The organism is Nonomuraea sp. NPDC048882 (assembly GCF_040649755.1).
Classification (GTDB): Bacteria; Actinomycetota; Actinomycetes; order Streptosporangiales; family Streptosporangiaceae; genus Nonomuraea; species Nonomuraea maheshkhaliensis.
The window spans coordinates 1-56,076 of record NZ_JBEZGB010000020.1; the positions used below are offsets into that span (position 1 = coordinate 1).

Annotated in this window: 58 protein-coding genes (1 of these 58 only partly in view); 26 read left to right on the forward strand and 32 right to left on the reverse strand. The window is 70.5% G+C overall.

Going from position 1 to position 56,076, the window contains the following annotated elements; translation table 11 throughout:
* Positions 1-155 precede the first annotated feature (155 nt).
* Positions 156-623 (reverse strand): hypothetical protein, encoded by a 468-nt coding sequence (locus AB0C27_RS46045; RefSeq protein WP_357859083.1) that lies wholly within the window; start codon positions 621-623, stop codon positions 156-158.
* A 164-nt stretch (positions 624-787) separates the two neighbouring features.
* On the opposite strand from AB0C27_RS46045, the gene AB0C27_RS46050 reads away from it, so the two are divergent.
* The 4 genes from AB0C27_RS46050 (at position 788) to AB0C27_RS46065 (ending at position 6,051) form a co-directional block, all read left to right on the forward strand.
* On the forward strand, positions 788-1,975 hold the full coding sequence (locus AB0C27_RS46050; RefSeq protein WP_357859086.1) for a histidine kinase: 1,188 nt from the start codon (positions 788-790) through the stop codon (positions 1,973-1,975).
* Positions 1,972-2,625 carry a response regulator transcription factor gene (locus AB0C27_RS46055; protein ID WP_346104811.1) on the forward strand — a complete coding sequence of 218 codons (654 nt, stop codon included), beginning with the start codon at positions 1,972-1,974 and terminating at the stop codon, positions 2,623-2,625. Before AB0C27_RS46050 ends, AB0C27_RS46055 begins: the two co-directional genes overlap by 4 nt.
* Before the next feature lie 108 nt (positions 2,626-2,733).
* Complete coding sequence (locus tag AB0C27_RS46060; protein ID WP_357859089.1) at positions 2,734-3,486, forward strand: ABC transporter ATP-binding protein; 753 nt, start codon at positions 2,734-2,736, stop codon at positions 3,484-3,486.
* Between the two features lie 63 nt (positions 3,487-3,549).
* A complete protein-coding gene (locus AB0C27_RS46065) occupies positions 3,550-6,051 on the forward strand; it encodes an FtsX-like permease family protein (protein WP_357859092.1) in 2,502 nt (833 codons plus the stop codon).
* Between the two features lie 215 nt (positions 6,052-6,266).
* On the opposite strand, the gene AB0C27_RS46070 is transcribed toward AB0C27_RS46065, so the two are convergent.
* The 5 genes from AB0C27_RS46070 to rph all read right to left on the reverse strand — a co-directional run bounded on the left by AB0C27_RS46070 (position 6,267) and on the right by rph (position 10,751).
* Positions 6,267-6,611 (reverse strand): hypothetical protein, encoded by a 345-nt coding sequence (locus AB0C27_RS46070; protein WP_357859095.1) that lies wholly within the window; start codon positions 6,609-6,611, stop codon positions 6,267-6,269.
* Positions 6,608-7,570 (reverse strand): toxin glutamine deamidase domain-containing protein, encoded by a 963-nt coding sequence (locus AB0C27_RS46075; protein WP_357859098.1) that lies wholly within the window; start codon positions 7,568-7,570, stop codon positions 6,608-6,610. The genes AB0C27_RS46070 and AB0C27_RS46075 overlap by 4 nt, the downstream gene beginning before the upstream one ends.
* 73 nt (positions 7,571-7,643) lie before the next feature.
* Complete coding sequence (locus AB0C27_RS46080; protein WP_357859487.1) at positions 7,644-9,344, reverse strand: molybdopterin-dependent oxidoreductase; 1,701 nt, start codon at positions 9,342-9,344, stop codon at positions 7,644-7,646.
* Positions 9,345-9,432: 88 nt separating this feature from the next.
* Entirely contained in the window at positions 9,433-10,023 is a 591-nt protein-coding gene (gene rdgB, locus AB0C27_RS46085) for an RdgB/HAM1 family non-canonical purine NTP pyrophosphatase (protein WP_357859101.1), read from the reverse strand.
* Positions 10,020-10,751, reverse strand: a complete 732-nt coding sequence (gene rph, locus AB0C27_RS46090) for a ribonuclease PH (protein WP_357859104.1) — start codon at positions 10,749-10,751, stop codon at positions 10,020-10,022. The genes rdgB and rph overlap by 4 nt, the downstream gene beginning before the upstream one ends.
* 68 nt (positions 10,752-10,819) lie before the next feature.
* On the opposite strand from rph, the gene AB0C27_RS46095 reads away from it, so the two are divergent.
* The gene (locus tag AB0C27_RS46095; protein ID WP_357859107.1) at positions 10,820-12,058 is read left to right on the forward strand and encodes an MFS transporter; all 1,239 of its coding nucleotides are present in this window, start codon (positions 10,820-10,822) and stop codon (positions 12,056-12,058) included.
* A 74-nt stretch (positions 12,059-12,132) separates the two neighbouring features.
* Here the strand turns inward: AB0C27_RS46095 and AB0C27_RS46100 are convergent, their stop codons facing one another.
* The 3 genes from AB0C27_RS46100 to AB0C27_RS46110 form a co-directional block, all read right to left on the reverse strand.
* The gene (locus tag AB0C27_RS46100) at positions 12,133-12,885 is read right to left on the reverse strand and encodes an MBL fold metallo-hydrolase (RefSeq protein ID WP_357859109.1); all 753 of its coding nucleotides are present in this window, start codon (positions 12,883-12,885) and stop codon (positions 12,133-12,135) included.
* Positions 12,882-13,706, reverse strand: coding sequence for a glutamate racemase (murI, locus tag AB0C27_RS46105; protein ID WP_346114222.1), 825 nt, complete (start codon positions 13,704-13,706; stop codon positions 12,882-12,884). The genes AB0C27_RS46100 and murI overlap by 4 nt, the downstream gene beginning before the upstream one ends.
* Before the next feature lie 102 nt (positions 13,707-13,808).
* On the reverse strand, positions 13,809-14,600 hold the full coding sequence (locus tag AB0C27_RS46110) for a thioesterase family protein (RefSeq protein WP_357859113.1): 792 nt from the start codon (positions 14,598-14,600) through the stop codon (positions 13,809-13,811).
* Positions 14,601-14,703: 103 nt separating this feature from the next.
* Here AB0C27_RS46110 and AB0C27_RS46115 point away from each other — a divergent pair, with 103 nt between their 5' ends.
* Complete coding sequence (locus tag AB0C27_RS46115) at positions 14,704-15,030, forward strand: hypothetical protein (RefSeq protein WP_346114220.1); 327 nt, start codon at positions 14,704-14,706, stop codon at positions 15,028-15,030.
* A gap of 85 nt (positions 15,031-15,115) precedes the next feature.
* Positions 15,116-17,062: a DUF3352 domain-containing protein gene (locus AB0C27_RS46120; RefSeq protein WP_357859116.1), complete on the forward strand. Its 1,947-nt coding sequence runs from the start codon at positions 15,116-15,118 to the stop codon at positions 17,060-17,062.
* A 138-nt stretch (positions 17,063-17,200) separates the two neighbouring features.
* Here AB0C27_RS46120 and AB0C27_RS46125 read toward each other — a convergent pair whose 3' ends face one another.
* The 5 genes from AB0C27_RS46125 to clpS all read right to left on the reverse strand — a co-directional run bounded on the left by AB0C27_RS46125 (position 17,201) and on the right by clpS (position 19,835).
* Positions 17,201-18,148, reverse strand: a complete 948-nt coding sequence (locus AB0C27_RS46125) for a cysteine synthase (protein WP_357859119.1) — start codon at positions 18,146-18,148, stop codon at positions 17,201-17,203.
* A gap of 1 nt (position 18,149) precedes the next feature.
* Positions 18,150-18,422, reverse strand: coding sequence for a MoaD/ThiS family protein (locus tag AB0C27_RS46130; protein WP_106248253.1), 273 nt, complete (start codon positions 18,420-18,422; stop codon positions 18,150-18,152).
* Between the two features lie 140 nt (positions 18,423-18,562).
* The gene (locus AB0C27_RS46135; protein WP_346114215.1) at positions 18,563-18,964 is read right to left on the reverse strand and encodes a M67 family metallopeptidase; all 402 of its coding nucleotides are present in this window, start codon (positions 18,962-18,964) and stop codon (positions 18,563-18,565) included.
* Between the two features lie 9 nt (positions 18,965-18,973).
* The gene (locus AB0C27_RS46140; RefSeq protein WP_357859123.1) at positions 18,974-19,498 is read right to left on the reverse strand and encodes a DUF2017 domain-containing protein; all 525 of its coding nucleotides are present in this window, start codon (positions 19,496-19,498) and stop codon (positions 18,974-18,976) included.
* A 43-nt stretch (positions 19,499-19,541) separates the two neighbouring features.
* Positions 19,542-19,835, reverse strand: a complete 294-nt coding sequence (gene clpS / locus AB0C27_RS46145) for an ATP-dependent Clp protease adapter ClpS (protein ID WP_357859126.1) — start codon at positions 19,833-19,835, stop codon at positions 19,542-19,544.
* A gap of 46 nt (positions 19,836-19,881) precedes the next feature.
* On the opposite strand from clpS, the gene AB0C27_RS46150 reads away from it, so the two are divergent.
* Both AB0C27_RS46150 and AB0C27_RS46155 read left to right on the forward strand, forming a co-directional pair.
* Positions 19,882-21,165 carry a nicotinate phosphoribosyltransferase gene (locus AB0C27_RS46150; RefSeq protein WP_357859129.1) on the forward strand — a complete coding sequence of 428 codons (1,284 nt, stop codon included), beginning with the start codon at positions 19,882-19,884 and terminating at the stop codon, positions 21,163-21,165.
* 15 nt (positions 21,166-21,180) lie between these two features.
* Entirely contained in the window at positions 21,181-21,750 is a 570-nt protein-coding gene (locus AB0C27_RS46155) for a nicotinamidase (RefSeq protein ID WP_357859132.1), read from the forward strand.
* 3 nt (positions 21,751-21,753) lie between these two features.
* Here the strand turns inward: AB0C27_RS46155 and AB0C27_RS46160 are convergent, their stop codons facing one another.
* Both AB0C27_RS46160 and AB0C27_RS46165 read right to left on the reverse strand, forming a co-directional pair.
* Positions 21,754-22,131: an STAS domain-containing protein gene (locus AB0C27_RS46160; protein WP_346114208.1), complete on the reverse strand. Its 378-nt coding sequence runs from the start codon at positions 22,129-22,131 to the stop codon at positions 21,754-21,756.
* Between the two features lie 196 nt (positions 22,132-22,327).
* Positions 22,328-22,552, reverse strand: coding sequence for a hypothetical protein (locus AB0C27_RS46165; protein ID WP_357859136.1), 225 nt, complete (start codon positions 22,550-22,552; stop codon positions 22,328-22,330).
* A gap of 410 nt (positions 22,553-22,962) precedes the next feature.
* Between AB0C27_RS46165 and AB0C27_RS46170 the strand changes: the two genes are divergently transcribed.
* From AB0C27_RS46170 to AB0C27_RS46180, 3 genes are all read left to right on the forward strand, one after another.
* On the forward strand, positions 22,963-24,069 hold the full coding sequence (locus tag AB0C27_RS46170; RefSeq protein WP_357859139.1) for a helix-turn-helix transcriptional regulator: 1,107 nt from the start codon (positions 22,963-22,965) through the stop codon (positions 24,067-24,069).
* Complete coding sequence (locus AB0C27_RS46175; protein WP_357859141.1) at positions 24,059-25,180, forward strand: hypothetical protein; 1,122 nt, start codon at positions 24,059-24,061, stop codon at positions 25,178-25,180. The genes AB0C27_RS46170 and AB0C27_RS46175 overlap by 11 nt, the downstream gene beginning before the upstream one ends.
* Positions 25,181-25,262: 82 nt before the next feature.
* The gene (locus AB0C27_RS46180) at positions 25,263-25,751 is read left to right on the forward strand and encodes a GNAT family N-acetyltransferase (protein WP_357859144.1); all 489 of its coding nucleotides are present in this window, start codon (positions 25,263-25,265) and stop codon (positions 25,749-25,751) included.
* 106 nt (positions 25,752-25,857) lie between these two features.
* Here AB0C27_RS46180 and AB0C27_RS46185 read toward each other — a convergent pair whose 3' ends face one another.
* From AB0C27_RS46185 to AB0C27_RS46210, 6 genes are all read right to left on the reverse strand, one after another.
* Complete coding sequence (locus AB0C27_RS46185) at positions 25,858-27,609, reverse strand: DEAD/DEAH box helicase (RefSeq protein ID WP_357859146.1); 1,752 nt, start codon at positions 27,607-27,609, stop codon at positions 25,858-25,860.
* A 124-nt stretch (positions 27,610-27,733) separates the two neighbouring features.
* Complete coding sequence (locus AB0C27_RS46190; protein WP_357859149.1) at positions 27,734-28,255, reverse strand: hypothetical protein; 522 nt, start codon at positions 28,253-28,255, stop codon at positions 27,734-27,736.
* Between the two features lie 799 nt (positions 28,256-29,054).
* On the reverse strand, positions 29,055-30,449 hold the full coding sequence (locus tag AB0C27_RS46195) for an MFS transporter (RefSeq protein ID WP_357859152.1): 1,395 nt from the start codon (positions 30,447-30,449) through the stop codon (positions 29,055-29,057).
* A 26-nt stretch (positions 30,450-30,475) separates the two neighbouring features.
* Positions 30,476-31,312, reverse strand: a complete 837-nt coding sequence (locus tag AB0C27_RS46200; RefSeq protein ID WP_357859155.1) for a zinc metalloprotease — start codon at positions 31,310-31,312, stop codon at positions 30,476-30,478.
* A gap of 168 nt (positions 31,313-31,480) precedes the next feature.
* Entirely contained in the window at positions 31,481-31,741 is a 261-nt protein-coding gene (locus AB0C27_RS46205) for a DUF3039 domain-containing protein (protein ID WP_148435018.1), read from the reverse strand.
* Positions 31,742-31,847: 106 nt separating this feature from the next.
* A complete protein-coding gene (locus tag AB0C27_RS46210) occupies positions 31,848-33,446 on the reverse strand; it encodes an MFS transporter (protein ID WP_357859159.1) in 1,599 nt (532 codons plus the stop codon).
* Positions 33,447-33,599: 153 nt separating this feature from the next.
* Between AB0C27_RS46210 and AB0C27_RS46215 the strand changes: the two genes are divergently transcribed.
* Positions 33,600-34,214 (forward strand): TetR family transcriptional regulator, encoded by a 615-nt coding sequence (locus AB0C27_RS46215; RefSeq protein WP_357859162.1) that lies wholly within the window; start codon positions 33,600-33,602, stop codon positions 34,212-34,214.
* A 64-nt stretch (positions 34,215-34,278) separates the two neighbouring features.
* Here AB0C27_RS46215 and AB0C27_RS46220 read toward each other — a convergent pair whose 3' ends face one another.
* A complete protein-coding gene (locus AB0C27_RS46220) occupies positions 34,279-34,857 on the reverse strand; it encodes a YqgE/AlgH family protein (protein ID WP_357859165.1) in 579 nt (192 codons plus the stop codon).
* A gap of 112 nt (positions 34,858-34,969) precedes the next feature.
* Between AB0C27_RS46220 and AB0C27_RS46225 the strand changes: the two genes are divergently transcribed.
* On the forward strand, positions 34,970-35,482 hold the full coding sequence (locus AB0C27_RS46225) for a hypothetical protein (RefSeq protein ID WP_357859168.1): 513 nt from the start codon (positions 34,970-34,972) through the stop codon (positions 35,480-35,482).
* Between the two features lie 14 nt (positions 35,483-35,496).
* On the opposite strand, the gene AB0C27_RS46230 is transcribed toward AB0C27_RS46225, so the two are convergent.
* Positions 35,497-36,108 (reverse strand): TetR/AcrR family transcriptional regulator, encoded by a 612-nt coding sequence (locus tag AB0C27_RS46230; RefSeq protein ID WP_357859171.1) that lies wholly within the window; start codon positions 36,106-36,108, stop codon positions 35,497-35,499.
* A gap of 241 nt (positions 36,109-36,349) precedes the next feature.
* On the opposite strand from AB0C27_RS46230, the gene AB0C27_RS46235 reads away from it, so the two are divergent.
* The 4 genes from AB0C27_RS46235 (at position 36,350) to AB0C27_RS46250 (ending at position 40,725) form a co-directional block, all read left to right on the forward strand.
* Entirely contained in the window at positions 36,350-37,099 is a 750-nt protein-coding gene (locus AB0C27_RS46235; RefSeq protein WP_357859173.1) for an IclR family transcriptional regulator, read from the forward strand.
* Positions 37,100-37,173: 74 nt separating this feature from the next.
* Positions 37,174-38,646 carry a glycerol kinase GlpK gene (gene glpK, locus AB0C27_RS46240; protein WP_357859176.1) on the forward strand — a complete coding sequence of 491 codons (1,473 nt, stop codon included), beginning with the start codon at positions 37,174-37,176 and terminating at the stop codon, positions 38,644-38,646.
* Between the two features lie 10 nt (positions 38,647-38,656).
* Complete coding sequence (locus AB0C27_RS46245; RefSeq protein ID WP_357859179.1) at positions 38,657-40,207, forward strand: glycerol-3-phosphate dehydrogenase/oxidase; 1,551 nt, start codon at positions 38,657-38,659, stop codon at positions 40,205-40,207.
* Positions 40,208-40,227: 20 nt separating this feature from the next.
* Complete coding sequence (locus tag AB0C27_RS46250; protein WP_357859182.1) at positions 40,228-40,725, forward strand: hypothetical protein; 498 nt, start codon at positions 40,228-40,230, stop codon at positions 40,723-40,725.
* Between the two features lie 221 nt (positions 40,726-40,946).
* Here AB0C27_RS46250 and AB0C27_RS46255 read toward each other — a convergent pair whose 3' ends face one another.
* The 4 genes from AB0C27_RS46255 to AB0C27_RS46270 are packed head-to-tail and all read right to left on the reverse strand — an operon-like array spanning position 40,947 to position 44,525.
* Positions 40,947-42,356, reverse strand: a complete 1,410-nt coding sequence (locus AB0C27_RS46255; RefSeq protein WP_357859185.1) for an NAD-dependent malic enzyme — start codon at positions 42,354-42,356, stop codon at positions 40,947-40,949.
* Between the two features lie 56 nt (positions 42,357-42,412).
* A complete protein-coding gene (locus AB0C27_RS46260) occupies positions 42,413-43,042 on the reverse strand; it encodes a cytidylate kinase-like family protein (protein WP_357859187.1) in 630 nt (209 codons plus the stop codon).
* A gap of 9 nt (positions 43,043-43,051) precedes the next feature.
* Complete coding sequence (locus AB0C27_RS46265; RefSeq protein ID WP_357859190.1) at positions 43,052-43,990, reverse strand: tetratricopeptide repeat protein; 939 nt, start codon at positions 43,988-43,990, stop codon at positions 43,052-43,054.
* Positions 43,974-44,525 (reverse strand): MarR family transcriptional regulator, encoded by a 552-nt coding sequence (locus tag AB0C27_RS46270; RefSeq protein ID WP_346106042.1) that lies wholly within the window; start codon positions 44,523-44,525, stop codon positions 43,974-43,976. The genes AB0C27_RS46265 and AB0C27_RS46270 overlap by 17 nt, the downstream gene beginning before the upstream one ends.
* Positions 44,526-44,756: 231 nt before the next feature.
* Here AB0C27_RS46270 and AB0C27_RS46275 point away from each other — a divergent pair, with 231 nt between their 5' ends.
* The 4 genes from AB0C27_RS46275 to AB0C27_RS46290 all read left to right on the forward strand — a co-directional run bounded on the left by AB0C27_RS46275 (position 44,757) and on the right by AB0C27_RS46290 (position 48,233).
* Positions 44,757-46,538, forward strand: coding sequence for a hypothetical protein (locus AB0C27_RS46275; protein WP_357859193.1), 1,782 nt, complete (start codon positions 44,757-44,759; stop codon positions 46,536-46,538).
* A gap of 61 nt (positions 46,539-46,599) precedes the next feature.
* Positions 46,600-47,271, forward strand: coding sequence for a DUF4230 domain-containing protein (locus AB0C27_RS46280; protein ID WP_357859196.1), 672 nt, complete (start codon positions 46,600-46,602; stop codon positions 47,269-47,271).
* Positions 47,272-47,420: 149 nt separating this feature from the next.
* Entirely contained in the window at positions 47,421-47,573 is a 153-nt protein-coding gene (locus tag AB0C27_RS46285; protein WP_357859199.1) for a hypothetical protein, read from the forward strand.
* A gap of 246 nt (positions 47,574-47,819) precedes the next feature.
* Positions 47,820-48,233, forward strand: coding sequence for a hypothetical protein (locus tag AB0C27_RS46290; RefSeq protein WP_357859202.1), 414 nt, complete (start codon positions 47,820-47,822; stop codon positions 48,231-48,233).
* Between the two features lie 150 nt (positions 48,234-48,383).
* Here the strand turns inward: AB0C27_RS46290 and AB0C27_RS46295 are convergent, their stop codons facing one another.
* Positions 48,384-49,571 (reverse strand): acetyl-CoA C-acetyltransferase, encoded by a 1,188-nt coding sequence (locus AB0C27_RS46295; protein WP_357859205.1) that lies wholly within the window; start codon positions 49,569-49,571, stop codon positions 48,384-48,386.
* Positions 49,572-49,656: 85 nt separating this feature from the next.
* On the opposite strand from AB0C27_RS46295, the gene mce reads away from it, so the two are divergent.
* From mce to AB0C27_RS46310, 3 genes are all read left to right on the forward strand, one after another.
* Positions 49,657-50,079, forward strand: coding sequence for a methylmalonyl-CoA epimerase (mce, locus tag AB0C27_RS46300; RefSeq protein WP_357859209.1), 423 nt, complete (start codon positions 49,657-49,659; stop codon positions 50,077-50,079).
* 204 nt (positions 50,080-50,283) lie between these two features.
* Positions 50,284-51,585, forward strand: coding sequence for a DivIVA domain-containing protein (locus tag AB0C27_RS46305; RefSeq protein ID WP_357859212.1), 1,302 nt, complete (start codon positions 50,284-50,286; stop codon positions 51,583-51,585).
* Positions 51,586-51,728: 143 nt separating this feature from the next.
* A complete protein-coding gene (locus tag AB0C27_RS46310) occupies positions 51,729-52,910 on the forward strand; it encodes an AI-2E family transporter (protein ID WP_357859215.1) in 1,182 nt (393 codons plus the stop codon).
* A 108-nt stretch (positions 52,911-53,018) separates the two neighbouring features.
* Here AB0C27_RS46310 and AB0C27_RS46315 read toward each other — a convergent pair whose 3' ends face one another.
* Positions 53,019-53,768, reverse strand: a complete 750-nt coding sequence (locus tag AB0C27_RS46315; protein ID WP_357859218.1) for an alpha/beta fold hydrolase — start codon at positions 53,766-53,768, stop codon at positions 53,019-53,021.
* Positions 53,769-54,022: 254 nt separating this feature from the next.
* Between AB0C27_RS46315 and AB0C27_RS46320 the strand changes: the two genes are divergently transcribed.
* A complete protein-coding gene (locus tag AB0C27_RS46320) occupies positions 54,023-54,472 on the forward strand; it encodes a CAP domain-containing protein (RefSeq protein ID WP_357859221.1) in 450 nt (149 codons plus the stop codon).
* 34 nt (positions 54,473-54,506) lie between these two features.
* Here the strand turns inward: AB0C27_RS46320 and AB0C27_RS46325 are convergent, their stop codons facing one another.
* Together AB0C27_RS46325 and AB0C27_RS46330 are read right to left on the reverse strand one after the other, a co-directional pair.
* Positions 54,507-55,265, reverse strand: a complete 759-nt coding sequence (locus AB0C27_RS46325) for an SDR family NAD(P)-dependent oxidoreductase (RefSeq protein WP_346106023.1) — start codon at positions 55,263-55,265, stop codon at positions 54,507-54,509.
* A 176-nt stretch (positions 55,266-55,441) separates the two neighbouring features.
* On the reverse strand, positions 55,442-56,076 hold the final stretch of the coding sequence (locus tag AB0C27_RS46330) for a LamG-like jellyroll fold domain-containing protein (protein ID WP_357859224.1). Its footprint extends 2,620 nt past the window's final position; 635 of the gene's 3,255 nt are visible here — the last part of the coding sequence; the start codon falls outside the window, past its right edge — the gene reads right to left on this strand; it ends in the stop codon at positions 55,442-55,444.

Genomic DNA, 56,076 nt, shown 5'->3' on the forward strand with positions numbered 1-56,076 from the left:
GATCGCGATGGTTGCCTATGTCCCGAGACACACTCTGTTGAAGTTTCCTATGTCTTGCGACATGGGTTTCCTATGTCCTGAACCAGCACACCACCGGCCCTACATTTCTTCTTTCATGACGTCCTGGCGGGGGCCGGGGCCGTGGTTTTGAGAGGCTAGTCGTCGTCCTCGTCGAAAGAGTCGGGGTCGTCGACGCGGGGTGGTGGGGCGACGCAGGAGAACGCGTCGTCCGTGCGGTAGCAGCCCCGGTTCATGCGTTCCGGCATGCGCAGGCCGTCCGGGGCGCGCCAGCGGTTCTCGTGTTCGAGCCACCCGTCGAACCGGTCGTGGTCGTGGTCGGTGGCCGAGGCGACGGTGAGGCCGCCGAGGAGGCCGCCGGCGATCAGGCCGGCGACGGCCGCAGCCGTGATCTGGGTTCGTCGGCGGCGGAAGAAGCCACCGGAAGAAGAGGGAGACGGTTCTTCCCAGCTGGAGGCGATCGGCTGGGTGGGTGGGAGGTCGGCGTACGGGCGGTCCGCCTGTTCCCCGTATCTGAGCTGGGCCGGCTCGCGCGGCTCCTGGGTCGGGTCGCGCGGCGCTTCCTCTTCGCCGCGCGACCCGGCGTCTCGATCATGATCCGCCATCACGATCTCCCTTTACTCGCCCACGAAGGGCGCTCCCGGTAATGAAGGATGCCAAACTCACCGTAAGCCCCGCGTAAGGGCAAAGCCATGTAAGACCTGGGTCGTACCCGGACTTCACCCTCCAGGCGGACCAAGGCCGCGCCGGGCCTACATATCGTGATGATGTGTTCGGGAGCGTACGGGCGTGGTCCAGGCGCCACGAGAAGCTGGCGGCCGCCGCCAGTGTGGCCCCTCTGGCGCTGTTGTGCGCCCTGCTGGCGGTGCCGTACGCGCTGAACGGGCCTTCACCAGGCGCCGCTCAGGACGGGAGCCCCTATCTCGGCGCGGCCGGTTACCTGGCTCTGTCGGCGGCGCTGCTGGCGCCGCTGGCGTGGCGGAGCCGGCCGCTGGGCTGCTTCGCCACCGTCTCGCTGATCAGCTTCGGCCAGTGGCTGGCGGGGGTGAACCCGCTGCCCGCCAACCTGGCGGTGCTGGTGGCGCTCTGGGCGGTGGCCTACCGGTGCTCGTTCCGCTGGGCGCTGGCGGCGGGGCTGGTGGCGGAGGTGGGGGTGTTCCTGGCGCTGGTCCACTGGTCGGATCCGACGTTCGGGATGTTCTTCAGCGGTTCGGTCTTCGTGGTGACGGTCTGGCTGACCGGCCTGTACGCCAACACCCGCAGGCGTTACCTGGAGAGCCTGGAGGAGCGGGCCGAACGGGCGGAGCGCGAGCGCGACCAGCAGGCCAGGATGGCCGCCGCGGCCGAGCGGGCCAGGATCGCCAGGGAGCTGCACGACGTCGTGGCCCACAACGTGAGCGTGATCGTGGTGCAGGCCGACGGCGCGGGTTTCGCCATGGACCGCGACATCGAGCAGGCCAGGCTGGCGGTCAAGACCATCTCCAAGACCGGCCGCGCGGCCCTGGCCGAGATGCGCAGGCTGGTGGGGGTGCTGCGGGAGAACGAGACCGCGAGCACCGACTACACCCCGCAGCCGGGTCTGGGCCAGTTGGAGGAGCTCGTCCGCGGCTCGGCCGTGCCCGCCCGGCTGAGCGTCGACGGGGTGCCGGCCGAGCTGCCCGAGGGCCAGCAGCTGGCCGTCTACCGCATCGTCCAGGAGGCCCTGACGAACGCGCTCAAGCACGGCGGCCCCGGCGTCCGGGCCAGCGTGGAAATCGACTACAGCGGCCCCGAGCTGGTCGTGCGGGTGGTGGACGACGGCCGGGGCGCGGCGGCTCCGGTGAGCTCCGACGGGCACGGCCTGATCGGGATGCGCGAGCGGGTCGGCATGTACGGCGGCGCCGTGTCGGCGGGCCCCCGGCAGGGTGGCGGGTTCGAGGTGCTGGCCAGGTTGCCGATGACGAAGGAGGCGGCGTGATCCGGGTGATGCTGGTCGACGACCAGGAGCTGTTGCGGGCCGGGTTCAGGATGGTGCTGGGCGCGCAGCCGGACATCGAGGTGGTGGCCGAGGCCGCCGACGGCGCCACGGCGCTGGAGATCCTGCGCGGCACCGAGGTGGACGTGGTGCTCATGGACGTACGCATGCCGTCCATGGACGGGCTGGAGGCCACCCGGCGCATCGACGGGCCCAAGGTGCTGATCCTGACCACGTTCGACCTGGACGAGTACGCCTTCGCCGCGGTCAAGGCGGGCGCGGCCGGGTTCCTGCTGAAGGACGTGCCGCCGGACGACCTGGTCAGCGCCATCAGGACGGTGCACGCGGGCGAGTCGGTGGTCTCGCCCAGCACGCTGCGGCGGCTGCTCGACCGCTTCGCCGCGCAACTGCCCGCCGAGGAGCCGGTGCGTTCGGCGGCCGAGCTGACGCCGCGCGAGCGCGAGGTGCTGCTGATGGTGGCGCGCGGCCTGTCCAACATGGAGATCGCGGGCCGCCTGGAGGTGGCGGAGGCGACGGTGAAGACGCATCTGGGGCGGGTGCTGGCCAAGCTGGGGCTGCGGGACCGGGCGCAGGTGGTGGTGTACGCGTACGAGGCCGGTCTGATCGTGCCCTCTCCTCGGCCGAAAGTCTGACCGGGGTCATCTGCCGGCGCAGCTGAAGTCCCTCCTCAGGGCCCATGAATCACGAAATTTCCACTCCTAGCGTGGGGCGCGTTGAAATTTCGCGTACAAGGAGTGAACGTGACGCTCACCGAGACCCGCCGCCAGGCCCCGCCCGCCGTCGTGGCCACCGATCTGTCCAAGGTGTACGGCTCCGGCGACGCCCGGGTGCACGCCCTGCGCGGCGTGACCGTGTCCTTCGCCACGGGGGCGTTCACCGCCATCATGGGGCCGTCCGGCTCGGGCAAGTCGACGCTGATGCACTGTCTGGCCGGCCTCGACGCCGCCACGTCCGGCACCGTGCGCATCGGCGACGCGGAGCTCACGGGGCTGACCGACCGGCAGCTCACGCTGCTGCGCCGGGAGCGGATCGGCTTCGTCTTCCAGGCGTTCAACCTGCTGCCCACGCTGACGACCGAGCAGAACATCCGCCTGCCGCTGGACATCTCCGCCCGCCTGGCCGACCAGGCGCTGTTCGACCGGGTCATCGAGACCGTCGGGCTGAAGGACCGGCTCGGGCACCGGCCGGGCGAGCTGTCCGGCGGCCAGCAACAGCGGGTGGCGGTGGCCAGGGCGCTGATCAGCAAGCCCGCGGTCATCTTCGCCGACGAGCCCACCGGGAACCTGGACTCGCGCAGCGGCGCCGAGGTGCTGTCGTTCCTGCGCGCGTCCGTGCGCGAGCTGGGCCAGACCATCGTCATGGTCACGCACGACCCGGTGGCGGCCGCGTACGCCGACCGGGTGGTGTTCCTGCGTGACGGCGAGCTCGTCACCGAGGTCAGCGCTCCGACGCCGCAGTCCGTTCTGGACACCCTCGTCCGGCTGGAGGCGTGACGTGCTGAGCCGTGAGATGCGGACGCGTGACGTGCGGACGATCGCGCTCGCCGGAGGTGTGCGGTGCTGAGGGCCGCGCTGGCCGGGTTGCGCGCGCACCGGCTCAGGCTGCTGCTCACATCACTGGCGATCATGCTCGGGGTGGGCTTCATCGCGGGCACGTTCGTGCTGAACGACACCGCCCAGGCCGGCTTCGCGCAGCGGGTGACGGCCGACGCGGACAAGGTGGACGTGGCCGTGCTGCCAGGACCGGCCGGAGGCAGGCTGCCGGAGCAGGCGCTGGACCGGATCAGGGCGCTGCCCGGGGTGACGCGGGCCGAGGGCCTGATCCGCGGCAGCGCGCCCGTGCTGGGCAAGGACGGCAAGACGGTGGGCGACGTCCCGACCACCGCCCTGTCGATCGTCACAGGCCCGCTCGACCGCACGAACGTCGTCGCCGGCACCGGCCCGGGCACCGACGATCAAGCCGCCGTGCTGGACGAGAACACCGCCAAGGCCCAGGGCTTCCGGCTCGGCGACACGATCACGGTGCTGGACGGCAAGGAGACCGGGCACCGGTTCCGGCTGGTCGGCCTGATCGACACCGGCGTGGACCAGACGCTGGCCTACACCGGCGCGGTCGGCTTCACCCCGGACGTGGCCCGGCGCATGACCGGCGCGAAGGGGTACGCCGAGATCGACGTCGCGGGCGGCGGGCCCGGGCTGAAGGAGGCGGTGAAGGAGGCGGTGGCGGCGGCCGCCGGCGGCTCGTACCAGGTCAAGACGGGCACGGAGCTGGCCGACGACCTGGCCAGGGCGGCCGGGACGGAGACCACCATGCTCACGACGGGGCTGCTGCTGTTCGGCGTCGTGGCGATGCTGGTGGCCGCGCTGGTCATCTACAACACCTTTGCCATCCTCGTCGCCCAGCGGACGCGGGAGATGGCGCTGCTGCGCTGCGTCGGGGCCACGCGCGGGCAGGTGTTCGGCTCGATCGTGCTGGAGTCGGCCGTCGTGGGCGCGCTGGCCTCCGCACTGGGCCTGCTCATCGGGTACGGCCTGGCCGCGGCCACCCTGGCCGTGCTGCGCGCGGTCGACTCCCCGCTGCCCTCGAACGCGGGCATCGCGCTCACGCCGGCCACGATCGCGACCGGCCTGGCCGTCGGCCTGCTGGTCACGGTCGGCGCGGCGCTGCTGCCGGCCAGGTCGGCCACGCGAGTGCCGCCGATCGCCGCGCTGCGCGGCCAGAGCGAGGAGCCGGAGTTCCGCGCAGGTCCTGCCCGCGCCGTGGTGGCCGCGATCCTGCTGCTGGCGGGGCTCGGCACGACCGGGGCGGGCGCGTTCGTCCTCGTGCCCGGGCAGCAGGTCACGCTGCTCGTGGTCATGGCCGGGGGCGCGCTGACGTTCCTGGCGGTGCTCGTGCTGGGCCCGGTCCTGGTCAGGCCGCTGAGCGCGCTGGTGGGCTGGATCCCGCGCAGGCTGTTCGGGGTGCCGGGCCGCCTGGCGGTGGACAATTCTGGTCGCAACCCGAAGCGGGCCGCGACCACCACGGTGGCGCTCACGATCGGGGTGACGCTGATGACGCTGATCTCGGTGGTGACCGCCTCCACCCGGCTGACGATGACGGCCAAGCTGGACGAGCAGTTCCCGATCGACTACCTGCTGGCCGGCCAGAAGCGCGACGCGGTCATCCCGCGCTCGGTGGCGGAGGGGCTGCGCGGCAGGCCGGAGCTGGCGTCCGTGACGCAGATCCGTCAGGCCGACGCGACGGTGGCGGGCCGGCGCACGATCGCGGGGACCTTCACGGGGCCCGTCGAGCCGCACGTCGTCTCCGGCTCCCTGAACGGTCTCGGCCCGGGCCGGGCCGCGCTGGAGGACACCTCGGCCGCCCGGCTCGGCGTGCGGGTGGGCGACACGGTGGAGCTACGGACCGAGCGGGCCGGGACGGTGTCGCTGGAGGTGGTCGCGCTGCTCGACGGCGACCAGTCGTCGCTGCCGCCGGTCACGCTCGCTGAGCCCTCCTTCGACGCGTACTTCGGCGCGGTGCCCGACTCGCTGGTGATGATCGGCATCAGGGACGGGGTGGCGGCCGAGCGGGCCCGCGCGGTGGTGGACGCCGCCGTCGCCGCCTATCCGGCCGTGCGGGTGAGTAGTTCGACGGAGGTACGCGGGCAGTTCGACGAGACCCTCGACATGTTGCTCATGATCATCACGGGGCTGCTCGGGCTGGCGGTCCTGATCTCGCTGCTGGGGATCGCGAACACGCTCTCGCTGTCGGTCCACGAGCGGACGAGGGAGTCGGCCATGCTGCGGGCCCTGGGCCTGACCCGGCCGCAGCTGCGCCGCATGTTGTCCATCGAGGCGCTGGTGCTCGGGGTCGTGGGGGCGTTGGTAGGCGTCGTGCTCGGGGTCGTCTTCGGCTGGGCCGCGATTCGGGCGATGCTGGATGGAGCCCTGCTGGATGTGCCGTTCGCGTCGATCGTGCTGCTCGTGGCGCTGTCGGGGGTGGCGGGCGTGCTGGCGGCGGTGCTTCCCGGCCGGCGCGCGGCGCGGGCGTCGATCGTCGCGTCGCTCGCGGCGGGGTGAGCCGGACGAAAGCCCCTTAGTCGAATAAAGCAGAAATATCCGGATAGAAGGCACAGAGGAGGCCGGGCGTCTCATGGGGGCGGCGCCCGGCCTCGACGTCACGCAGCGTGATGACGCGACCCCGCAAAACAGTCGCAAAACAGTCAGGGCCTCCGGTGAGACCGCGACGTCGGGAAGCGGTCAGGGCCCACGGTTAGCGGGCCCTCTGGTGAGGGTCAGCGGGGGGTGCGGCCCGGCCAGAGTTCGGCCACGGTCTCCGGGTCGAGCAGCGGCCTGGCCACCACCTCGCCCGTCACCCGGTCGATGACCACGCATCCGCCCCCTGCCGTCTCCGGCAGCCTGGCGGGGTCGTCGGGCTCCAGGTCCCGGATCCAGGCCACGTAACCGCCGTCGAACGCGTACACGCCCACCGGCAGCGGCTCATCCCCCACGCGGGCCCCGTTGAAGTACTCCTCGGCCAGCGCCCTGGCCTCCTCCATGTTCATCGTCTCCATGGCCATCGCCTCCGTGGTCATCGCCTCCGTGGTCATCGCCTCCGTGGTCATCGCCTCCGTGGTCATCGCGGCCGCCCCCCGCGGTCGAGTATCACGCAGAACACCCCGGTCACCGTCCGGTACGGCGGCTCGACCGACATGTGGCCCCGCTGCGCGTCGATCCAGATCACCTCGCCGTCGAAGTTGACCGCGTTCCAGGCATGCGAGCCGCCCCCTGGCCAGCGCACCACGATGACCGCCGCGGCTCCGTGGTCCGCGTCCAGCAGCCGCCGTTCGATCATCGGGTACGCGTGCCGCCCCTGGCCCGCGTACTGCAGCCGGTGCCCGACCCAGCGCTCGATCCTGGCCACGCTGCCCCGCTCCCCGGTCAGCGCGGGCCGGCCGATCCGGTCGTACTCGGGCAGCCGTGGCGCGGCCGTCGCGGGCTCGCCGTGCCAGGTGGACAGCACGGCCAGCGCGCAGTCGGCGGCGTTGGAGGCGCGGAACGGGTCGTCGGCGGGCCCTGAGCCGTTGACCAGCCGCACCCAGGTGCCGCGCGGGTCGGGAAAGCGGGCCCCCGGCCGCAGCGCGTCGGCCAGGTCCCGCTCCACCTGCGGGTCGGGCTCGGCGAGCCCTCCTGGCACCCCGTACGGGCGGCTGCGGGCCAGGCTGGGCGGGCGGTGCGGCAGGTCGAACCAGTCGTACTCCGGCAACTCCAGGACGTGCGGGCCCTCGCCCCCCTCGGGGCGGCACTCGTGAGACCCGGGCCGGCACTCGTGGGGCTCGGAGCGGCACCGACGGGCCCCGGAACGGCACTCGCGGGCCCCGGAGCGGCGATCCTCGGGCCCGGAATGGTGGTCGCCGGATGCGGGGTCATGGTCGTCGGGGACGGGCTCGGCGGCCCGCTCGTAGTCGAGCCACCGCACCCCGTCCGCCACGATCGGGTTGTAGGCCACCCCCGGAAGGGCGCGCGGGACACTCGGCTTGCGCTCGCGGAACACGGCCTGCCTCCTGTCATGCTCGACGAACGATCGTAGAGCCGACACGAGGGCCACGAGGCGAAGTCGGCGAAATCCTCCGCCCCGATCATCCCACTTACCTGGGCAAACGCGGCAAACCTCAGCCCACCCGGACGGTGACGGCGTGCCAGCCGGTCGCCCCGTCGGGCGCGGGCGGCGCCAGCCGGTCGGTCTGCGTACGCCCGTGGGCGTCGGTCGCCCGTACCTCCAGCGTGTGCTCCCCCGCCGTCGCGTCCCAGTCGATCGACCACTGCCGCCACGTGTCGGGCCCCGGCACGGCGGCCAGCTTCGCCTGCCGCCACTCCCCCCGGTCCACCCGCACCTCGACGGCGTCCACGCCGGTGTGCTGGGCCCAGGCCACGCCGGCGATCGTGGTACGACCGGGCTTCATGGAGTCGCCGTAGGCCGGCAGGTCGATGCGCGACTGCGTCTTGATGGGGCCCTTCTCGGACCAGCCCCTGGGCGTCCAGTACGCCTCGTCGGCGTCGAACCTGGTCACCTTGATGTCCACGACCCACTTGGTGGCCGAGACGTATCCGTACAGGCCGGGCACCACCTGGCGCACGGGGAATCCGTGGTCCACCGGCAGCACCTCGCCGTTCATCGCGACCGCGAACAGCGCGTCGCGGCCGTCCATCACCACGTCGACCGGGGTGCCGCAGGTGAAGCCGTCGGCCGAGGTGGACAGCAGCATGTCGGCGTCGGAACGCAGCCCCGCCTGACGCAGCACGTCGGCCATCCGAACGCCGAGCCAGCGGGCGTTGCCCACATAGGGGCCGCCGACCTCGTTGGAGACGCAGGTCAGGGTGACGTCGGCCTCGGTGAGCGGCATCTTCAGCAGGTCGGCGTAGGTGAGCTCGACCGGGCGGTCCACCAGCCCGTGGATGCGCAGGCTCCAGTCGTTCGGATCGACCTGGGGGACGACGAGCGCGGTGTCGACGCGGTAGAAGTCGCTGTTGGGGGTGACGAACGGCGACAGGCCGCGGATGCGCAGGTCCGTGCCCGCGGGGAGGGGCTTGGCGGGGGTGGCCGGCTTGGGCAGCGCCACGCCCACCCGGGCGGCGTCCAGGGCCTGGCGCCCGCCGAACTGCCGTCCGAGCAGGGCCGCCGCCCCGGCGACCACCACGCCGCCGGCGGCGCCGGTGATCAGCCGCCGCCGGTCGAAGGCGCGCAGCTCGTCACCTGCCCGCATCACGGCGGGCCGCTCGGCGTCCGGCCCGATGTCCGGCTTGATGCCCGGCTCGGCGTCCGGCTCATCCTCCGGCCGCCCGTCACCGGCCGCGGGCCTCGCCGCCGGCGCCGCCACCGTGGCGGCGGGGGCGAAGGCGGGGTCCGGGGCGAAAGCGGAGTCCGGGACGCGCGCGGGGATCCGGCCGCCGGACGCGCGGCGTATCAGCCAGGACAGCGCCCAACAGCCGACGGCCACGCCGATCACGGTCGGCACGGCGTCGAGGGGCCCGGCGTCCGGCCGGGTCAGCACCGCGAGGAGCCCGATCACCCCGAACGCGGCCAGCCCCGCGAAGCCGTAAGCGAGCCGGCGGCGGGCCAGCGCCCCGATGAGCGCGGCCACCGCGGCGAGCACGACCAGCACCCCGCCGATGAGCACGGCCTTGTCGTTCTCGCCGACCGTCCTGATCGCGAAGTCCTTGAGGGGGGCGGGCGTCAGGTCGACGGCCGCGTCGCCGACGGCCACCACGGGAAACGTCTGCGGCCCGACGAGCCCGGCCGCGAGCTGCGCGATCCCGAGGGCCACGCCTCCGGACACCAGTCCCGCCAGGGCTCCCGCCCAGGCCGGCACCATTACATTCCTCTGCACACTTCCGAAGGTACGTCTCCGGCGGCGACGGACTTCTTACGCGATGGTTACGAGCCGAGCACCTCGGCGATGGTCACGAGCCGAGCAGCTCGCGCACGATCGGCGCCAGCCCGCGGAAGGCCCGGCCCCGATGGCTGATCGCGTCCTTCTCCTCGGCCGTCATCTCGGCCGTCGTGCGCTCGTCGCCGTCGGGCACGAAGATCGGGTCGTAGCCGAACCCGTTGGACCCCCGCGGCGTCATGACGAGGCGGCCCGGCAGCGTGCCCTCCACCACCCGGTATTCGCCCGACGGCAGCGCGAGCGCGGCGGCGCAGGCGAAGTGGGCGCTCAGCCGCTCGGCGGGCACGTCGGAGATCTGGGCCAGCAGCAGGTCGAGGTTGGCGCGGTCGTCGCCGTGGTTTCCGGCCCAGCGGGCGGAGAAGACGCCCGGCATGCCGTTGAGCACGTCGACGCAGAGCCCCGAGTCGTCGGCCACCGCGGGCAGGCCGGAGCCCTTGGCGACGGCGTGCGCCTTGAGCAGGGCGTTCTCCTCGAACGTGACGCCGGTCTCGGCGACCTCGCCGATCGAGGGGAACTCCTCCAGCCCGACGACGTCGAACCCGGACAGGATGCGGCGCAGCTCCGCGATCTTGCCCGTGTTGCGGGTGGCCAGCACGATCCTCATGACCGCTCCCCTGCGCGCAGGGCCTCCTGCTGGATCGAGGTCAGCTCCGCGCAGCCGGCCACGGCCAGGTCGAGGAGGCGGTCGAGGGCCCCGCGGTCGAAGGGCGCGCCCTCGGCGGTGCCCTGCACCTCGACGAAGCTGCCCTCGCCGGTCATCACCACGTTCATGTCGGTCTCTGCCGCGACGTCCTCGGTGTAGCAGAGGTCGAGCATCGGGACCGTGCCGACCACGCCGACGGACACGGCCGCGACCGAGCCGATGAGCGGGTCTCCCGGGCACATGCGCCGCTCGCGCATCCACGCGACCGCGTCGGCGAGCGCGACGTAGGCGCCGGTGATCGCCGCCGTCCTGGTGCCGCCGTCGGCCTGAAGGACGTCGCAGTCGAGCAGAATGGAGTTTTCTCCCAACGCCTTGTAATCGACGCAGGCACGCAGCGAACGCCCGATCAACCGGGAAATCTCGTGGGTCCGGCCGCCGATTTTGCCGCGGACCGATTCGCGATCGTTACGAGTATTGGTCGCTCGCGGCAACATCGCGTATTCGGCCGTAACCCAGCCCTGGCCGCTGCCTCTGCGCCAGCGCGGCACGCTGTCCTGGACCGACGCCGCGCACAACACCCGGGTCCCGCCGAATTCGACCAGCACCGAGCCTTCGGCATGGGTCAGCCATTGCCTGGTGATGGTAATGGGGCGAAGCTGGTCAGGGTTGCGGCCATCCTGTCTGGACATGCAGATCACCCTATCTCCGCGACGCGACACCCTTGACCAAATGTGTCCGTCACATGGATCCTTACGCAATGACAACGGGGGTGTTGCGAAACCCTGACTTCCTCCGATTCCTCAGTTCGCACGTCGCGAACGAACTCGGAGCGAATATTTCCCGCGTGGCGCTTCCGCTGGTGGCCGTGCTTGCTCTGCATGCCGGTCCGGCGGAAGTGGGGGTGCTGTCGTCGTTACAGACGCTGGCGTTCCTTCTGCTCGGGCTGCCCGCGGGCGTGTGGGTCGGCCGGATGCGCAAACGCCGGGTGATGATGGTGTCCGACCTGACGAAGTTCGTGCTGCTCGGCAGCATTCCGGTGGCGTCCGCGCTGGGACTGCTGACGATCGAGATGATGTTCGTGGTCGCGCTGCTGGCCGGCGTGTCCCAGGTGTTCAACGACGTGGCCGACCAGACGTACCTGCCCGATCTGATCAGCGCCGGGCAGCTGACCGACGGCAACGCCAAGCTGGAGGTGGTCCGCGCGGGGGCGTTCCTGGCGGGGCCCGGCGTGGGCGGCACGCTCGTGCAGCTGCTGAGCGCACCACGCACGATGATGGCCACCGCGCTCGGCGCGCTCGCCTCGGTGCTGCTGCTGGCCACGATCAAGGCGCCGGACAAACCGCCCGCCGACGTCGAGCGCACGCCGCTGCTGCGGGGCATCGGCGAGGGGCTCTCCTATTTGTGGCACCACCGCCTGTTACGGGCATTCGTGGCCTCGTCGGCGATCGGCAACATGTGCGTGAGCGGCGTGCTGGCCCTGTCGGTGCTGTTCCTGGCCGAGACCGTCCGGCTGAGCCCCGGCGCGGTCGGGGCGCTGCTCATGTCTGGCGGCATCGGCGGCCTGCTGGGCGGCCTGACCGGAGGTTGGCTGGCGCGGCGGGTCGGCAGCGCCAGGATGACCTGGCTGGCCGTCACCATCGGCGCGCCGTTCGGCCTGCTCCTGCCGATGACGCAGCCCGACTGGCGGGTGGTGTGCTTCGCGATCACCTCGATCATGATCTCGTGGAGCGCGACGCTGATGAACGTGGGCCAGACCACCTACCGCCAGCTCGTCACCCCCGAACATCTGCTCGGCCGGGTCAACGCCTCGGTGCGCTTCATGACCTGGGGCATCATGCCGCTGGGTGCGCTGATGGGCGGGCTGGTCGCCCAGCAGGTAGGGGTGCGGCAGACCCTGTGGGTGCTCATGGCCGGCCGGCTGCTGGCGTTCGTGCCGCTGCTGTTCTCGCCGCTGCCGCGGATGCGCGAGTTCTCCGAGGTCGAAGCCAGGTCATAGCAGGCTGCTCCGCGCTCACCTCAGCGGCTCAGTTCAGGTGGTAGCAGGCCGCTCCGGCGGCTCGCCGCGGCGGCTCAGCTCAGGTCGTAGACGACCCCGCTGCGGGCCAGCTCGACCGGGCCGTCGTAGCCGCCGCCGCACGCCTCCTCCAGGACCGTGGCCTGGTCGTTCCAGGGGACCAGGTGGGTGAGCACGAGCTGGCCGACGTCGGCCTTGGCGGCGTGCGCGGCCGCCTGGCGGCCGGTCAGGTGCAGGCCGGTGGGCAGGTCGGGGCCCTCCACGAACGACGCCTCGCACAGCAGCAGGTCGGCGCCGGCCGCCAGCTTGACCAGCTCGTCGGTCTCGCCCGTGTCGCCGGAGTAGGCGATGCTCCTGGTGCCGTTGGCGACGCGGAAGCCGTACGCCTCGACGGGGTGGTTGACCAGGCCGGCGGTGAGCGTGAACGGCCCGATCTCGTACACGCCCGGCGTCAGCGTACGGAACTCGAAGGCGGTCTCCAGACCCGGCTCGTCCGGCATGCCGTACGCCGCCCCCAGCCGCCGGGGCGCGTCGGCGGGCGCGTAGACGGGGACGAGGGGATAGGGGGCCCCGGGCCCGTAGGTGCGGGCCACGTGATAGCCGCAGATGTCGAGACAGTGGTCGGCGTGCAGGTGTGACAGGCAGATGGCGTCCACGTCGTAGATGCCGACGTGACGTTGCAACGCGCCCAGCGACCCGCTGCCGAGGTCGAGCAGCATCCTGAACCCGTCCGTTTCGAGGAGGTAGCAGGATGCTGGGCTGTCGGGGCCGGGGTAGCTCCCGGAACAACCGACGATGGTCACCTTCATGTGGGCCTCCCGTTATAGGTAGTACCCCCCACTGGTGCGACTTCGACCACGTCGATCTCCGGGCCCAGGAAACGTCGCCCGAGCCGGGCGAAGAGCAGGGAGTCGCCGGTGGCGCGGAAACGGTGCCGGGGGGTGGCTCCGTTGCCGGCCGCCAGGTCGCGGTCGTGCAGGATGCGGTAGACGTCCTTCGCCGTCTCATCGGCGCTGGAGATCAGCGTGACCCCCTCACCGGCGACGTACGAGATCGCGCCGGTGAGCAGCGGATAATGGGTGCAGCCGAGGATGATCGTGTCGCATCCGGCGGCCCTGACGGGCTCGAGATATTCGCGGACGACCTCGATGAGCTCGTCGCTCATCGTCTCTCCCCGCTCGACGTAGTCCACCAGGCGTGGGGCGGCCACGCCGGTGAGCTGTACGTCGGGCGCCGCGGTGAAGGCGTCGTGATAGGCCATCGAGGCGATGGTGGCCCTGGTGGCGATCACGCCGACCTTGCCGTTGCGGGTGGCTCGCACCGCGCGCCTGGTGGCCGGCATGATCACCTCGACGACGGGCATGTCGTAGCGCTCGCGGGCGTCGCGCAGCACGGCGGCACTGGCGCTGTTGCACGCGATCACGAGCATCTTGACGTTCTGCTCGACCAGGTGGTCCATGACCTCCAGCGCGTACGCGCGAAGCTCGGCGATCGGCTTCGGCCCGTACGGCTGGCGGGCCGTGTCGGCCACGTAGGTGATGGACTCGTGAGGCAACTGGTCGATGATCGCCCGGGCGACCGTCAGGCCGCCGACCCCGCTGTCGAAGATCCCAATACTCGCGTCCGGCACGCTTAGAGGGTAGGCGACCTGCACGATCAACACTGCGTAAGAATGCTCACAGGTACGACATCTGAGCGTGACGCGGTGTTGTCTTGGTCACATCATGGCCGGTCAGCCTCGGCCCACCCGGGCGAGCTGGCGGGCCTGGGCGACGAGGCGGCCGGTGGAGTCGCGCACCTCGACCTCCTCGTCGAACCAGCCGTCGGAGACCAGCCGGCCGCTGCCGAGCAGGGTGAGCCAGCCGGGCGCGGGCAGGGCGCGCAGGTGCCAGGTGAGGTCCACGGTGGGCGCCCAGCCGCGCGCGCCGGCGGAGAAGACGACAGGTGGGAGGGCATCGACGGCCAGGGCCAGCACGTACGGGTCGGGGTCCTGGGGCTCGGCCAGCCTGAAGTAGGCCCGCGACTCCGGCCTGCCGGAGGGCTCGCCCTTGAGCCAGCCGATCGTGGGCGGGTCGAAGAGCAGCTCCATCTGGGCGTTGAGCGTCATCCCCGACTCGGGCTTCGGTTCGGGCAGTTTGGCGCACTCGTCAATGTGAGGCATCTCATAAGTGGCTTTATCGCTATAAATCGGCTCGGCGTCGTTCAGCGTGGCCGTGGTGATCAACGCCTCGATCCGCGCGACGCCGTCCTGCACGAGCGTCGCCCTGGCGAACGCGACCGTCCGGCCCGCCTTGAGCGGCTCGATCCTGACCTGCGCCGGGCCCGCGGCCGGCACCTTGAGGAACTGCGCCGTGGTGCTCACCGGATGCTCGAACGGCGAGGCGTCCACCGCCGCACGCAGGATCACGGCCATCAGGTAACCGCCGTTGAGCGGCCCGCCGATCGCGTATCCCGGGTCGAGGCACACGTCGTAGGTGTTCTCGTCGGCCCTGATCGCCTGGGTGGCCTCGTCGAACTTCGTCATTCCCGCCCGCCTCCAGTCTGGAACCATGTTCTAGAGACTCTAGAGCATTCGCCCATCAGCGCGCCTACCTGCGAAAACATGATTCGACTGACAACGTTTGATCATGGCAAGTGTCACCGAACTCCTGGGTCAGTCCGTTTGGGACTCCAACGGGGTGTGGGTCGGATTCGTGGTGGACATCCGGGTCGTCAAGCACAGGGGCGAGCTGCAGCAGAGCCACACCGTCTACGGCCTGGTCGTCTCGATGCGGCGGGCGCCGCTGCTGCTCGGCCTCACGCGCGATCGCCAGGGCCGATCGGCCTGGCTCTCCCGGACGCTGGCCCGCATCGTGTACGTGGGATGCACGTTCGTTCCGTGGGAGAACGTCCTGGATTACGGGGGCGGCGAGGTCCACATCGACGTGCTGAGGAAAGAACTCAACCGGGTCTAATTTCGACTTCAGCACATTGCAAGCGCCCGTATAGCAACATCAGCTACCTTCTCTGTGGTCAAAAGTCCACATTGTGAGTTGAGTGATGTCTGCGAACAATCCCCCCTATGGCCAGGATCCTGACCGGACCACGGCGTACAACTGGAACCAGGGGCAGCAGCCGGAGAGCGCGCCGACGGCGCAGTATCCGGGGCAGCCGTACCCGCCGCAGCAGCAGCATGGCCAGCAGCAGGGGCAGGGTGCCTACGGGCAGCAGGCGTCCTACGGCCAGCAGCCCTCTTCCGGCAACCAGTACGGCCAGCAGCAGCCCCCGTATGACGCGCAGTACGGCCAGCAGGGCCAGCAGTACGGTCAGCAGGACCAGTACGGCGGCCAGCAGGCCCAGGGCGGCTGGCAACAGCAACCGCAGCAAGGCTGGCAGCAGGAGCAAGGTGGCTGGCAGCAGCAACAGCAGGGACAGCCGGGACCGCAGGGTGGCTGGCAGCAGCAGCCCCAGCAGGGTGGCTGGCAGCAGGAGCAGGGCTGGCAGCAGCAGGACCAGTACGCCCAGGGCGGCTGGCAGCAGCAGGGCCCCGAGGGCTTCGGCCCGCCCGAGCCCGCCAAGAAGGGCCGCAAGAACTGGGTGATCGCCATCGCCGCGGCACTCGCGGTGGTGCTCCTGGGCGGCGGCGCGGTGTGGGCCGTGGGCGCCTTCGGCGGCGGCGGCACGCAGCCGAACGACGTCCTGCCCGGCAACTCCATCGCCTACGCCCGCCTCGACCTCGACCCGGCGGCGAACCAGAAGCTGGCGCTGTTCCAGCTGGCCAGGAAGTTCACCGTCACCAAGGACAAGTTCACCGGCGAGGACCCGCGCAAGGCGCTGTTCGAGACGCTCAACGACGGCGAGGACAGCAAGGTCGACTTCGCCAAGGACGTCGACCCATGGCTGGGCAGCCGGGTTGGCTTCGCGGCCGTGCCCTCCGGCAAGGAGGAGCCCGACTTCGCGGTGGCCATCCAGATCAAGGACCAGGAGCTGGCCAAGAACGGCATCGCCAAGCTCATGAAGGGCGAGGAGTACGGCATCGCCTTCCGTGAGGACTACGCGCTGCTGAGCACCACGCAGGCGCTGGCCGACAAGTACGCGCAGGGCGAGGACAGCCTGTCCGACAACGCCGAGTTCAGCGACGACATGGGCGCCGTCGGCGAGCAGGGCGTGCTGTCGTTCTGGGCCGACATGGGCGGCCTGCTCGACCTGGCCAAGAAGGAGGTCGGCACCGACCAGCAGGCGGCGCTCGACATGATCAAGGACGCCAGGTTCGCCGGCGCCCTGCGCTTCGACAGCGCCTACGTCGAGCTGGCCGGGCTCGTCAGGGGCGCGAAGGGCATGACCCCCGAGGGCGACCTGCCCAAGGCCGCTCTGGGCACCCTGCCCGCCACCACGGCCGGCGCGCTGTCGATCTCCGGCCTGGACCAGGTCGTCAAGAAGCAGTGGGCCGAGATCGAGAAGCAGGCCGCGGCGGCCGGCGGGGCGCAGATCAAGCAGCTGCTCCAGCAGGCCGAGACCTCGCTGGGGTTGAAGCTGCCCGACGACCTGGCCACGTTCGTGGGCCAGAACTTCACCGTCGCCGTGGACAGCGAGGGCCTCGACAGCGACCAGATCAAGGGCGGCGTGCGCATCGTCACCGACCCGGCCAAGGCGCAGGCGGTCCTCGACAAGGTCACGCAGGCGCTGAGCCAGAACGGCCAGGCCGCTCCCCAGATCGCCAAGGTCGCCGGTGACGGCGTCCTCGCGGTGGCGACGACGGACGAGTACGCCAAGAAGCTGGCCGGTGAGGGCACGCTGGGCGACTCGGAGACGTTCCAGACGGCGATCCCGAACGCGGACGACGTGAACTACGCGCTCTTCGTGGACCTGGACAAGGTGGAGAAGTTGTACCTGGCGTCCATGCAGGGCGACGACAAGGCCAACGCGCAGGTGCTGCGGGCGGTCGGCCTGAGCGGCACGCAGAGCGACACCGAGGCGACGTTCTCGCTGCGACTGCTGTTCAACTGACCCGCTCGTCCGCTGGACGACGAGAGGCGGCCGGTCCGATCGGACCGGCCGCCTCTTCACGTGCCCTGAGGATCAGGCCCGGAACCGGCCCCCAACCTCGTGACGCAGCCTCGTGACGCAGCCTCAGAACGCCGCCCCTCAGGCCCAGAGCTGGCCTTCGAGACGCTCCTCAGCCTCTTCCAGCGTGCCCTCGTACGCCCCCGTGGACAGGTATTTCCAGCCTCCGTCGGCCACCACGAACGCGATGTCGGCCCGTTCGCCCTCCTTGACCGCCTTCGCGGCCACGCCCAGCGCCGCGTGCAGCGCGGCCCCGGTGGAGACTCCGGCGAAGATGCCCTCGGTGGCCAGCAGCTCGCGGGTGCGGCGCAGCGCGTCGGCCGAGCCCACCGAGAACCGGGTGGTCAGCACGGACTCGTCGTAGAGCTCGGGGATGAAGCCCTCGTCCACGTTGCGCAGCCCGTAGACAAGCTCGCCGTAACGCGGCTCGGCCGCGACGATGCGCACGCCGGGCACCCGCTCGCGCAGGAACCGCCCGACCCCCATCAGGGTCCCCGTCGTGCCAAGCCCGGCCACGAAGTGGGTGATGGTGGGCAGGTCCTCCAGCAGCTCGGGGCCGGTGCCCTCGTAGTGGGAGCGCCAGTTGGCCGGGTTGCCGTACTGGTAGAGCATCACCCAGGACGGGTTCTCGGCCGCCAGGCCCTTGGCCACGCGTACGGCCTCGTTGGAGCCGCCCGCCGCGGGCGAGGAGATGATCTCCGCTCCCCACATCCGCAGCAGCTGGCGGCGTTCCTCCGAGGTGTTCTCCGGCATCACGCAGATGAGCTTGTAGCCCTTGAGCTTGGCCGACATGGCCAGCGAGATGCCGGTGTTGCCGCTGGTGGGCTCCAGGATCGTGCAGCCCGGCGTGAGCCGGCCTTCCTTCTCGGCCTCCTGGATCATCCACAGGGCCGGTCTGTCCTTGATCGACCCGGTCGGGTTGCGGTCTTCGAGCTTGGCCCAGATCCGTACGTCGGCGGAGGGCGACAACCTCGGCAGCCCGACCAGGGGCGTGCGGCCGACCGAGTCGATCAGCGAGTCGAACCGCATGTCATCCGCCGGCGACGGCGGGAAGGACGGTCACCGTGTCGCCGTCGGACACCGGCGTGCCGAGGCCGCCGAGGAAGCGCACGTCCTCGTCGTTCAGGTAGACGTTGACGAAGCGGCGCAGGGCGCCCTGGTCGACCAGGCGGTCCTTGATGCCGGGGTGGGCCGACTCGAGGTTGCTGATCAGCTCCTCAAGGGTGGCGCCCTCGGCGTTCACGGCCTTGGCCCCGTCGGTGTAGTTACGCAGGATGGTCGGAATGCGAACCTCGATGGCCATCGCGGTCAGTCTCCTCAGAAAGGTCGTCGTCCCATCGGCATGCAACGCCGACGGCTGGATGCGGATTCCAGCTCAGGAACAGTCGTAGAGGACGACAACCGGAGTGTGTGCGAACAGGAAGCTCTGCACAGGTCTGGCCATCATGGGAGAAACCTTACCTCTTCCTCCGTGATCACACCTTCGAGGATGCGGTACGAGCGGAACTCCACCTCGTCCTCGTCCCGCGTGGAGACCAGGACGTAGTGGGCGCCGGGCTCGGAGGCGTAGGAGACGTCGGTGCGCGACGGGTACGCCTCGGTGGCGGTGTGGGAATGGTAGATGACGACGGGCTCCTCGTCCCGGTCGTCCATCTCGCGCCAGACCCTGAACTGCTCCATCGAGTCGAAGCGGTAGAACGTGGGCGAGCGCTCGGCGTTCTCCATGGGGATGAACCGCTCGGGCACCCCGTTCTTGCCCGCGATGACGCCGCACGCCTCGTCGGGATGGTCGGCCCGCGCATGCGCGACGATCTTGTCCACCAATTCCTGCGAGATCGACAGCATGCCCGGAAGCTACCAGAGGGCTCGGACCAGGCTGTCCTGGAGGTAGGTCAGCCAGTCGTAGGTGACGTAAGCCGGGTAACGGGGGTCGTCCTCGGACATCACGGCGACCTCGTCATGGACCTCCTCCGTCACGTCGAGCTTGGTGCCGAGCGTCAGGCGCAGGTCGTTGAGCGCGCGCAGCCACGCTTGGGCCTCCTCAGACGTCAGCTCGGCCCGCCCCGCCCTGGCCGTCTCGTGGACGGTCCGCGCGTCGGCCCGCTTGCCGTCGCGCAGCGTGGCCTCGGTGTAGCGGCGGAACTCGGCCGCCTCCTTGTCGTCCTGGTACGCCGACGGGAAGAGCCTGGCCAGCACCGGATCGGACGGCGCCGCGCTGTCGCCGATGCCCAGCGCCCGCTCCAGCGGGTCTTCACTGGTCTGCCCCGGCGAGACGATGCCGAGCATCATGGAGACGAGCGAGCGCAGCAGCGAGACCTCCGCCGGCTCGAACACGGTGACGACCGCGCCGTCCTTGCCGCGCGAGAATCCGGAAGTCACCAGTGCCACCTCGCTGACCCCGATGCCGGCCCCAACTCGTGCCTCATTTGTTCGAATCCTGCTGGACCGTCGCCCACAGGCCGTAGGAGTGGAGAATCTGCACATCCCTTTCCATCTCCTCGCGCGTGCCGCTGGACACGACCGCCTTGCCCTTGTGGTGCACGTCCAGCATCAGCTTCTCGGCCTTCTCCTTCGGATAACCGAAGACCGTTTGGAAGACATAGGTCACGTAGGACATGAGGTTGACCGGGTCGTTCCAGACGATGGTCACCCACGGCAGATCGGGCCGGACGTCCGATGACGGACGCTCGACGGTGATTGGAGCGGTGCTACCCACATCCCCGAGTCTGCCCTATCTGGGCCGTAGTCTTCGAGTCGTGAGAATGACCATGAGCACTGCGTTGCTCACAGATCACTATGAGCTGACGATGCTGCAGGCCGCCCTGCGCAGCGGCGCGGCCCAAAGACGCGCGGTTTTCGAGGTGTTCGCCCGCCATCTGCCAGGTGGGCGCCGCTACGGCGTCGTCGCAGGAACGGGACGGGTCCTCGACCAGCTCGAACGCTTCCGTTTCGGTGACGAGGAACTCACCTATCTGCGTGAGCATCATGTCGTCGACGACAGCACTCTGGCGTTTCTCGCCGATTACCGGTTTTCCGGGAACGTCTACGGCTACCGCGAGGGCGACGTCTACTTCCCCGCCTCCCCGATCATGGTGGTGGAGGGCACGTTCGCCGAGGCCGTGCTGCTGGAGACGGTCACGCTGTCGATACTCAACCACGACTGCGCCATCGCCTCGGCCGCGTCCCGCATGACGAACGCGGCCGGCAAACGGCCGATCATCGAGATGGGCTCGCGGCGCACCCACGAGGTCGCCGCCGTGGCCGCCGCCAGGGCCGCGTACATCGCCGGGTTCGCCTCCACCTCCAACCTGATGGCCGGGCACCTGTACGGCGTGCCCACGGCCGGCACGGCGGCGCACGCGTTCACCCTGCTGCACGACTCGGAGCGGGCCGCGTTCGAGGCCCAGATCGCCACGCTCGGGCCCGAGACGACCCTGCTGGTCGACACCTACGACGTGGCGGAGGCGGTACGCACGGCCGTGGCGCTGGCCGGTCCGAAGCTGGGCGCGGTCCGCATCGACTCGGGCGACCTCGCGGCGGCGGCGCAGGAGGTGCGAGAGCAGCTCGACGCGCTCGGCGCCTTCGACACCCGCATCCTGGTCACCTCCGACCTCGACGAGTACGCCATCGCCGCCCTGGCCGCCGCCCCCGTGGACGGCTACGGCGTGGGCACCTCCCTGGTGACCGGCTCGGGCGTGCCGACGGCGGCGCTGGTCTACAAGCTGGTGGCCAGGGAGACGGCCGGCGGCAAGCTGCAGCCCGTGGCCAAGCGCTCGGTGGGCAAGCCGTCGCGCGGGGGTCGCAAGGAGGCATACCGGCTGCTCGACGAGTCGGGCCGTCTTGAGACCGAGCTGATCACCACCGGCGGCCGCGTCCCCGAAGGCGGCATCCCCCTCCTGCACGAGCTCGTCCGCGACGGCGAGGTCGTCGGCCGCGAACCCCTGGACGCCGCCCGCGAACGCCACGCCGCCACCGTCGCCGCCCTCCCCCAGGAGGCCCTCCACCTCGGCCGGGGGTACGCGGCCATCTCCACGGAATTCGTCTGACGTATCGTTCTGCCCATGGGCAGTGCGCTGATCATCGTGGACGTGCAGAACGACTTCTGCGAAGGCGGGAGCCTGGCCGTGGCCGGGGGCTCCGAGGTGGCGGCGGCGATCACCCGCCACGTGACCGACCACGGCTACGACCACGTCGTGGCGACCCGTGACCACCACGTCTCCCCCGGCGACCACTTCGCCTCCGAGCCCGACTACGCCTCCACCTGGCCCGCCCATTGCGTGGCCGGCACGCCCGGCGCGGACTTCCATCCCTCGCTCGACGTGTCCGAGGTCGAGGAGGTCTTCAGCAAGGGGGCCTACAGCGCGGCCTACAGCGGGTTCGAGGCCACGTCGAGCGACGGGGAGCCGCTGGCCGACTGGCTGCGCGAGCGCGGGGTGGACGAGGTGGACGTGGTGGGCATCGCCACCGACCACTGCGTACGCGCCACCGCGCTCGACGCCGTGCGGCACGGGCTCAAGGTCAGGGTCCTGCTCGACCTGACGGCCGGGGTGGCGCCGGAGACCACGGAGGCGGCGGTGGAGGAGCTGCGGGCGGCGGGCGCGGTCCTGCGCGGCACGCCGCACGTGGGCTGAGAGCTAGGACGAGGCGGCGGTCACCCGCAACGCGTCGTCCAGCCTGGCGAACACCTCGAAGGCATGCCGCAACCCGGTGATCGCCAGCACCCGCGCCATGACCCCCTGCACCCCGCCGAGCAGCAGCCTGGTGCCCCTGGACTCGCAGCGCTGCATGATGTCGACGAGCTCATTCAGCCCCATGGAGTCGCAGAACGAGACCTCGCTCAGATCCAGGACCAGAAAGGCCTTGGGAGGAAGATCCCAGATGCGCTGCAGGTGCTCCTTGAAGATCGGCAGCGCGCCGACGTCCAGCTCGCCTTCGAGCCTGACGATGATGGCGTTTCTGGAGAGGCCGGACACGACGGTGAGGGTCGACCTTCCGGTGGCCTCAGACGACATGGGAGAAAGTCCTTCTGTTTGTCGTGAAAACGGCTCTCAGAACGCCCAAGGTGGTTGTTGCCGCTTCCACCGAGCTTCTAACAGCAGGCCACTGCTCTGTGTCCAAAAGCACAGAGTCACGCATCGTGACCATCGGCCCGGCGCCGGCCGTACACCCCCTGAGCTGGGGCTTTCGGGTCGCCGGGCCCGCGGCGGGTCAGGCCGTTCCAAGGGTGACCAGATAGGCGACGGCCAGGACGGCGATGATCGTCAGCATGACGCTCGCGCCGCCCACCACGACGATCACCTGCGTACGCCGGAGGAGGGCCCGCAGGGCCCCCACCGCCAGCGTGATCAGTACGGTGAGCATGAGAAGGGACAGGTGCCGGGTCTCAAGGGAGGCGGACGTCGCCGCCGAGACATGGAGGATTGTTGTGAACATGGTGTTCCCTGCTGCGGAGACGCGCTCTGACGCGCTTCTGACAGAAACCTTGCCGTGCCGGGCACCCGCGCCGATGGCGCGTCTCGGGGGTGCCCGCGGTCTTTCCGCTGGGGATGCCGCTCCTCGGGTGAACGTGGTTCATCGCATGTCCGTCGCGAACCACCTCCACCATATTCAGTAGACTTCAGAAGTATTAACTGAAGTTTCCCTCGTTTTCTATTTACCCCCTACACCGGCCGCCCATTCGCGCACGCAGCGAGCGAACTGCTGGTTAGACTGATGCTTTCGCTCCAAAGATTCGTCTGCGTCATTTGCGACATGGCGGCCTAGCTGCGATTTCACCCGAAGATTCGACAGCTGGACCGATGTTCACTAGAAATCACTGAAGTTCACACGAATGAGATCACGGCATGAGCGGCGATGATTCCGCGCAGGCCGCGCTGGCGCTCCGCCTGCGCGAGCTCCGCGAGAAGCACTGGCCCGGCCTGCGGATCACCCAGGCCCAGCTTCGCCAGGCTCTCGAGGTCAGCGTGCCGCTGATCTCATCGTGGGAGTCCACCCACGCGATCAAGGTCCCGCCGCTGCATCGGCTGGAGAAGTACGCCACCTTCTTCGCGACGAGACGCTCGATCGCCAACGGCCGCGCCCGCGTGCTGCCGCTCACCGATCTGACGCCGCGTGAGCTGGACGAGCAGCGCGAGCTCCTCGCGGAGCTGACCCGGCTGCGCCAGCTGGCGCTCAAGGCCCTGGCCTCGGGCGAAAGCACCGAGCCCTCCGGCCATGACGTCTACCGGGACAACCCGTGGCGCTTCCCCGACGGGGAGCCCATCACGATCATCTGCTCGCAGCTCCCCCAGGAGGAGCGCGCCAAGATCCCGTACACCTCGCCGGACAGCCCCGACTACATCGAGCACTACAAGTACTCCGACCTCGACTCGCTGTTCGAGCTGCACGGCCACCTCAGGGCCGCGAACCCGCGCAACCTGGTCACGCTGCGCGCCCCCGAGGACTTACGCTCCGACGACTTCACCACGCACCTGGCGCTCCTCGGCGGCGTCGACTACAACCAGGTCACCGCGTCCATGCTGACCCGGATCGAGCTCCCGGTACGGCAGGTGCCCGACTGGAACGGCGAGCTCGGCCCGTACTTCGAGGTCAACGAGGGCGGCGACACGCCGTCCAGGCATCATCCGCGCCACATCGGGTCTGGCGCTAATGTGCGACTACTGGAGGACGTCGCGTTCTTCTACCGCGGGGTCAATCCCGACAACGTCAAACGCACCCTGACCATCTGCAACGGGATGTACGGCAGAGGCGTGTACGGAGTGGTGCGGGCGCTGACCGACGAGCGCTTCCGCGACAGGAACGCGGCCTACCTGCGCGAGCGCTTCGGCGACGCCACCTCCTACAGCATGCTCACCCGGGTCCGGATCGAGGGCCGGGCCGTCGTCACCCCCGACTGGACCCTGGACTCCGTACGGCTCCACGAATGGTCGGAGCCCTCTAGTGGAGACTGAGGAGCATCATCACGGTTCCCACCGGGACCTCGCCGACACCCCGGTCACCGATGCGGAAGGCGCCATACCGGACGCCATCATCGTCCCAACCATCCGGCATCCGCAGTGGCTGTCGCACGCGATCCGGCTGGCGAGCACGCTCGGCTGCCCGCTGGTGACCCTGCACAGCCGCGACTGGAGCAAGGCGGGCATCGCCGCCGCCCAGATGCCGCCCGGCGTGCGCTACGTCGCGATCGACCTCGGCCCGGTGGAGCGGCTGAACCTGCCGGACTTCGAGACGACGACGATCGTGAAGGACACCAGGTTCAGGCGGCTGACCGACCTCAGCGCCAAACGCAACATCGGGCTGCTGCTGGCCCATCTCGCGGGCTGGGAACGTGTCGTCTTCCTCGACGACGACATCGAGGTCGGCGGGCACGAGCAGGTCATGCGGGCCGCCGCGCTACTCGACCGTTACGACGCCGTGGGCATGCACATCGGCGGCTATCCGGACAACTCCGTGGTGTGCCACGCGCACCGGCTCACGGGCGGGCGCCAGGAGTCGTTCGTGGGCGGCGGCGCGCTGGCCGTCGAGACGTTCCGCAACCCCTCGTTCTTCCCGAACGTCTACAACGAGGACTGGTTCTATCTGCTGGACGAGGGCTCGCTGCGCCCGCTGGCGGTGACCGGGGAAGTGCGGCAGCGGGTGTACGACCCCTTCGACCAGCCGATCAGGGCACGTGACCAGGAGTTCGGCGACGTGCTGGCCGAAGGCGTCTACTGGCTGCTCGATCGCAGAGAGGGGCTGGGAGGCGCGGTCGACGTACGGCACTGGGAGGACTTCCTGGCCCGGCGGCGGGCGTTCATCACGGACGTGCTGGGGCGGGTCAGACGGCTGGGCGCCCGGCAGGACGCGACCGCCATGGAGAACTCGTTGCTGGCAGCGCTGGGCAGGCTCAACAGCATCGAGCCGGAGTTCTGCGTACGTTATCTCAAAGGCTGGAACGAAGATCGTTACCAGTGGGTCCAGCACCTGAGAAAACATTCACGGCTCACAGCGAATGTCAGCGACGCGCTGAAATGGCTGGTCAAGGATGGCGCGCCGGCGCTGAATCACAAACTACGCATTTGATTCATACCGGCACCAACCGGGAATCTTGACGTCCGTGGAGGCACCTGACATACGCCAAGCCGTCCATGCCGATCTTCCTGCCGTGATCAGCTCGCTCGGCCAGGAGACCTACTTCGCCGACCGCCTGAGCCTCCAAGGGGCCGGGCACGGGTTCCTCCTGATCGCCTGGGAGCGGCGGATCGCCCTGGGAGACGTCTACGTCTGGCTCGCGCCCGCCGAGGAGCCCGAACTGCGCACCCACCTGCCGGGGGTCGCGCTGCTCACGCACCTGGAGGTCACGCCGATCAGGCGCAACCAGGGAATCGGCACGGAGCTGCTGCGGGCCGCGGAGGAACGGCTGTCCGCGATGGGGCACGACCAGGTGGCACTCGGTGTGGGCCTGGACAACCCCGCGGCGCTGCGGCTGTACCGGCGCCGCGGGTACGAGGAATGGCCGCACGGCAACGTGAACACCACCCGGATCGAGTACGGCGCGAACGGCGAACGCGAGATGCTGCCGGAGAAGTGCCGCATCATGGTCAGGCAACTCGACCGCCACCACGACCAGCCCTGCGCCCGCCATCCGGCCTGACCGCGTCAGACCCCGACCCGGCCGCGCCGGACTCTGACCCGACCCGCCTGAGCTCCGACCCGCCCCGACGACGCCAGGCCGGGCCTGGTCGTCACCGGGGCACCGCCTAGCGGCGTTGGGTGGCCCAGCGGCGGATCATGGCGATGCGTTCCTGGATCTGCTCCGCCGTCGCCTGGGCGATCGGTGGGCCGCCGCAGGCGCGGCGCAGCTCCGAGTGGATCACCCCGTGCGGTTGCCCCGTGCGGTGGTTCCACGCCCCCACCAGGCCGTTGAGCTCGCGCCGCAGCTCCGCCATCTGCTCGTGCGGGGCCAGCGGCGGCGGGGCCTCCTCGGCCGACTGCTTGCGGCGGGCGGCCTGCTGGTCCGACTGCCGTTTGCGCAGCAGGGTCGCCACCTGGTCGGGCTCCAGCAGGCCGGGCAGGCCGATGAAGTCCTCTTCCTCGGCCGAGCCGACCTCCGCGCCGGTGCCGAACTCGCCGCCGTCGAAGAGCACGCGGTCGAAGGTGGCCGTGGTCTCCATCGTCTCGAACGGCAGCTCGTCACCCAGGACGTCGGGATTGTCCTTCTGGCGGTTGGCCTGTTCGAGGAGGGTGTCGTCGAGTCCGTCCTCCGGCGGTCGCTTGTTGAGCACGTGGTCGCGCTCGACCTCCATCTCGTTGGCCAGCCCCATGAGGGTGGGCACCGAGGGGAGGAAGACCGAGGCGGTCTCGCCGCGCTTGCGGGCCCGCACGAAGCGGCCCACGGCCTGGGCGAAGAAGAGCGGGGTCGAGGTGGAGGTGGCGTAGACGCCCACGCACAGGCGGGGGATGTCGACGCCTTCCGACACCATGCGCACGGCCACCAGCCAGCGGTCCTCGGAGGACGCGAACTGCTTGATCTTCTTGGACGCGCCGGGATCGTCGGACAGGACGACCGTGGCGCCCTCGCCGGTGATGTTGCGCAGGTGGCGGGCGTAGGCCCGGGCGGTCTCGTGGTCGGTGGCGATCACCAGGCCGCCGGCGTCGGGCACGCCCCTGCGCACCTCGGTGAGGCGGCGGTCGGCGGCCTGCATGACCTGGCGGATCCAGTCGCCCTTGGGGTCGAGCGCGGCCCGCCACGCCTGGGAGAGCTGGTCCTTGGTGAGCGGCGTGCCGAGCGTCGCGGCGATCTCGTCGCCGGCGCGGGTGCGCCACTTCATCTCGCCCGAGTACGCCAGGAAGATGACCGGACGCACGACGCCGTCGTCGAGGGCGGGGCCGTAGCCGTAGGAGTAGTCGGCGATGCTGCGCTTGAAGCCCTCCGCGTCCTCCTCGTAGGCGACGAACGGGATCGGGTTGTCGTCGGACCGGAACGGCGTGCCGGTCAGCTGCAGCCGGCGCGCGGCGGGCTCGAACGCCTCGCGCACGCCGTCGCCCCACGACTTGGCGTCGCCCGCGTGGTGGATCTCGTCGAAGATGACCAGGGTCTTGCGGTTTTCTGTGCGCGCCCTGTGCAGGGCAGGGTGCATGGCGACCTGCGCGTAGGTGACCGCCACCCCGATGTAGTCGCGCGAGGTCGCGCCCTGGCTGTTCTTGAACTCGGGGTCGATGCCGATGCCCACCTTCCCGGCGGCGTCGGCCCACTGGCGCTTGAGGTGCTCGGTGGGGGTCACGATCGTGATCGCCTTGATCACCCCGTTGGCGAGCAGCTCGCTGGCGATGCGCAGGGCGTAGGTCGTCTTGCCCGCGCCCGGCGTCGCCACGGTGAGGAAGTCACGCGGCTCACGCCTGGAGTAGAGGTCGAACGCCTCCTGCTGCCAGGCACGCAACTTCGGGGCGGTGCCCCACGCGGCCCGGTCGGGATAGGAAGGCGAAAGGTGGGACGCGGCGAAGGTGCTCACCGCATCACCTCTGGGGTTGGTGTGCTTCGCTCTCTCACAGTGACCCAAGGGTAATCGGGCCCACCGACAAGACGTGCCGTGAGCCGGGGATTCTGGCCAAGGTCTTCCTCACGTGCTATGCGGCTTATCGGACGCTCGTCATGACCTCGTTCAACGCCTGCCTGCGGCTGTCGTCCTCGGGTTGCAGCAGCCCGACCAGCAGGACGGAGCGGTCCGTACGAGTGACCAGCATCACTCTGAGGAACGCCGGCCGGTTCACCACGTCCTTGTACTCGGCGCGCAGGGCACGAGTGTGGCCGTCAGCTGTCTTCCTGTCGTCGACGACGCTCACGCGGTCGCCGTTGAGCAGCAGCCGGGAGTACAGCTCGGCCGCCTCCGCCGTGGCCTTCCTGACGTCGGTCACCGGGCCCGGCACCGGCCTGGCCATCACGAGCGCGCCCCGCTCGTCGCGTACGACCGAGGTGAACCCCGTGACGGGAGCCACCGAGCCCGTGCTCCAGCCCTGCGGCAACGTCGCCGTCACCCCGGCCAGCGCGTCGCGCAGCAGGCCCGTCCGCTCCGGCGGCGCGGTGAGCCGCAGCGCCGCCACCGCGGCGCCCGCCACCAGGCCCGTCCCCGCGATCAGCGCGGCCAGCACGACCGCCACGCGCCGCCACAACCCTCCGCCGGCCGGAACGGTCGGGCCGGCCGGGCGTCTTCTGCGCAGCCCGGGGTCGGCGGGAGAGCCGTGCAGGCGGGCGGAGGGGGGCAGATCCTCCCACGCCTCCCCTCGCCCGTGGTTCGGCTCTCTGGGGGCGGCTCCGCGGATCCTGGGGCCCCACGCGGGCTCCTCAGGCTCCCCCCGGTCCAGATCCAGCGGATGCCCCCGCCTCCCCCAAGGGGAATCAAGGTCCGCGGGATCGTCCCGTCCCCAGCGAGTGTCATGATCCGCGGGATCCGCTCGTCCCCAGCGAGTGTCATGATCCGCGGGATCCGCTCGTCCCCAGCGAGTGTCAAGATCCGCTCGTCCCCAACGGGGTTCTTGCTCATCGGGATCGTCCAGCCCCCAGCCCGGGTCCGGGTCGGGGTCCGGGTCCGCCGGGGGCTCGTGCCGCCGGCCGAACTGCTCGTACGGCCGCTCGCGCCGGCCGAAGGCCGGTGGCGGGTCGGGTGGGCGGCCCCAACCGGCCTCGTCCCGCCGTTCCGGCGGTTCGGGCGGTTCTGGCGGTTCCGGTACGTACGGCGCGGAGGCGTGCCTAGGGGTCGCCCGCGAGACCCCTTCGTCCCGATGTGCGCCGCCCCGCGCGGGCACCGAGTCCTCTGGAGGCGTACGGCGATGCCCTGGCCCCGGTTCAGGGGGCCAGACACGGTGATCGTCCTCCATGGCACCTCCTTGCCCGCTGTCCTATCACTCCTGGCGACGGCGCTCAGGCGAACTGTGATCGGTGTGACGGGAGGTGCGGAATTCAGCGGGTGCGACCGGCGAGCACGCTGCCGCTCACCGCGATGACCGCCATGAGGCAGGAGATGACCAGGAACCCGGTGGCGATCTGGGACGAGGAGTGCCCGATGACGTTCACCAGCGCTCCGCCGATGCCGATCGACAGCGCGGATCCGAGCTGGTCGGACACCGACAGCGCGGCCGAGTTGGCCCCCTGCTCGTGGAGCGGCGACTGCTTCATCGCCGTGACGCTGACCGTGGTCAGGCCGAAGCCCATCCCGAAGCCGGCCACGATCCAGGCGGGCACCGCGATCCATCCGGTGACCCCGGGGAGCACGGAGAGCAGGCACAGCACGATCCCCGTGGCCACGCCCGCGGCGCCCAGCCTGATCCGCTGGTCCGCGCGGCCGGAGCCCTTGCTCTGGATGTACGCCCCCGCCGACCAGCCCAGGGCCCCGGTCGTGAGCGCGATCCCCGAGGACGTGGTGTCGAAGGACTTCACCTCCTGCAGCGCCAGGGGGATGAAGGCGTTCACGCCGAAGAAGGAGGCCGAGAAGAACCCGCGCATGACGATCGTCGTGGGCAGCCCCCGCGCGAAGCGCAGCGCCCTGGGCGGCAGCAGCCGGTACAGGCCCCAGAGCAGCAGCACCAGCCCGGCGGCCGTCTCCAGGCTCCCCGGCACGACCTCCCTGTGCAGCCGGTCCACGCCGTGCAGCAGCAACCCGGCGCCGCCGGCGGTGCAGGTGGCGGCCAGCGTCATCGCCACCGGCCTGGACCGGGGCCCGGTGCCGGGCTGGGGCGCGTCGGCCTCCCCCGCCGAGCCCTTGCGCAACGCCGGTACGAGCATCACGAGCGCGGGGATGACCAGCGGGATGATCCCGTAAAAAACGTAACGCCAGCCCCAGTGCTGCCCGACGAACCCGGCCACGGACGGGCCCACCATGGCGGGCACCACCCAGGCGGCGGAGACGGAGGCGAACGCCTTCGGCCGCACGTCCACCGCGTACACGCGGGCGATCATCACGTACAGCGCCACGATGGAGGCGCCGGCGCCCAGCCCCTGCACGGCCCTGGCCGCCAGGAACATGCCGGCGGAGGTCGCCGCCCCGGCCAGGGCCATGCCGATCACGAACAGCACCACGCCGGCCAGGAACGGCATCGAATAGCCGCGCCGGTCCGACCACAGCCCGGCCACCACGTTCATGAACAGGCTGGCGATGAGGAAGGCGGAGAAGCTGAGCCCGTAGAGGTCGAGGGCGTCCAGTTCGCCGGCGATGGCCGGCATGACGACCCCGACCGACATGCCCTCGAACGCGATCAGTGTGACGACCAGCAGGATGCCGAGGGTGGCCGTGCGGTACTCGGGGCCGAGGATGCCGGCGGATCTGTGGGGAGCGTCGAGTGCCTTTGGTGCTGTCACCTGCACATCGTAATTTGTCGGAAATACTAGGCGTCGGCGGTGTCGCGGTAGGCCGCCCACATCTCGTGCATCCGGTTCGCCTGTCCCTGGGTGAACTCCCACATGCACCGGTCGTGGGCATAGTCCATGTAGTTGTGGGCCGGATCCTTGCCCTTGTGGGCGGTGCAAGAGTCCTTGTCCAGCGGGCACGCCTCGGTCGGGCGGGCCTCTCGGGGCGTGTCGTCGATGCCGTCGCCCGGCTCCTTGCAGCCGTTCTCGAAAGTGTGGAAGAGCCCGAGCCAGTGGCCGATCTCGTGGACGCCGGTGAAGCCCCGGTTGTAGTCGGCCATCGCGCCGCCGGGCAGGCTGCGCCAGTCGATCACGACGCCGTCGAGGCGGGGAGAGCCGGCGTACCAGTAGGGGTAGCTGGCGAAGCCCAGCATGAGCTCGCTGAGCTGGGCGATGTAGAGGTTGAGCGTGCCCGCCCCGCCTTCGTGCAGCGCCTGCTTCATGGCCTTCTCGTGGCCGATGGGGTCGGTGAACCAGGGGCCGTTCTCCCTGACCGAGATGACGTCGAGGCGGAAGCGCACGCCGGTGTCCACGCCGCCGAACTTGCCGGCGTACGCGGAGTTGAGCGTGTCGATCTGGGCCCTGACGGCCTCGTCGGACACCTTCCGTTCAGGACCCTTGGTGAGGACGTGCACCCGGGTGGGCACGGTGATCTGGCTCGGCGGCGTGACGCCCGCGAGCCGTTCGCCGAGCTCGGCGAGCACCTTGGCCACGTCTTCCGGCTTGGGCGAACGCGGCCCGGGCGAGCTGCGCGACGCGTGCGCGCGCTCGGCACAGCCGTCGTCGGCCATGGGTACGGCCGCCGGACCGGTCACGGCGGCGATCCCAGGGGAGCCCGGCCATGGCGGCCGGATGGACCCGGCTACGAGCAGGCATGCCGAGACGACAGCGGTCGCGCGCCGGGCCATGCGAACCCCCTACGATTTGAGCCGGTCTGGCTACAGACCGTAACTCTCCGTAAGGGATTTACCACTCAGCAACACTCACTGCTTGTCGTCGCCGCCCTCGCCGCCACCCGGCGGCAGGCCCTCGTAGATCTCCTTGCATTCCGGACAGACCGGATATTTCTTGGGATCGCGGCTGGGCACCCAGACCTTGCCGCACAGGGCGCGGATCGGCGTGCCGGTCACCATGCTTTCGGTGATCTTGTTCCTGTCCGCGTAGTGGGCGAACCGCTCGTGATCGCCGTCGCCGTGCGACGTCCGCGGAGTGGTCTCCTGCTCTGGGAGGATCTTCGTGCTCACCCCACGAGTTTATGCCCGCCCGCGACCCCGGAACACGGAACGGCCCCCGCCACAGGGGCGGGGGCCGCGACGACGAGCCCAGGCCGGGCACGGTTCCGTACGCTGGTCAGCCCACGTGCACCGGGGCGCCCTCGGCGCTCTTCCTGCCGGCCTTGACGAAGAGCGCCAGCAGCGCGGTCAGCACCGCGATGCCGGTGCTCACCAGGAAGGCGAGGTGCATGCCGTCCATGAACGAGCTGTGCAGCGCGTCGGCGACCTGCTGCGGCACCCCGGGAGGCGCCTGGCCGAACGCGGCGATCTTCTCCAGCGCCGTCATCTGCTCGGCCGGGATCGCCTGCGCCGCCGGGCCGAGGTAGCCGGGCAGGCTGCGGGAGATCTCGCCGGCCATCACGGCGCCCAGGATCGCGGTGCCGAGCGCGCCGCCGACCTGCATGGCCGACTGCTGCACGCCACCCGCGACCCCGCTCAGCTCCACCGGCGCGTTGCCCACGATGATCTCCGTGGCGCCCACGAAGACCGGCGAGAGGCCGAAGGCGAGCAGCACGAACGGGATGGCGCTGGCCATGAACGAGGCGTCGATGCTGAGCTGCGACATGAGGAACATCGAGAACGCGGTGATCAGCAGACCCGCGGCCATCGTGATCTTCGGCCCGAGCTTGCCGAGCAGCATGCCCGCCAGCGGCGAGGCGACGATCATGCCGGCGCTCATCGGCAACATGCGCAGGCCGGCGTCCAGCGGGCTGAGCCCGTGGACCCCCTGGAAGAAGAAGCCCAGGAAGAACATCGCGCCGAACATGGCGAACGCCACCATCATCATCAGGAACGTGCCGATGGAGATGGACGGGTTGGCGAACAGCGACAGCGGCACCAGCGGCTGCCTGGCCCGGCTCTGCCAGAAGATGAATCCGGCCATGAGCACCACGAAGGCGCCGATGAAGGTCAGGGTCGTGCTGTCGCCCCAGCCCCACTCGGGAGCCTTGATGATCGTCCAGACCAGCGAGAACATCGCGCCGGACAGCAGGAGCACGCCGAGCCAGTCGATGCGCGCCAGCGTCTGCGAGCGGTTCTCCTTGATCAGGAAGATGCCGAGGACGAGCGCGACCACACCGACGGGCGCGTTGATGAAGAAGACCGACTCCCAGCCCCTGCTCTCGACCAGCAGCCCGCCCACGATCGGGCCGGCGGCGCTGGACAGGCCGATGATCGCACCCCAGGCCCCCATGGCCTGGTTCAGCCTCTCGCCCGGGAACGCTCCACGCAGCAGCGCCAGGGCGGCGGGCTGCAGCAGGGCGCCGAACAGGCCCTGCAGCACGCGCAGGCCGATCAGGGCGCCGGCCGGCGTCGCGCCGGGAATGATGTCGGCCAGTTCGGCGCTGAGCCCGATGCCCACCGAGGAGAGGGCGAAGCCGCCCACACCGATGAGAAACACGCGCTTGTGGCCGAACAGGTCGCCGAGCTTGCCCGCGGTGATCAGGAAGACCGCCAGCGCCAGCAGGTAACCGCTGGTCACCCACTGCAGATCGGAGAGCGTGGCCTTCAGGTCCACCTGAATGACCGGGTTGGCGATGCCCACCACGGTCCCGTCGAGCATCACCATGATGACGCCCAGGCTGACCGCCAGCAGCACCAGCCACGGGTTGCCGCCGGTCCCCGTCTTCGCCGGGCCTGGCGATGACGGCGCGTCGACCGCCTTCGCTTGAGCCATGAGTCCCCCTCAAAACATGCCGCCCCGCACCGGGGCATAAGTCTCGTAAGCCTCCGGTAATCTATGGCAGAGCATGACACATGACAAACGACTTTCAACAGTCGCCCTATGACTTATGGCACACTGTGACAGGACGGTTTCGAGGGAGTGACGGTGGGTCTACGGGAACGCAAGAAGGAGAAGACGCGCCTGGCGATCCTGGACGCGGCGCTCGACCTCTTCCTCGAACAAGGATACGAGTCGACCACCGTGGAGCAGATCGCGGGGGCGGTCGAGATCTCCCCTCGCACGTTCTTCCGCTACTTCACCAACAAGGATCACCTGGCGATGTGGTTCCACGACCACGGCGAGGAGATCATGCTGGAGACGCTCGCGGAGCGCCCGGCGGACGAGCCGCCGTTCACGGCCCTGATGCACGCGCTGCGCTCGGTCCTGGCCGACGTCGAGGGTTCAACGCCGGACGACGCGCTCAGGTTCCTGAAGTTGCGCAGGTTGCTGGACGGCAATCCGCACCTGGTCGGCAAGTCGGTGGCCAGGGGCGCGCAGACCGAGCGGCGCCTGGCCGAGGTGATCGCCGCGCGCCGGGGCGTGGATCCCGACGAGGACCAGCTCACGCACCTGATCGTGGCGTTCGCCATGTCCACCATGCGCGTCGGCTTCGAGTGCCCGCGGCGCGACTGCACGATCGAGGAGATCCAGCGGCGGATGGCCGAGAGCATCGAGCTGGCCGAGCGCTGCCTGCGGCCCGGCTGGGACCTGCAGCACTGAACCGCCCCCGAGACCGGCGGCCGTCCACCTGAGCGCCGGTCGTCTCAGTCGAGTGTCTGTCGTCTCAGTTGAGTGTCGGGTCGTCCGGGCAGGTCGCCACGAAGGCCAGCTCGCCGCGCTGGCGCCGCAGCACGTGACGCCACAACGAGGCCGGGTTGGCATGGAAGGTGTCGCCGACCTCGGAGTCGACGACATACCAGGCGCCCTCGGCTATCTCGCTCTCCAGCTGCCCCGACGTCCATCCCGCGTACCCCGCGAAGATGCGCATCTGCGCGATCTCCCCTTGCAGGATCTCCGGCGGCGCGTCCAGGTCGACCGTCCCCAGGCGGGCCACCGCGTCGGTGCCCGCGTGCAGCCGGCGCCAGCCGAGCGGCTCCTCGCCGCTCGGGACGGCGGCGAGCGCGAGCGCGCTGTCGGTCTGCACGGGACCGCCCTCGAACAGCACCGGCGGCCCGGTGATCAGCGGGTCCCACACGGGCAGCACCTGCGTCACCGATATGTCGCTCGGCCTGTTGAGGACGACGCCGAGGGTGCCGCCGTCGTGGTCGTGTTCGAGGATCAGCACGACGCTACGCCGGAAGTTGGGGTCGTCGAGGAGTGGCGTCGCCACCAGCAACCCGCCGACGTAGATCGCTTCCGCCATACATCCATCATGAAGTACCTGCGGGGGTGCGCGCTCCCCCCGGTAGCGGATGTTACTTTTCGTGCCCACTTGGGAACTTTATGTAGCGAAGATCATGTCCGGGGGAAGCACCATGCGCATCGGTTTCCGTCTCGTCCTGGCCGCCCTGCCGGTGGGCGCCGTCCTGCTGCTTCCGGCCGCGGCCGAGGCGTGGCCGCTGCCGGACGCCGGCGACCCGTTCACGATGACGGTCGACGACGTGGGCTGCCGCTCGGGCCGGGCGTCCGTCAGGCTGCACAACCAGACCCGCCAGCTCGTACGCTTCGACCTCAAGGCCGACGGCGTCAGCATGGCCACCGGATCCATCCCGGCCAGGAAGACCATCGTCAGGCAGGTCTCGGTGGACAAGGGCAGCAGATCCGAGGTCGAGGCGTACTCGGTCAGCGAGGGCCAGCCGGACACACTGATCGACTCCAGCCACGTCGAGAACGACTGCCCCTGGGGTCACCACCGGCACGGAGGCCGGCTGCCCTACACAGGACCGCCGGCCGACCTCATGGGCAAACTCGCCACAGCGGGCGGGCTCGTGGTCATGGGCGGGATCTTGTGGTGGTACGGCTCGATCTGGCCGCGTTCATCCATGTGAGCCCCCGTATGTGCTCATCCCGGTGCGCCGCCCGTCACCAGGGCGCCCGTCACGAAGGCGCCCGCCCTGGCGGCGGCCAGCGTGCGCGCCACCGACCATTCGGCGGCCTCGGCCGTCACCGCCTCCCTGGTGATCATCAGCCGGTAGTAGAGCGGGGCCGCGATCGCCCGGATCACCTCGCCCCCGTCGGTGCCCACCGGCAGCTCCCCCCGAGCCACGGCCAGGTCCACGACGCTGGTCCACTCCTCGATGCGGCGCAGGTAGAACGTGCGCAGCGCGAGGGATGCCTGCTCGTCACAGGTGGCGGCGGCGATGACCGCCTGGAACGTGGCCCCGAGACGCCCGTCGTTGAGCGCCTCGACCACGGCGAGCGCGTTGACCCGTAAGTCGCTTTCGATGCCGCCCGTGTCGGCGTGGGGCGAGGACTGGTTGGCCAGCTCGGTCATGAGATCGGCCACCAGGCCGGGGGTGCTCCCCCAGCGCCGGTAGACCGTCGTCTTGCCGACGCCGGCCCTGGCCGCCACCTGGTCCATGGTCAGCCCATGGAACCCGTGCTCGACCAGCTCGTCCTGGGTGGCCTCCAGGACGGCCGCGCGTACTCTCGCGGTGCGGCCTCCAGGCCGCACGGTTCCCGCAATACGGGAAGGTTGTTCCATTTAGTCCCCTCTTTGCCGACAATCCATGGGAAACAGGTGCCTTAAGCGGGAAGTCCTCGATCAAGAGACGCACCCGGTGCCGGTGCGGTTCCCGCGCGGCACGGCCTTCCCCAGCGCACGCCTGGCGGCTCCCGGGCTGGCGTACGGCATCAAGCAGCGGCGTTCAGCAGGTGTTCGGCAATCCCGAACGATTCGCGCTAGTGTCGTCGGCGTGGGAGACACGATTCAATCGGTGGAGCGGGCCGCCGCCATCCTGCGGCTGCTCGCCTCCGGTCCCCGGCAGCTCGGCGTCGCCGAGCTGGCCAGGGCGCTGGGCCTGCCGAAGGGGACGCTGCACGGCATCCTGCGCACGCTGGTCCACGTCGGCTTCGTCGAGCAGGACGACGCCACGGGCAAGTACCGGCTCGGCGCCACGCTGCTCCACCTCGGCAGCAGCTACCTCGACGTCAACGAGCTGCGCACCCGCTCCATCAACTGGGCCGACGCGCTGGCCGGGCGCAGCAGGGAGAGCGCCTGGATCGGCACCCTGCACGAGGGCCACGTCCTGGTGATCCACCACGTGTTCCGCCCCGACGACAGCATGCAGACGCTGCAGGTCGGCACCTACCTGCCGATCCACGCCAGCGCGCTGGGCAAGGTGCTGCTCGCCTACGACCCGTACGGCGAGTCGATCACCCCGCCGCTGCAGCCCCACACCAAGCGCACGCTCACCGACCCCGCGCGACTGGAGGCGGAGCTCGCCCAGGTCCGAGCGCGCGGCTGGGCCGCCGAGATGGAGGAGCTGACGGAGGGCGAGGTGGCCATCGCCGCCCCGATCAGGGACGCGCGCGGCCTGGCGGTGGGCGCCATCGGCATCCGCGGCGCCGTCGAGCGGCTCGCCACCGGCGGTGACCTGCACATGGAGTTCGTCTCCTACGTACGCGACGCCGCCCGCGCCATCACCCGCGACCTCGCCCGATGACACTTGAACACCTACCCCCTTCCACATACGATTCGTTCGGCATTGTCGAACTACGAGCACTAGCGAGGAACCCAGTGCCTCGACCGCACTACGTCGCAGCCATCGACCAGGGCACCACGTCCAGCCGGTGCATCGTCTTCGACCAGGCCGGCAACATCATCAGCGTCGCCCAGCGCGAGCACCGCCAGATCTTCCCCAAGCCGGGCTGGGTCGAGCACGACGCCGACGAGATCTGGCAGAACGTCGAGGCCGTGCTGGCCGAGGCGGTGAGCGGCGCCGGCCTGGAGGACGGCCAGATCGCCGCGCTGGGCATCACCAACCAGCGCGAGACCACGGTGCTGTGGGACCGCGCCACCGGCCGCCCGGTCTGCCCGGCCGTGGTCTGGCAGGACACCCGCACCGACGCGCTCACGCACGCGCTGGCCGAGCACGCGAGCCTGTTCAGGGAGAAGGCCGGACTGCCGCTGGCCACCTACTTCTCCGGGCCCAAGATCCGCTGGCTGCTCGACGCGTACGGCCTGCGCGAGCGGGCCGAGCGCGGCGAGGTGCTGTTCGGCACGATGGACAGCTGGCTGCTGTGGAACCTCACCGGGCGTCACCTGACCGACGTGACCAACGCCAGCCGCACGATGCTCATGAACATCCACACGCTCGCCTGGGACGACGACCTCCTGGCCGCGATGGGCGTGCCGCGCGCCATGCTGCCCGAGATCCGCCCCTCCGCCGAGGTCTACGGCCACACGTCGGCCGGCGTCCCCGTGGCCTCCGCGCTCGGTGACCAGCAGGCGGCGCTGTTCGGGCAGACCTGCTTCGCGCCGGGCGAGGTCAAGAGCACCTACGGCTCGGGCAGCTTCCTGCTGATGAACACCGGTCAGGAGCCGGTCGTGTCCAAGCACGGCCTGCTGACCACGGTCGGCTACCGGATCGGCGACGGCCCGGCCACGTACGCGCTGGAGGGCGCCATCGCGGTCACCGGCTCCCTGGTGCAGTGGCTGCGCGACAACCTCGGCCTGATCTCCAGCGCGGCCGAGATCGAGACCCTGGCCAAGACGGTCGACGACAACGGCGGCTGCTACTTCGTACCGGCGTTCTCGGGGTTGTTCGCGCCGCACTGGCGCTCGGACGCGCGCGGAGTGATCGCCGGGCTGACCGGGTTCGTGAACAAGGGGCACATCGCGCGCGCCGTGCTGGAGGCCACCGCGTGGCAGACCCGCGAGGTCGTCGACGCGATGAACGCCGACTCCGGGCTCGACCTGACCACGCTGCGCGCCGACGGCGGCATGACCGCCGACAACCTGCTCATGCAGACGCTGGCCGACGTGCTGGCCGTGCCGGTGATCCGGCCGATGGTGGCCGAGACCACCGCGCTCGGCGCCGCCTACGCCGCGGGCCTGGCCACCGGCTACTGGCCCGATCTCGACAGCCTGCGCGCCAACTGGCACAAGGCCGCCGAGTGGCGCCCCGCGATCGACGAGGCGGCCCGCGAGCGCGAATACCGCAACTGGAAGAAGGCCGTGGCCAGGACCCTCGACTGGGTCGAGCAATAGGAGTATGGCAATGACGACCGCGATCGGCACCGACCGGGCCGAGATCCGCCACGAGCTGTCCACCACCGGCTACGACCTGCTCGTCATCGGCGGTGGCATCCTGGGCACGTCGGTCACGTGGATGGCCGCCCAGGCGGGGCTGCGGGTGGCGATGGTCGACGCGGGTGACTTCGCCGGCGCCACCTCCAGCGCCTCCTCCAAGCTCGTCCACGGCGGCCTGCGCTACCTGCAGACCGGCAACGTCAAGCTGGTGGCCGAGAACCACCGCGAACGCCGCGCCCTGGCCGGCGACATCGCGCCCCATCTGGTCAAACCGCTGACGTTCCTGGTCCCGATCTACAAGGGTGGTCCTCACGGGGCCGCCAAGCTGGGCGCCGGCGTGTTCCTGTACTCGGCCCTGTCCGTGTTCGGCGACGGCATGGGCAAGGTGATCACGCCGCACCAGGCGCTGGCCAAGGTGCCCGCGCTGCGTACCGAGGGGCTGCGCGCCGCCGCCGTCTACGGCGACCACCAGATGAACGACAGCCGCGTCGCCGTCATGACCGTGCGCGCGGCCGTGGACGCGGGCGCCACCGTGCTCAACCACGCCGAGGTCGTCGGGCTGCGCACGACCGGAGGCAGCGTCACCGGCGCCGACCTGCGCGACCGGCTCGGCGGCGCCGAGTTCGGCGTCTCCGCCCGCCTCGTGCTGAACGCCACCGGCCCCTGGGTCGACCACCTGCGCCGCATGGAGGACCCGGACGCGGCCCCCAGCATCCGGCTGTCCAAGGGCGCCCACCTGGTCATGCGCCGGCACGAGCCGTGGAAGGCCGCGCTGACCACGCCGATCGACAAGTACCGGGTGTCGTTCGCGATCCCGTGGGAGGACCACCTGCTGCTCGGGACCACGGACGAGGCGTACGAGGGCGATCCTGGGCTGGTCGGAGCCACCGAGGCCGACATCACCCAGATCCTCGACGAGGCGGGACATTCCGTACGCGACTCCCAGCTGCGCCGCGAGGACATCACCTACGCCTTCGCCGGCCTGCGGGTCCTTCCCGGCGGCCCTGGGGAGGTCACGGCGGCCAAGCGGGAGACGGTGCTGACCAGGGGCGCGGGCGGCATGTTGTCGGTGGCCGGCGGCAAGTGGACGACCTACCGCCACATCGGCAGGCACGTCTTCGACACCCTCGCTCACCTGCCCGGACGTCCTCTGGGCGACGACCTGGCCGACATCCTGCCCGCCGTGCCGCTGCCCGGCCTGGCCAGCCCCGACGCGGTGGCCATGCGGCTGTGGACCGACCGCGACCCGAGCGCGCGCATGGACCCGCTGGTGGCCAGGCACCTGGCCTCGCACTACGGCTCGATCGCGTTCGACCTGGCCCGGCTCATCCGCGAGGACCCGGCGCTCGGCGAGCGCATCCATCCGGACGGGCCCGACATCTGGGCGCAGGTGGTCTACGCCCGCGACCACGAGTGGGCGGCCACGGTGGACGACGTCGTACGCCGCCGTACGACCCTCACCGTCCGCGGCCTCGACACCCCGGAAATCCGGACCAGGATCGCCGGCCTGCTCACCTGAGCCCTGGGAAGGGGGAGTGCATGGCTACTCCGATCAACCAGGCTCTCCTCCGCCACTTCACCGACCTGCGCGACGGCGAGCACGGCGGCGCCGTCACGCGGGAGGACAAGGAGCGCGTGTTCGCCAGGACCGTCGAACTGCTGGACCCGGTGGCCCGCCAGGCGCTCGACGAGGTCGACGCCGACCTGCTGCTCGGCACCGGGGAGGTGGTCGCGAGCGGGCTCACCAGGTCGCACGAGGGCGGGCTGAACGCCATGTGGTCGCTGACGTGGCAGGAGCAGCGTGCCTGCGGCGCACAGCCGATCGCGGTGGTCGCCCACTACGGCTGCGACTTCCACCACCCGCACCTGCGCGGCAACACGGTAGGCGACTGGCCCCTCAACGTCTTCACGGAGCAGGACGCGATCGGCCAGCTCAACACCATGCGCGTGATAGCCGCGGCCGACGCCCACAATCTGGTCTTCCAAGAGAGCCACCGGATAATCCCGGCAGTCACCACATCCCACGCGACACGGTAACCAGCACTGTGGACGGCACGGCGACCAGCGCCACGAGCACGCCCTGTAGCCAGAGCCGTGCGTGACCCGTAATCAGTGCCGTGGGTTTAACCCGGTGACCGGCCCACGATGCGCCGTCACGGCGGCCCGCCATGTGCGGGTCTAGAAGCGTCCCCCTGGAGGTCCCCAGCCCCGCACGACGGTTGGAGTGCCGCCGGCACCGCCGTAAAAGATGGAAGATCTTATGCTTCGGTGAAGCCTCGCGCACGGCCACCGGCGGACTCGCGCACCGCCGCAGCGACCGCAGTAGCCACATCGGGGTGGAAGACGCTGGGGATGATGTAGTTGGGGCCCAGTTCCTCGGGCGTCACCACCGCGGCCAGCGCGCCGGCGGCGGCCAGCAGCATCTCCTGCGTCACCCCGCCCGCCTGCGCGTCCAGCAGCCCCCTGAACACCCCGGGGAAGGCCAGCACGTTGTTGATCTGGTTGGGGTAGTCGGAGCGGCCCGTGGCCACCACCGCGGCGTGCTCGCGGGCGTCGTCGGGCGACACCTCCGGCTCCGGGTTGGCCAGCGCGAACACCACCGCGTCCTTGGCCATCGTCGCGATGTCGTCGCCGGTCAGGATGCCGGGCGCGGACACGCCCACGAAGACGTCGGCGTCCTTGACGGCTCCGCGCAGGTCGCCGGAGTAGCCCTCGGCGTTGGTGTGGTCGGCGATCCACTGCAGCGACTCGTCGAGGTCGTCGCGGCCCTTGTGCACGGCCCCGAGGTAGTCGCAGACGATCACATTGCGCGCCCCGGCGGCCAGCAGCAGGCGCAGCACCGCGTTGCCCGCCGCGCCCGCGCCCGCCATGGTGATCTTGACGTGCTCGATGTTCTTGTCGACGACCCGCAGCGCGTTGGTGAGCGCGGCCAGCACGCAGATCGCGGTGCCGTGCTGGTCGTCGTGGAAGACCGGGATGTCGAGCAGCTCACGCAGCCGCCGCTCGACCTCGAAGCAGCGCGGCGCGCCGATGTCCTCCAGGTTGATGCCGCCGAAGCCGGGCGCGATCACCTGCACGGTGCGCACGATCTCGTCGACGTCCTGGGTGTCGAGGCAGATGGGCCAGGCGTCGATGCCCGCGAACCGCTTGAACAGCGCCGCCTTGCCCTCCATGACGGGCAGCGCCGCCTCGGGCCCGATGTTGCCCAGCCCCAGCACGGCGGAGCCGTCGGTGACGACCGCCACGGTGTTGCGCTTGATGGTCAGCCGCCGCGCGTCCTCCTTGTTGCGCGCGATCGCCATCGACACGCGCGCCACGCCCGGGGTGTAGGCCATGGACAGCTCGTCGCGGTTGCGCAGCGGCACCTTGGAGACCATTTCGATCTTGCCGCCGAGGTGCATGAGGAACGTGCGGTCGGACACCTTGTGGATGACGACGCCCTCGACCGCCTCAAGCTGGTCGACGATGGCCTGCGCGTGGTCGGTGTCCCTCGCGGCGCACGTCACGTCGATGCGGAGCTTCTCATGCCCGGCATTGGTGACGTCGAGGGCGGTCACCACACCCCCGGCCGACTCTACGGCGTGGGTGAGCTGGCTGACGGCCTTGCCGCCGGCCGGCACCTCGAGACGCACGGTGATGGAGTACGACACACTCGGGACGGTCGCCACGTCAATCGCTCCTTCGGGACTGACCAAGAATCCCTCCTATGTTAGGGGGAGTTGGGTCAATCGAGCGCCTCGGCGGCCAGGACGATCAGCTCGGCGCAGGTCTCGGCCGGAATCGTGGTGCTGTCGAGCACCAGGTGGTAATGGCAGGGATCGCCGGGATCGGCCCGGTAGAAGTGGCGTACGTAGGCGGTCCTGGCCCGGTCGTTGTCCTCGACGACGCGGCGGGCCTCGCGTTCGCCGATCCCGCTCAGCGCGGCCACCTGGCGGATCCTGCGCTTGGCCGGGGCGTCGAGCCGGACGTGCAGCGCGCCTGGGTGGTCGGCCAGGACCATCGCCCCGCCGCGGCCCAGGAAGACGCCGCCCTGGTCGCGGGCCATGTCTCTGAGCATGCGCTCGGTACGGCGGACGAACTCCTCGGGGGCGAGCGGCATCACGCCGGGGACGTACATGTCGACGCCGCCGAACGTGACGGTCGGCAGCCGCATCGCCCCGGAGAACAGCCGGCTCAGGCCGTGATCGGCCCGGTCGTCGTGGGCCAGGGCCTCTTCGAGGGTGCAGCCCAGCTCTTCGGCCACGGCGCTGGGGATGGCTCGGTCGACGAAGGGCACGCCGAGCCGCTCGGCCACGGCCGGGCCGATCTGGCTCCCGGCCGTGCCGTAAGTGGCGGATATGGTGACGACCCGCATATCCCCAGGTTAGAACAGAGCGCTCGCCAAAGCTCTACGGGCTTTCGCCAAAGATGGGTCTTCCGCCGGCAACGCGGCGAAAAGTCCGAGCAGATGCCGCCTGACTCGGTCACGCTCGTCACCCGAGGTGCGCTTGACCACGGCGATGACCCGGTTGAACGCCTCGTCCACCGAACCGGACAACATCTCCAGGTCGGCCGCGAGCAGCTGGGCGTCGATGTCGGCCGGGTCCTCCAGCCTGCGCTGCACCTCGGCGGGGTCGACGTCGGACGTGCGCTTGATCAGGTTGACGCCGGCCAGGCCCATCTTGGCGTCCTCGTCGCCGGGCGCGCGGGCCAGCAGCCGCTCGTAGGCCTCGATCGCCGCGTCGAAGTCACCGTTTTCGATGGCCTGCTCGGCCGCGACGAGGTCGGGGTCGGCGGGCGGCCCCGCGGCCTCCTCGGGAGCGCCGGGCTCGGCCGGCGGCCGGGCGCCGGGGTTGGCCTGGTAGAACTGCTCGACGGCGCCCATCAGCTCATCGAGCCAGCGCCGCACCTCCTGCTCGGGCAGCACCTGCTGGAAGCCGGTGACCGCCTGGCCCTGGAAGATCGCCAGCACCGTCGGCACGGCCTGCACCCGCAGCGCCTGGGCGATCTGCGGGCTGGCGTCGACGTTGACCTTGGCCAGGATCGCCTTGCCGCCCAGGTCGCCGACGACCTTCTCCAGCACCGGGCTGAGCTGGGCGCTGCCCGGCGCCCGGGGCGACCAGAGGTCGAGCACGACCGGCACGGTCATCGACCGGTCGATCACGTCCGTCGTGAACGTCTCCTCGGTCACATCGACGACAGAAGCCGACGAGGCCGCCTGGGGACCTGCCGCCTCCCGCCGGGTCTGCGCCTCCAGTGCCTGCTTGCGCGCGCCCAGGTCCACAGCTCCGTAGAGTGACCCGGGCCTAGAGAAGTCCGCCATGCCCTTCATCTTGCCGCATGACCGAGGCTGGGAAGTCACCAGCCGCCACTCGCAGCGTGCGCAGCTGGTCGAACATCTGCTGGAGTTCGTCCTCGGCGTACATCGTGAGGCCGAACTCGGCGGCCATGAGATCGGCGGTGGCACGGCGCACGACGTCCTCACCCGCGCTGGTGATCTCGGCGAGCACGCCGCGTCCGTCGCGGGGGTTGGGCAGCCTGCGGACGAACCCCGACTTCTCCAGCCTGTCCACCGTGTTCGTGACGCTCGTGGGATGAACCATCAGTCGCTCCCCGATCTTGGACAGCGGCAGCGCGCCCGTCTTGCTGAAGGTCAACAGAACCAACGCCTCGTATCTGGCGAAGGTCAAGTCGTAGGGCTTCAGGAGCGAGTCAAGTTGCGACAGCAGGATCTGGTGCGCTCTCATGACCGAGGTCACGGCGGCCATGGCGGCCGACGGCCCGAAGTGGGCGCGCCAGCTCTCGGCGGCGCGGTCGATGGGGTCGAACGACAGGTTGAGCGGCTTCTGCTGCGACACAGCGCTACGGTAGCGCGCCCCTCGTCCCGGTTCGTCGGGTCACCCTCCGCGACAGGATCCTTCGCTTGACCAAGAATCCGGACATCAATCATCACGCTCAGTTATGGTTCTCCTACGTATGGTGACGCGGAAGCCAAGTCCATGGGCCTGTGGGGACCGGCCGGGACCGAGCGCCTCCGCCTCACCGAGGGGCACGGGGGGTGCGCTTGATGAACGTCAACGGGGAAACGGGTGCGTGAGCACGCGGGCGTTTCACGAGAGGAGCTGAAGCAGAGCGCGGCCGTCACGGTTGCCGTGCTGCTGGCTGTCGGCCTGATCGCCGCGTGGAACGTCCTGATACCCGGGGTAGACGCGTGGGAGAACATCGTGGCCGCGGTCATCGGCTCGCTCCGGCTGACCGGGCCGGTGGCGGCGGCCTTCGCCGCCTGGGTGGCGCTGCGCAAACGGCGCGCGCTGCGCGGCCGTTCGCTCACGACCTGGCGGGCGCTCAAGGCGCCGCTGGCGATCGTGATGGTGGTGCTGGGGTCGTTCGCGGCCACGGTGCTGGTACTGGCGGTCAAGACGGTGCTCACCGACCAGGCCGGCCGGCTGAGCCTGTCGGGGCTGGGGATGGGCATGGCGGGGCTGGCCCTGTACTCGGTGATCGGGTGGGTGGCCGGATGGGTGCTGCCGCGGCCGTACACGCCGCCGGTCGCGGGCCTGGCCTGCTACGGGCTGTTCACCTGGCTGGCCGACGACCGGGGCTGGGCCGACCGGCTGGCGCCGGGGACCGGCGAGCCGTACGACCTGTTCCAGGGCTGGAACGGCGCGCCGTTCTTCGACCAGACGATCTGGCTGCTCGGCATCACGGCGGCGCTGCTGCTCGGCTGGGCGGCGCTGGTGACCAGGCAGGCCCTGGTGCTGGCGTGCGCGCTGCTGTCGGTGCTGGCCGCCGCCATGGGCGTGTCGCGGGTGCTGGCGCAGCCGAAGCCGGCCGCGGCCGTGGACATCGCCTACAGCTGCCAGGAGTGGCCGATCACGGTGTGCGTGCATCCGGGGATGCGGGCGGGGCTGACCGAGCTGGGGGCGGCGTTCACGCAGATCGCCTCCCGGCTGGCCGGGACGCCCGCAGCCTTCACGCGGGTGGAGCAGCGTCCGCTGGACGACGCGCTGAAGCCGGCGAACGGGCTGGCGCCCGTGCACGTGCCCGACCTGTCGGCGGGGTTCGCCGAGGAGGCCGCGTACGAGTACATCGAGGCCCTGTCCCCCAGGTGCCAGAGCACGGTCGCGGAGGGATACCGGCAGATCGTGGTGGCCTGGCTGCGCGGCGAGCCGCTGCCCGGCACGCCGCTGGCCGAGCACCAGTACGCGACGTCCTGGTTCTCCTCCTTGAGCGAGCCCCAGCGCAGAGAGTGGCTGCGCATGTTCTACAGCGACTTCCAGGGCTGCCGGCTGTCGAGCACGCACTTCGGCGGCGGCCCTGGGCACGCGCAGGTCGCGCCGTCCGCGCGGCCCACCCCCGGGTCGAGCCACGCTTACCCCGTCTATCCGGGGGTCTATCCAGGGGTATATCCGGGGCCCAGCGGCACCGCGACGGCCGGCTCGGCGTCGAGCGCGCCCGGGGGCGGGGCCACGCAGGAGGCGCCTCAGACCGGCTGGACCCCGGAGGCTCCGGCCGCCGGCTGGGCCTCGTCGGAGCCGGCGGGGGGCTGGACGCCCGACACGTCCGGGGAGGGCTGGCCGGTGCACGCCTCCGAGGTGTCCGCAGAAGTCGCGCCCGGGTCGGGCGCCAACCGTCAGGCGTCGCCGGTGTCGGAGACGTCTCCTCAGACGGCCCCGGTTTCGGGCCCGGCCGCGGGCGCGGTCTCCGCGCCCGCGCCGGTTTCAGCGCCGGTTTCAGCGCCGGTTTCAGGCCCGGTTTCGGCTCCTGGGTCGGCGCCGGTCGCGGAGCCTGTGTCGGCGCCGGTGGAGGGGCCCGCCGCAGCGCCGGCGCGGGTCCCCGAGGAGGGGCCGTCCACGAAGCAGGCCGGCTGAGGATCGAAGATGTCACCGAAGAGCTGGCACTGATGATCGCCGAACGGGTAGTCATGCTCGCATGACGACTTCGCGTACGACGCCGCCCGAGGCGAGCCCCGGGCGGCGTCGCCGGTGGCGATATGTGGCGGGCCTGCTGGTCCTCGCCGTGTTACTGGTGGTCGGCGGCCGCCTGGCCTGGTCCTGGCTCAACCCGCTCGGTGAGCAGAGCATCGACCGCAGCCAGCCGGTGCTGCTGCAGTCCATCAAGGACATGAGCAGGTTCCAGGCCGCGACCGGCACCTTCCAGGTGGTCGTGGACCTGGAGAAAGACGCCAACTTCCTGCCCGACGCGGTCAAGGGCACGCGCACGCTGTTCGTCGGCGCCGGCGGGGTCGACGCGTACGTCGACTTCTCCGCCGTCGCGGCCGACGGGGTAACGGTGTCGCAGGACCGTACCGAGGCCACCATCCGCCTTCCGCGCGCGCAGCTGGAGAAGCCCAACCTCGACAACAGCCGCTCGTACGTGTTCGCGCAGCAGCGCGGCCTGCTCGACCGGGTCCAGGACTTCCTGTCGGGCTCGCCAGGCGACCAGCGGGAGCTCTATCTGCTGGCCGAGAAGAAGATCAGCGAGGCGGCGGTGTCCAGTGACCTGCGGGCCAGGGCGGACGCCAACACCAAGGCGATGCTGACGGGCATGCTCAAGTCGCTCGGCTTCTCGAAGGTCACGGTCAAGTTCACCGACGAGGCTTAGCCGCCTCACCCCCGCCTTAGGGACCCGGTGAGCCGTCCTAGGTATCTCCTCAGCGTGCCCGTACCGAGAGATAAGGCATACGCCCGATGTGTCCCTAGGGGCCTTAGGCCGAGTCTTGAGAGTGCGGGAAAACGAACAAGGAGAAACTCGTGAACGCCGAACTCGAATACAGCATCATGCAGCACCACGCCGCCGAGCTGCGACAGGCGGCAGCGGAGCACCGCCGCGCCCGTCAGGCGCGCACGGGCAACCCGGCCGAGCGCCGTCACCGCTCGGTCATCGCCCGGCTCTTCGCCTCATGACCGCCCACAAGCAGCCCGGCCGCAACCTCCCTCGCGGCCGGGCTGAGGCGCCCCCTTAGGGGCGTCGGCGCTCGTGACCCGAATTCCTGGTCAGGTCGCGGTGCCACATGCACGAAGCCCCGGTCCATTCCTGGTTGGGCCGGGGCATCGTGCTGTCTCCAGGGACATGGACGTCATCCGGCTCTCCCCTCGTCCGGTCAGGGGGTTCCGCTTGTGGGGCCTGGTCGCAGGGATGATGATGCCCCTATGCGCAAACGGGTGCTCGTCTGGGGCGGGGCCGTGGTCGCGGTCGCCGCCGTCGCGGCTCTGGCCGTATATCTCGCCCGGGTGGGGCTGGACGACGCCGACAAGCTGGCCAGCGTGATCGGGCTCTTCGTGGCGCTGGCCGGGCTGGGCATCTCGATCCGCGGCCTGACCGGCGGCCGGCCGACCGACGACCCGGCCCCGCCCGTGCCGGACGGCGCGGCGCCGGGGCAGAACGTATCCGCGCCCGAGCCCGGCGTCTCGGCGTCGGGATCCAGGTCGGTCGCCATCGGCGGCGACAACTCGGGGATCATCAGCACGGGCGACGGGACGACCAACGTGCGAATGCGCGCGGAGGCGTCCGGGCAGGGCCGCGTCTACCAGGCCGGCGGCGACCAGACGATCAACGAGAAGTAGCGCCGCCCCCGTCGATCCCCAGGAACGCCGACGAGCAGAGCGCCGTCAGGAACCCGGGGACGCCGATGATCCGGGCGCCGTCAGGAACCCGGGGACGCTGACGGGCCGGGCGCCGTCAGGAACCTGGAGACGCCGATGAGCCGGGCGTCGTCAGGACTTGGGGACGGTGATGAGCAGGGCGTCGCCCTGGCCGCCGCCGCCGCACAGCCCCGCCGCGCCCAGGCCGCCGCCCCGGCGCCTGAGCTCGTACGCCAGCGTCAGCACGATCCGCGCCCCCGACGCCCCGATGGGGTGCCCCAGGGCGATGCCGCCGCCGTTGACGTTGACGATGTCGAGCGGAACGCCGAGCTCCTTGGCCGACTGGACGACCACGCTGGCGAAGGCCTCGTTGATCTCCACCAGGTCGAGGTCGCCGGCCGTGACGCCCTGCTTGGCCATGGCCTGCTTGATGGCGTTGGCCGGCTGGGACTGCAGGGAGGCGTCAGGGCCTGCCACGTTGCCGTGGCGGCCGATCTCGGCCAGCCAGGGCAGGCCCAGCTCCTCGGCCTTGGCCTTGGCCATGACGACCACGGCGCAGGCGCCGTCGGAGATCTGGGAGGCCGACCCGGCCGTGATGGTGCCGTCGGCGGCGAAGGCGGGACGCAGCTTGGCGAGGGTCTGCGCGGTCGTGTCGCCGCGTACGCCCTCGTCCTCCTTGACGATCACCGGCTCACCGCGCCGCTGCGGGATCTCCACCGGGACGATCTCTTCTTCGAAGACGCCGTTCTTGACGGCCGCGGCGGCGAGCTGGTGGGAGCGGGCCGACAGGGAGTCCTGCTCCTCGCGGCCGATGCCGAGCCGGGTGTTGTGCCGCTCGGTGGACTCGCCCATCGCGCACTGGTCGAACGCGCAGAACAGGCCGTCGTGGGCCATCGAGTCGACGACCTGGGAGCCGCCGTACTTGACGCCTTTTCGCAGCCCTGGCAGCAGGTGGGGGGCGTTGGTCATGGACTCCATGCCGCCGGCCACCACGATGTCGAACTCGCCCGCCCTGATGAGCTGGTCGGCCAGGGCGATGGCGTCGAGGCCCGACAGGCACACCTTGTTGATGGTGACGGACGGGACGGTCATGGGGATGCCGGCGTTGACGGCGGCCTGGCGGGAGGGGATCTGCCCGGCTCCGGCCTGGAGGACCTGACCCATGATGACGTATTCGACGGATTCGGGAGCGACCCCGGCACGTTCCAGGGCGGCCTTGATGGCGACGCCGCCGAGCTCGACGGCCGACAGTCCGGACAGGGAGCCGAGCAGTTTGCCGATAGGGGTGCGAGCTCCGGCGACAATGACGGAACTGGACATGACAACGGCCTCCTGTGCTCGCGCGTCCGGTCTTTGACACCATACCCACGAGTACGCCGTCGCTCGCCATGGAGGTAGGCCACACATGTTCATGCGGATCGACCACATCGGGATCGCCTGCCGCGATCTTGAAGAGAAGATCGAGCTCTTCTCGAGGACGTTCGAGCTGACGGTCGTGGCGCGGGAGGTGAACGAGGAGCAGGGCGTCAAGGAGGCCATGCTGCACATCGCCGACGGCGAAGGTGGGGGCTCCTACATTCAGCTCCTTGAACCTCTCTCCGACGACTCGCCTGTGGGAAAATTCCTCGCCAAGCGGGGCGAGGGCGTCCATCATGTGGCGTTCGGGGTGCCCGATGTCGCGGAGGCCATGACGACGATCGGCGAGAAAGGTGTGAGGCTGCTGGACGAGCGCCCCCGGCACGGGTCGATGGGCTCGCAGATCGCATTTCTGCACCCCAAGGATGTAGGCGGAATGCTGACTGAGCTAGTCCAAGCCCCCAAACCATGACAAATCACCACAAAACGCAAAAAACGTTCATATGTAACTAGTCACGCAGAAAGTTGGACGGGGCTTCGCACGCGGCACCAGCGGAGTACGCTTGACCTTCCACCGGACATGGGGCCTGCCGAGAGGCACAGGCTCCTGGTACGGATGCCCCGAACCCCCCGTCCGGCCCGTGTAGCCGTCTCGACAACCCAGGATCGAGCCTCCATGCAGTCCGACATCGACGCCCAGCTCAACAACTTCTTCGAGGACGCCCCAGCCCGCGAGTTCGACGTGGTGCTCCGTGGTTACGACCGGCACCAGGTCCATGATCATCTCAAGCAGCTCGACGGGGAGCTGCGGCAGGCGCGCGAGCAGGTCGTCGGCCTCCAGCGCGACCTGTCCGACTCCCAGCGCCAGTTGCAGGAGCAGGAGCGTCCCACCTACTCCGGTCTCGGCGCCCGGATCGAGCAGCTGCTCCGGCTGGCCGAGGAACAGGCGACCGAGCTCGTCCAGGCCGCCAGGTCCGAGGCCAACGAGATCAAGGCCGCGGCCAAGGTCGAGGCCGCGGACCTGAGGGCCGCCGCCGAGTCCGAGGCCGCCGAGAAGCGCGCCCAGGCCACCCGCGAGAGCGACGAGATGCGCACGAGCGCCGAGCGGGACGCCGAGGACATCCGCTCGACCGCCCGCCGCGAGGCCGACGAGCTCACCAACACGACCGAGCGCGAGGCCGCCAAGCTGCGCGCCACGGCCGATCACGAGGTGGCCGAGAAGCGCGCCGACGCCGAGCGCGAGATCGCCAAGCTCCGCACCACCACCGAGCGCGAGGTCGCGCAGCTGCGCGCCTCGACCAAGCGCGAGCGCGACGAGGTGCTGACGACGGCCAAGCGTCAGGCCGACGAGATGCGCGCGCAGGCTCAGCGGGTGCTGGAGGAGTCGGAGGCCAAGCGGGCGCAGGACGAGGCGGAGTTCGAGATCCAGCTCGCCGCCCGCCGCGAGGAGGCCGAGCGTCAGGAGGCCGAGCGCCACGCCACCGCGCAGGCCGCCACACAGAAGCTGGTCGCCGAGGCCGAGCAGCGCGCCGCCACGGCCGAGTCGCGGGCCACGAAGGCCACGCAGCAGGCCGAGCAGACCCGCCGCGAGGCCGACCTGCACGCCAAGCAGCTCGTCGCCAACGCCCGCAAGAGCTCCGAGACGATAGTGGCCGAGGCGAAGTCGAGCGCGGAGACCATCGTCACCGAGGCGAAGAACGAAGCCGAGCGCACCCGTACGGCGATGCAGCGCCAGGTCGACGAGCTCACCCGCCAGCGCGACAGCATCACCAGCCACCTGGCTCAGCTCCGCCAGCTCCTCGGCGGCGCCGCCCTGCCGGGCATGGAGCCGGAGCCCGCGGTCGCCGCTGCCGCACCGAAGGCCGCACTCGCCGCGCCCGAGCCTCCCGCTCCGGCCCCGGCAGCCGCGCCGGCCGCCCCGGCGCCCAAGGTGACGGCCGCCAAGTCCGAGGACGACTCGGAGTGGTGGCAGGAGTAACGCCGACGGACACGCACGGGGGCTGAATGACGGCTGAGAGAGCCTGGCGATCGAATGGTCGCTAGGCTCTCTCTTTGCCGCCGGGCATGTACGAACCGATACCGGTCCGTCATCCTCAGTCGTCGATCCCCCTTGGAGTCCCCTTGTCCGCAGACGTCGAGTCCACGGCCGAGCAGGAAAAGGCCGAGAGCCCCCAGCCGCAGGAGGAGCGGGCGCCGCAGGAACCGGCGCCCCAGGAACAGGCGCCGAGGGCGGCGGTCAAGGGCGAGGAGGGCGGGCAGCCGTACGGACTGCCCGGCAAGCCGTTCGCCCGCGGCCCGTTCCTGTTCGGCCTGGTCGGCGGGCTGGGGGTGCTGACCGCCATCGCCATCGCGCAGATGGTGGTCGCGTCGCTGAGCACGATCGTGCTGGTCGTGGTGGCGATGTTCCTGGCCGTCGGGCTCAACCCGGCCGTCGAGTCCCTGCAGCGCAGGGGCGTGGCCAGGAGGGGCGCGATCACGATCGTGTTCGCCGGGGTCATCGTCGCGTTCGTGCTGTTCGGGCTGGCCATCGTGCCGCCGGTGAGCAAGCAGCTCACGGAGTTCGTCAACGCGGTGCCCGGCTACATCACCGAGCTGAGCAACCATCCGACGCTGCGCCAGCTCGACGCCGACTACCAGATCCTGCCGCAGCTGCGTACGTTCGTGACGAGCACGCTCGGGCCGTCACTGGCGACCGGCATCATGGGCGCGGGACTGGTGGTGCTCAACGGCGTGTTCACCACGGTGACGCTGCTGGTGCTGATGCTGTACTTCCTCGGCTCGCTGCACACGATCAAGGACTACCTGCTCAAGCTGGTCCCGGCCTCGCGCCGGCCGCGCACGCGGGCGATCAGCGAGGAGATCCTCGGCGGCATCGGCGGCTACGTGGCGGGCAACGTGCTGATCTCTGTCATCGCGGGCGTGCTGACCTGGATCTTCCTGTCGATCGCCGGAGTCCAGTACGCGCTCGCGCTGGCTCTCGTCGTCGCCCTGACCGACCTGATCCCGCTGGTGGGCGCCACGATCGGCGCCGTGCTCGTGACCGGCGTGGCGCTGCTGGAGTCGTTGCCCGCCGGGATCGCGTGCGCGATCTTCTTCGTGATCTACCAGCAGATCGAGAACTACTTCATCTATCCCCGGGTGATGAAGCGCTCGGTGGACGTGACTCCGGCGGTGACCGTGATCGCCGCGCTGTTCGGTGGCGCGCTGCTCGGCATCGTGGGCGCCCTGCTGGCCATCCCGGTGGCGGCGGCGATCTCGCTGATCATCCGCGAGATCGTGCTGCCACGCCAGGACCACGCCTGAGACCGCTCCCCGCCCCGACCCCCGCCCGCGACGCCCGGCCGTCCGGCCCCCGCCATCGAAGTCCGACCCTCGCTCGACGTCCGCGCCCCCGCCCGCTGAGCCCCGCGTTCAGTGTCCAGGACCGGTGGCGCCCAGCTCCGTGCGCAGGAACTCGGTCACCGCCGCGTTGAACGCCTCCGGCTGCTCGACCGCGCTGAGGTGGCCGGCCTTGGGGATGATCTCCAGCTTGCCCTCGGGCACGGCCCGGACCATGGCGTCGGCGTCGGCGGGCGGCGAGAGCTCGTCCTCCTCCCCCACGATGATCAGCAGCGGGACCTTGAGCGCGCTCAGCGTCTCGAACGAGTCGGGACGCGCGGCCATGGCCCGTTGCGCCCAGGCCACCGCGCCCGGCGGGGCCGACTGCACCAACCCCTTGACCCGGCCGAACACCATGGCCCGCCGCTCCTTGGTGGTCTGGCCGATGAGCGCCGGGAGCACCTCGCTGACCAGCACGTCGCTGCCGTCCGACAGCACGGCCCGCGCGATGCGTTCCCTGTTGTCCCTGGCCGCGGGCGGGTCGGGGGTGGCCTTGGTGTCGGCCAGGATCACGCCGAGCACCCGGTCGGGGTGCCGGCGGCAGAAGGCCATGGTCACGTAGCCGCCCATCGACAGCCCGCCGACCACCGCCCTGTCGATGCCCTCCTCGTCGAGCAGCCTGGCGACGTCGTCGGCCATCAGGTCGATCGACGGATCATCGTCGCCCAGCCGCGACCCGCCGAAGCCGCGCAGGTCAGGAGTGATGACCCGGCAGACCCTGGCCAGCCCTTCCCGCTGGGCCAGCCACATGGCCGACGACAGCGGGAACGCGTGAAGCAGCACAACCGGGAGCCCGGTCCCGGCAGATCTCGTGTAGAGCTGCACGGACCACACGGTAACGCGGTTCACGGGAACAATCACTCAATGACGTATGCCGATATCCCCCGACAGTCCTGACCGCTTCTCCGACGACCTGTCCCCGCACCGCACCCGTGCTCCCGCACCGGAAATGCCGGGGATATATACGACATTGCCTGACCTGGCATTTCCGCGCACAATCCAGACACGGATACCGCGCACCCCCCGAGGTGACGAGCATGGCAGGCACCGGAACCACAGGGACCCGTCCCGCCCTCCCCGACGCCACCAACGGCGAATTCCTGCTCCAGGCGCTGCGTGAGGCGAACGTCCACCGCGCCGCGCACGGCGCGCCACCCCTGGCGATGGACCCGCTGCTGGTCGAGTACGCCAAAGCTAGGGCGGCCGCCCTCTCCCGGCACGAGGGGCTGCGGGCCGGGCACGAGGGCCTGCGCGCGGGGACCGGCGAGAGCGTGTTCTGGAGCCAGGACGAGGAGATGCGCGGCGCCGCCGACGCGGTGGCCTCCTGGTACGACGACCGCGACGAGCGCGACGAGCGCGACCGGCTGCTCCGGCCGGCCTGCACGGCCATGGGCGCCGCCCGGGTGTCCGGCCAGGGCCCGAAGGCGTGCGAGACGTACATCGTCTTCGTGTACGAACCCCTGGGCGACGACCCGCCGCCCGCCTGACCGCAGCCCCATCCACGGGGCGACGGCCGTGCGATCAGATGGCGGTGGCCCCGCCGTCGATGAACAGCACCTGCCCGGTCATGTACGCCGAGGCCGGGCTGGCCAGGAACACGGCCGGCTGAGCCATCTCCTCCGCGCTCCCCCAGCGCCGCATGGGCACGCCCGCGATCGTGGCGGCGGAGGACGCCTCGTTCTCCCAGAGGTTGCGGTTGAGGTCGGTGGCCGTCCAGCCGGGGCACAGGGCGTTGACCCGTACCCCGGCGCTCGCCCACTCCACGGCCAGCGTCTTGGTCAGCGCCACCAGCCCGGCCTTGGCGGCGGCGTACGGGGCGAGGAAGGGCGCGCCGAGCGCCGCCACCGACGCCACGTTGATGACGACCCCGTCGCCCCGCCCGAGCAGGTGCGGCGCGACCGCGTGGCAGACCGCCATGGCGGAGTCGAGGTTGAGCCGCATCAGCTTGTCCCAGCCCGACAGCCGCAGGTCCTTGAACTCGACCAGGAAGTTCGACCCGCCGGCGTTGTTGACCACGATGTCGAGGTGCCCGAGCCCGTCGAGGGCCGCCGCCACGGCGCCCGTCGCGGCCTCGCGGTCGGTGAGGTCGGCGGGGATGACGACCGCGCGCCTCCCGAGCGCCTCGATCTCCTTGCCCACCTCGGCCAGGGTCTCGGCCGAGCGGGACACGAGCGCCACGTCGGCCCCCGCCCCCGCGTACGCGAGCGCGATGGCCCGCCCGATCCCCTTCGACGCCCCGGTGATCAGAGCCTGTTTCCCACTGAGATCGAACGCGCCCACGCCGCCTCCTCTGACGACCAACCGCCGAACCGAACGAGATTCTATTAACACCTGGCCCTGGAACGCCACCGGCGCGGAGCCGGAAAGGCTCCGCGCCGGGATGGCTCACCAAGCGGAGCCGGGAAGGCTCCGGGGTGGATCACCGGGCGGAGCCGCGTGGGCCCCGCCCGGGTGGATCACTGAGCGGCCAGCTGGGCGATCTGCTCGGCGCTCAGCACGCCGTCATAGGTGCGGACGTCGTCCACGATCCCCGGCCAGTAGCCGGTGAACGCGCCCGCGGCCTTGGTCCGGCCGAGCTGCAGCGCGCCGGTGGCGTTCCAGGCGCTCAGGTGGTCGGTGATCGTGGTGGTGGACAGGCGGCCGTTGACGTAGATGCGCAGCTGGCCCGCCAGCGGGTCGTACACGCCGGCCACGTGCGTCCACTCCAGCGCGTTGGGGATGGCGTCGGAGCGGGTGCGTACGAGAGCGGCCGTGTCGGTGTCGGCGGCGGCCATCCCGAGGGCCCACCGGCCCTGCTCCTTGTCGAAGCCGAGCTGGAACCCGGCCGCCCGGCTGCCCGGCTGGGCCACCGCCGCGGTGTCGGCGGTGGGCAGGTAGTCGAGCTGGGTCCACGCGGCGACGGTGAAGCCGTTCCTGGTGTTGACCGCGGGAGCGGTCGTCTGGGCGAAGCCGTTGACGCCGTCGAGCGCCAGCCCTCCGTCCAGCCAGGCGGGCGTCCACGAGGCGGCTCCGGACAACGTCGCCGCGCCCGCGCGGCCCGAGGAGTCGGCGGCCGAGGTGCCGGACTCCTCGTCCAGCTGCCAGTGGCCCA

Coding starts and splice junctions, on each gene's coding strand:
- AB0C27_RS46045 (WP_357859083.1), bottom strand. CDS start 623: ATGGCGGATCATGATCGAGACGCCGGGTCGCGCGGCGAAGAGGAAGCG.
- AB0C27_RS46070 (WP_357859095.1), bottom strand. CDS start 6,611: ATGACCACGGAGGCGATGACCACGGAGGCGATGACCACGGAGGCGATG.
- AB0C27_RS46080 (WP_357859487.1), bottom strand. CDS start 9,344: ATGGTGCCGGCCTGGGCGGGAGCCCTGGCGGGACTGGTGTCCGGAGGC.
- rdgB (WP_357859101.1), bottom strand. CDS start 10,023: ATGAGGATCGTGCTGGCCACCCGCAACACGGGCAAGATCGCGGAGCTG.
- rph (WP_357859104.1), bottom strand. CDS start 10,751: ATGTCCAGACAGGATGGCCGCAACCCTGACCAGCTTCGCCCCATTACC.
- AB0C27_RS46095 (WP_357859107.1), top strand. CDS start 10,820: ATGACAACGGGGGTGTTGCGAAACCCTGACTTCCTCCGATTCCTCAGT.
- AB0C27_RS46100 (WP_357859109.1), bottom strand. CDS start 12,885: ATGAAGGTGACCATCGTCGGTTGTTCCGGGAGCTACCCCGGCCCCGAC.
- AB0C27_RS46110 (WP_357859113.1), bottom strand. CDS start 14,600: ATGACGAAGTTCGACGAGGCCACCCAGGCGATCAGGGCCGACGAGAAC.
- AB0C27_RS46115 (WP_346114220.1), top strand. CDS start 14,704: ATGGCAAGTGTCACCGAACTCCTGGGTCAGTCCGTTTGGGACTCCAAC.
- AB0C27_RS46120 (WP_357859116.1), top strand. CDS start 15,116: ATGTCTGCGAACAATCCCCCCTATGGCCAGGATCCTGACCGGACCACG.
- AB0C27_RS46125 (WP_357859119.1), bottom strand. CDS start 18,148: ATGCGGTTCGACTCGCTGATCGACTCGGTCGGCCGCACGCCCCTGGTC.
- AB0C27_RS46130 (WP_106248253.1), bottom strand. CDS start 18,422: ATGGCCATCGAGGTTCGCATTCCGACCATCCTGCGTAACTACACCGAC.
- AB0C27_RS46135 (WP_346114215.1), bottom strand. CDS start 18,964: ATGCTGTCGATCTCGCAGGAATTGGTGGACAAGATCGTCGCGCATGCG.
- AB0C27_RS46150 (WP_357859129.1), top strand. CDS start 19,882: ATGACCATGAGCACTGCGTTGCTCACAGATCACTATGAGCTGACGATG.
- AB0C27_RS46155 (WP_357859132.1), top strand. CDS start 21,181: ATGGGCAGTGCGCTGATCATCGTGGACGTGCAGAACGACTTCTGCGAA.
- AB0C27_RS46160 (WP_346114208.1), bottom strand. CDS start 22,131: ATGTCGTCTGAGGCCACCGGAAGGTCGACCCTCACCGTCGTGTCCGGC.
- AB0C27_RS46165 (WP_357859136.1), bottom strand. CDS start 22,552: ATGTTCACAACAATCCTCCATGTCTCGGCGGCGACGTCCGCCTCCCTT.
- AB0C27_RS46170 (WP_357859139.1), top strand. CDS start 22,963: ATGAGCGGCGATGATTCCGCGCAGGCCGCGCTGGCGCTCCGCCTGCGC.
- AB0C27_RS46210 (WP_357859159.1), bottom strand. CDS start 33,446: ATGGCTCAAGCGAAGGCGGTCGACGCGCCGTCATCGCCAGGCCCGGCG.
- AB0C27_RS46220 (WP_357859165.1), bottom strand. CDS start 34,857: ATGGCGGAAGCGATCTACGTCGGCGGGTTGCTGGTGGCGACGCCACTC.
- AB0C27_RS46225 (WP_357859168.1), top strand. CDS start 34,970: ATGCGCATCGGTTTCCGTCTCGTCCTGGCCGCCCTGCCGGTGGGCGCC.
- AB0C27_RS46245 (WP_357859179.1), top strand. CDS start 38,657: ATGACGACCGCGATCGGCACCGACCGGGCCGAGATCCGCCACGAGCTG.
- AB0C27_RS46250 (WP_357859182.1), top strand. CDS start 40,228: ATGGCTACTCCGATCAACCAGGCTCTCCTCCGCCACTTCACCGACCTG.
- AB0C27_RS46260 (WP_357859187.1), bottom strand. CDS start 43,042: ATGCGGGTCGTCACCATATCCGCCACTTACGGCACGGCCGGGAGCCAG.
- AB0C27_RS46265 (WP_357859190.1), bottom strand. CDS start 43,990: ATGGCGGACTTCTCTAGGCCCGGGTCACTCTACGGAGCTGTGGACCTG.
- AB0C27_RS46280 (WP_357859196.1), top strand. CDS start 46,600: ATGACGACTTCGCGTACGACGCCGCCCGAGGCGAGCCCCGGGCGGCGT.
- AB0C27_RS46290 (WP_357859202.1), top strand. CDS start 47,820: ATGCGCAAACGGGTGCTCGTCTGGGGCGGGGCCGTGGTCGCGGTCGCC.
- AB0C27_RS46295 (WP_357859205.1), bottom strand. CDS start 49,571: ATGTCCAGTTCCGTCATTGTCGCCGGAGCTCGCACCCCTATCGGCAAA.
- mce (WP_357859209.1), top strand. CDS start 49,657: ATGTTCATGCGGATCGACCACATCGGGATCGCCTGCCGCGATCTTGAA.
- AB0C27_RS46305 (WP_357859212.1), top strand. CDS start 50,284: ATGCAGTCCGACATCGACGCCCAGCTCAACAACTTCTTCGAGGACGCC.
- AB0C27_RS46320 (WP_357859221.1), top strand. CDS start 54,023: ATGGCAGGCACCGGAACCACAGGGACCCGTCCCGCCCTCCCCGACGCC.